This window comes from Oceanobacter sp. 1_MG-2023 (assembly GCF_030689025.1).
GTDB lineage: Bacteria > Pseudomonadota > Gammaproteobacteria > Pseudomonadales > Oceanobacteraceae > Oceanobacter.
Window position 1 is genome coordinate 1 of record NZ_JAUYWA010000017.1, and the last position, 57,671, is coordinate 57,671.

At 54.1% G+C, this 57,671-nt stretch carries 53 protein-coding genes and 1 tRNA gene (1 of these 54 running past the window's edge); 30 read left to right on the forward strand and 24 right to left on the reverse strand.

Annotated elements, in window-relative coordinates:
• Positions 1-275 precede the first annotated feature (275 nt).
• The 3 genes from Q8W22_RS11505 (at position 276) to ccoM (ending at position 2,437) form a co-directional block, all read left to right on the forward strand.
• The gene (locus Q8W22_RS11505) at positions 276-1,451 is read left to right on the forward strand and encodes a glycosyltransferase family 1 protein (protein WP_305415211.1); all 1,176 of its coding nucleotides are present in this window, start codon (positions 276-278) and stop codon (positions 1,449-1,451) included.
• A gap of 42 nt (positions 1,452-1,493) precedes the next feature.
• Positions 1,494-1,796, forward strand: a complete 303-nt coding sequence (locus Q8W22_RS11510) for a hypothetical protein (protein ID WP_303432491.1) — start codon at positions 1,494-1,496, stop codon at positions 1,794-1,796.
• A gap of 521 nt (positions 1,797-2,317) precedes the next feature.
• Positions 2,318-2,437: a cytochrome c oxidase subunit CcoM gene (gene ccoM / locus Q8W22_RS11515; protein WP_303432489.1), complete on the forward strand. Its 120-nt coding sequence runs from the start codon at positions 2,318-2,320 to the stop codon at positions 2,435-2,437.
• A 118-nt stretch (positions 2,438-2,555) separates the two neighbouring features.
• On the opposite strand, the gene Q8W22_RS11520 is transcribed toward ccoM, so the two are convergent.
• Genes Q8W22_RS11520 through Q8W22_RS11555 form a run of 8 tightly spaced genes read right to left on the reverse strand, consistent with a single transcriptional unit; the run spans position 2,556 to position 10,066 of the window.
• The gene (locus Q8W22_RS11520) at positions 2,556-3,326 is read right to left on the reverse strand and encodes a septal ring lytic transglycosylase RlpA family protein (protein WP_303432488.1); all 771 of its coding nucleotides are present in this window, start codon (positions 3,324-3,326) and stop codon (positions 2,556-2,558) included.
• Complete coding sequence (gene mltB, locus Q8W22_RS11525) at positions 3,323-4,300, reverse strand: lytic murein transglycosylase B (RefSeq protein ID WP_305415215.1); 978 nt, start codon at positions 4,298-4,300, stop codon at positions 3,323-3,325. The genes Q8W22_RS11520 and mltB overlap by 4 nt, the downstream gene beginning before the upstream one ends.
• A gap of 25 nt (positions 4,301-4,325) precedes the next feature.
• A complete protein-coding gene (gene rodA, locus Q8W22_RS11530; RefSeq protein WP_303432486.1) occupies positions 4,326-5,468 on the reverse strand; it encodes a rod shape-determining protein RodA in 1,143 nt (380 codons plus the stop codon).
• Complete coding sequence (mrdA, locus tag Q8W22_RS11535; RefSeq protein ID WP_303432484.1) at positions 5,465-7,321, reverse strand: penicillin-binding protein 2; 1,857 nt, start codon at positions 7,319-7,321, stop codon at positions 5,465-5,467. Before mrdA ends, rodA begins: the two co-directional genes overlap by 4 nt.
• A gap of 7 nt (positions 7,322-7,328) precedes the next feature.
• Positions 7,329-7,796 carry a 23S rRNA (pseudouridine(1915)-N(3))-methyltransferase RlmH gene (rlmH, locus tag Q8W22_RS11540; RefSeq protein ID WP_305415217.1) on the reverse strand — a complete coding sequence of 156 codons (468 nt, stop codon included), beginning with the start codon at positions 7,794-7,796 and terminating at the stop codon, positions 7,329-7,331.
• The gene (rsfS, locus tag Q8W22_RS11545) at positions 7,793-8,149 is read right to left on the reverse strand and encodes a ribosome silencing factor (RefSeq protein ID WP_303432480.1); all 357 of its coding nucleotides are present in this window, start codon (positions 8,147-8,149) and stop codon (positions 7,793-7,795) included. Before rsfS ends, rlmH begins: the two co-directional genes overlap by 4 nt.
• 7 nt (positions 8,150-8,156) lie before the next feature.
• Complete coding sequence (gene nadD, locus Q8W22_RS11550) at positions 8,157-8,798, reverse strand: nicotinate-nucleotide adenylyltransferase (protein WP_303432477.1); 642 nt, start codon at positions 8,796-8,798, stop codon at positions 8,157-8,159.
• 11 nt (positions 8,799-8,809) lie between these two features.
• On the reverse strand, positions 8,810-10,066 hold the full coding sequence (locus Q8W22_RS11555; RefSeq protein WP_305452433.1) for a glutamate-5-semialdehyde dehydrogenase: 1,257 nt from the start codon (positions 10,064-10,066) through the stop codon (positions 8,810-8,812).
• Positions 10,067-10,241: 175 nt separating this feature from the next.
• Between Q8W22_RS11555 and Q8W22_RS11560 the strand changes: the two genes are divergently transcribed.
• A complete protein-coding gene (locus Q8W22_RS11560) occupies positions 10,242-11,177 on the forward strand; it encodes a hypothetical protein (RefSeq protein ID WP_305452434.1) in 936 nt (311 codons plus the stop codon).
• Entirely contained in the window at positions 11,161-12,141 is a 981-nt protein-coding gene (locus Q8W22_RS11565; RefSeq protein ID WP_305452435.1) for a diguanylate cyclase domain-containing protein, read from the forward strand. The genes Q8W22_RS11560 and Q8W22_RS11565 overlap by 17 nt, the downstream gene beginning before the upstream one ends.
• Positions 12,142-12,185: 44 nt before the next feature.
• Here Q8W22_RS11565 and Q8W22_RS11570 read toward each other — a convergent pair whose 3' ends face one another.
• Positions 12,186-12,431, reverse strand: a complete 246-nt coding sequence (locus Q8W22_RS11570; protein ID WP_303432469.1) for a hypothetical protein — start codon at positions 12,429-12,431, stop codon at positions 12,186-12,188.
• A 180-nt stretch (positions 12,432-12,611) separates the two neighbouring features.
• Between Q8W22_RS11570 and Q8W22_RS11575 the strand changes: the two genes are divergently transcribed.
• Positions 12,612-13,634 carry a DUF3549 family protein gene (locus tag Q8W22_RS11575; protein WP_303432467.1) on the forward strand — a complete coding sequence of 341 codons (1,023 nt, stop codon included), beginning with the start codon at positions 12,612-12,614 and terminating at the stop codon, positions 13,632-13,634.
• Positions 13,631-14,098, forward strand: coding sequence for a YchJ family protein (locus Q8W22_RS11580; RefSeq protein ID WP_303432465.1), 468 nt, complete (start codon positions 13,631-13,633; stop codon positions 14,096-14,098). Before Q8W22_RS11575 ends, Q8W22_RS11580 begins: the two co-directional genes overlap by 4 nt.
• A gap of 37 nt (positions 14,099-14,135) precedes the next feature.
• Here the strand turns inward: Q8W22_RS11580 and Q8W22_RS11585 are convergent, their stop codons facing one another.
• Positions 14,136-14,432 carry a hypothetical protein gene (locus Q8W22_RS11585; protein WP_303432463.1) on the reverse strand — a complete coding sequence of 99 codons (297 nt, stop codon included), beginning with the start codon at positions 14,430-14,432 and terminating at the stop codon, positions 14,136-14,138.
• A gap of 78 nt (positions 14,433-14,510) precedes the next feature.
• Between Q8W22_RS11585 and Q8W22_RS11590 the strand changes: the two genes are divergently transcribed.
• The gene (locus Q8W22_RS11590) at positions 14,511-15,353 is read left to right on the forward strand and encodes a hypothetical protein (protein ID WP_305452436.1); all 843 of its coding nucleotides are present in this window, start codon (positions 14,511-14,513) and stop codon (positions 15,351-15,353) included.
• Between the two features lie 122 nt (positions 15,354-15,475).
• Here the strand turns inward: Q8W22_RS11590 and Q8W22_RS11595 are convergent, their stop codons facing one another.
• Together Q8W22_RS11595 and Q8W22_RS11600 are read right to left on the reverse strand one after the other, a co-directional pair.
• On the reverse strand, positions 15,476-17,014 hold the full coding sequence (locus tag Q8W22_RS11595) for an alkaline phosphatase (protein ID WP_305452437.1): 1,539 nt from the start codon (positions 17,012-17,014) through the stop codon (positions 15,476-15,478).
• Position 17,015: 1 nt separating this feature from the next.
• A complete protein-coding gene (locus Q8W22_RS11600) occupies positions 17,016-18,551 on the reverse strand; it encodes an alkaline phosphatase (protein ID WP_305452438.1) in 1,536 nt (511 codons plus the stop codon).
• A gap of 257 nt (positions 18,552-18,808) precedes the next feature.
• Here Q8W22_RS11600 and Q8W22_RS11605 point away from each other — a divergent pair, with 257 nt between their 5' ends.
• From Q8W22_RS11605 to lipA, 4 genes are all read left to right on the forward strand, one after another.
• On the forward strand, positions 18,809-19,948 hold the full coding sequence (locus Q8W22_RS11605) for a D-alanyl-D-alanine carboxypeptidase family protein (protein WP_305415225.1): 1,140 nt from the start codon (positions 18,809-18,811) through the stop codon (positions 19,946-19,948).
• 5 nt (positions 19,949-19,953) lie between these two features.
• Positions 19,954-20,256, forward strand: a complete 303-nt coding sequence (locus tag Q8W22_RS11610) for a YbeD family protein (protein ID WP_303432451.1) — start codon at positions 19,954-19,956, stop codon at positions 20,254-20,256.
• The gene (gene lipB / locus Q8W22_RS11615; RefSeq protein ID WP_305415226.1) at positions 20,256-20,894 is read left to right on the forward strand and encodes a lipoyl(octanoyl) transferase LipB; all 639 of its coding nucleotides are present in this window, start codon (positions 20,256-20,258) and stop codon (positions 20,892-20,894) included. The genes Q8W22_RS11610 and lipB overlap by 1 nt, the downstream gene beginning before the upstream one ends.
• 73 nt (positions 20,895-20,967) lie before the next feature.
• Positions 20,968-21,954, forward strand: coding sequence for a lipoyl synthase (gene lipA, locus Q8W22_RS11620; protein WP_303432445.1), 987 nt, complete (start codon positions 20,968-20,970; stop codon positions 21,952-21,954).
• A 117-nt stretch (positions 21,955-22,071) separates the two neighbouring features.
• Here lipA and mltF read toward each other — a convergent pair whose 3' ends face one another.
• Positions 22,072-23,511 carry a membrane-bound lytic murein transglycosylase MltF gene (mltF, locus tag Q8W22_RS11625; protein ID WP_305452439.1) on the reverse strand — a complete coding sequence of 480 codons (1,440 nt, stop codon included), beginning with the start codon at positions 23,509-23,511 and terminating at the stop codon, positions 22,072-22,074.
• Positions 23,512-24,034: 523 nt separating this feature from the next.
• Between mltF and purL the strand changes: the two genes are divergently transcribed.
• The 9 genes from purL to Q8W22_RS11670 all read left to right on the forward strand — a co-directional run bounded on the left by purL (position 24,035) and on the right by Q8W22_RS11670 (position 34,868).
• Positions 24,035-27,973: a phosphoribosylformylglycinamidine synthase gene (purL, locus tag Q8W22_RS11630; RefSeq protein WP_305452440.1), complete on the forward strand. Its 3,939-nt coding sequence runs from the start codon at positions 24,035-24,037 to the stop codon at positions 27,971-27,973.
• A gap of 184 nt (positions 27,974-28,157) precedes the next feature.
• Positions 28,158-28,631: a hypothetical protein gene (locus Q8W22_RS11635; protein WP_305415229.1), complete on the forward strand. Its 474-nt coding sequence runs from the start codon at positions 28,158-28,160 to the stop codon at positions 28,629-28,631.
• A 321-nt stretch (positions 28,632-28,952) separates the two neighbouring features.
• Complete coding sequence (locus Q8W22_RS11640) at positions 28,953-29,966, forward strand: HlyD family secretion protein (RefSeq protein ID WP_305452441.1); 1,014 nt, start codon at positions 28,953-28,955, stop codon at positions 29,964-29,966.
• Between the two features lie 3 nt (positions 29,967-29,969).
• Positions 29,970-31,538: a DHA2 family efflux MFS transporter permease subunit gene (locus tag Q8W22_RS11645; RefSeq protein WP_303432430.1), complete on the forward strand. Its 1,569-nt coding sequence runs from the start codon at positions 29,970-29,972 to the stop codon at positions 31,536-31,538.
• Between the two features lie 300 nt (positions 31,539-31,838).
• The gene (gene rpsP / locus Q8W22_RS11650) at positions 31,839-32,117 is read left to right on the forward strand and encodes a 30S ribosomal protein S16 (protein ID WP_303432428.1); all 279 of its coding nucleotides are present in this window, start codon (positions 31,839-31,841) and stop codon (positions 32,115-32,117) included.
• Between the two features lie 24 nt (positions 32,118-32,141).
• On the forward strand, positions 32,142-32,666 hold the full coding sequence (gene rimM / locus Q8W22_RS11655; protein WP_303432427.1) for a ribosome maturation factor RimM: 525 nt from the start codon (positions 32,142-32,144) through the stop codon (positions 32,664-32,666).
• A gap of 40 nt (positions 32,667-32,706) precedes the next feature.
• Entirely contained in the window at positions 32,707-33,486 is a 780-nt protein-coding gene (trmD, locus tag Q8W22_RS11660; protein ID WP_303432425.1) for a tRNA (guanosine(37)-N1)-methyltransferase TrmD, read from the forward strand.
• Between the two features lie 10 nt (positions 33,487-33,496).
• Complete coding sequence (rplS, locus tag Q8W22_RS11665) at positions 33,497-33,850, forward strand: 50S ribosomal protein L19 (RefSeq protein WP_303432423.1); 354 nt, start codon at positions 33,497-33,499, stop codon at positions 33,848-33,850.
• A gap of 148 nt (positions 33,851-33,998) precedes the next feature.
• Positions 33,999-34,868 (forward strand): DsbC family protein, encoded by an 870-nt coding sequence (locus tag Q8W22_RS11670; RefSeq protein ID WP_303432421.1) that lies wholly within the window; start codon positions 33,999-34,001, stop codon positions 34,866-34,868.
• Positions 34,869-36,001: 1,133 nt separating this feature from the next.
• Here the strand turns inward: Q8W22_RS11670 and truC are convergent.
• Positions 36,002-36,772 (reverse strand): tRNA pseudouridine(65) synthase TruC, encoded by a 771-nt coding sequence (truC, locus tag Q8W22_RS11675; protein WP_305452442.1) that lies wholly within the window; start codon positions 36,770-36,772, stop codon positions 36,002-36,004.
• Positions 36,773-37,039: 267 nt separating this feature from the next.
• Here truC and Q8W22_RS11680 point away from each other — a divergent pair, with 267 nt between their 5' ends.
• Positions 37,040-38,635, forward strand: coding sequence for a cation:proton antiporter family protein (locus tag Q8W22_RS11680; RefSeq protein WP_305452443.1), 1,596 nt, complete (start codon positions 37,040-37,042; stop codon positions 38,633-38,635).
• Here the strand turns inward: Q8W22_RS11680 and Q8W22_RS11685 are convergent.
• Together Q8W22_RS11685 and Q8W22_RS11690 are read right to left on the reverse strand one after the other, a co-directional pair.
• Entirely contained in the window at positions 38,587-39,165 is a 579-nt protein-coding gene (locus Q8W22_RS11685; RefSeq protein WP_305452444.1) for a TIGR00730 family Rossman fold protein, read from the reverse strand. The two genes, Q8W22_RS11680 and Q8W22_RS11685, sit on opposite strands and share 49 nt — an antisense overlap.
• Before the next feature lie 160 nt (positions 39,166-39,325).
• A complete protein-coding gene (locus Q8W22_RS11690) occupies positions 39,326-40,705 on the reverse strand; it encodes a PhoH family protein (protein WP_305415237.1) in 1,380 nt (459 codons plus the stop codon).
• 619 nt (positions 40,706-41,324) lie between these two features.
• Between Q8W22_RS11690 and trxB the strand changes: the two genes are divergently transcribed.
• Both trxB and Q8W22_RS11700 read left to right on the forward strand, forming a co-directional pair.
• Complete coding sequence (gene trxB / locus Q8W22_RS11695; RefSeq protein WP_303432412.1) at positions 41,325-42,287, forward strand: thioredoxin-disulfide reductase; 963 nt, start codon at positions 41,325-41,327, stop codon at positions 42,285-42,287.
• 289 nt (positions 42,288-42,576) lie between these two features.
• Entirely contained in the window at positions 42,577-45,696 is a 3,120-nt protein-coding gene (locus tag Q8W22_RS11700; RefSeq protein WP_303432411.1) for an EAL domain-containing protein, read from the forward strand.
• 183 nt (positions 45,697-45,879) lie between these two features.
• Here the strand turns inward: Q8W22_RS11700 and Q8W22_RS11705 are convergent, their stop codons facing one another.
• The 5 genes from Q8W22_RS11705 to Q8W22_RS11725 form a co-directional block, all read right to left on the reverse strand.
• The gene (locus Q8W22_RS11705; RefSeq protein ID WP_305452445.1) at positions 45,880-46,734 is read right to left on the reverse strand and encodes an energy transducer TonB; all 855 of its coding nucleotides are present in this window, start codon (positions 46,732-46,734) and stop codon (positions 45,880-45,882) included.
• Positions 46,731-47,153, reverse strand: coding sequence for a biopolymer transporter ExbD (locus tag Q8W22_RS11710; protein ID WP_303432405.1), 423 nt, complete (start codon positions 47,151-47,153; stop codon positions 46,731-46,733). Before Q8W22_RS11710 ends, Q8W22_RS11705 begins: the two co-directional genes overlap by 4 nt.
• 6 nt (positions 47,154-47,159) lie before the next feature.
• Positions 47,160-47,612 (reverse strand): biopolymer transporter ExbD, encoded by a 453-nt coding sequence (locus Q8W22_RS11715; RefSeq protein WP_303432404.1) that lies wholly within the window; start codon positions 47,610-47,612, stop codon positions 47,160-47,162.
• A complete protein-coding gene (locus tag Q8W22_RS11720; protein ID WP_303432402.1) occupies positions 47,609-48,289 on the reverse strand; it encodes a MotA/TolQ/ExbB proton channel family protein in 681 nt (226 codons plus the stop codon). Before Q8W22_RS11720 ends, Q8W22_RS11715 begins: the two co-directional genes overlap by 4 nt.
• Positions 48,290-48,580: 291 nt before the next feature.
• The gene (locus Q8W22_RS11725; RefSeq protein WP_305452446.1) at positions 48,581-49,267 is read right to left on the reverse strand and encodes a hypothetical protein; all 687 of its coding nucleotides are present in this window, start codon (positions 49,265-49,267) and stop codon (positions 48,581-48,583) included.
• Positions 49,268-49,438: 171 nt separating this feature from the next.
• Between Q8W22_RS11725 and Q8W22_RS11730 the strand changes: the two genes are divergently transcribed.
• From Q8W22_RS11730 to Q8W22_RS11745, 4 genes are all read left to right on the forward strand, one after another.
• Entirely contained in the window at positions 49,439-50,950 is a 1,512-nt protein-coding gene (locus Q8W22_RS11730; RefSeq protein WP_305452447.1) for a PLP-dependent aminotransferase family protein, read from the forward strand.
• A gap of 182 nt (positions 50,951-51,132) precedes the next feature.
• Positions 51,133-51,588: a hypothetical protein gene (locus Q8W22_RS11735; RefSeq protein WP_303432395.1), complete on the forward strand. Its 456-nt coding sequence runs from the start codon at positions 51,133-51,135 to the stop codon at positions 51,586-51,588.
• Between the two features lie 143 nt (positions 51,589-51,731).
• Positions 51,732-52,292: a helix-turn-helix domain-containing protein gene (locus Q8W22_RS11740; protein WP_305452448.1), complete on the forward strand. Its 561-nt coding sequence runs from the start codon at positions 51,732-51,734 to the stop codon at positions 52,290-52,292.
• Positions 52,292-52,663, forward strand: coding sequence for a PIN domain-containing protein (locus tag Q8W22_RS11745; RefSeq protein WP_305452449.1), 372 nt, complete (start codon positions 52,292-52,294; stop codon positions 52,661-52,663). Before Q8W22_RS11740 ends, Q8W22_RS11745 begins: the two co-directional genes overlap by 1 nt.
• A 379-nt stretch (positions 52,664-53,042) precedes the next feature.
• Here Q8W22_RS11745 and Q8W22_RS11750 read toward each other — a convergent pair.
• The 3 genes from Q8W22_RS11750 to Q8W22_RS11760 form a co-directional block, all read right to left on the reverse strand.
• Positions 53,043-53,118, reverse strand: a tRNA-Arg gene (locus Q8W22_RS11750).
• Between the two features lie 57 nt (positions 53,119-53,175).
• Positions 53,176-54,639, reverse strand: a complete 1,464-nt coding sequence (locus Q8W22_RS11755) for a heavy metal sensor histidine kinase (RefSeq protein WP_305452450.1) — start codon at positions 54,637-54,639, stop codon at positions 53,176-53,178.
• Positions 54,632-55,312: a heavy metal response regulator transcription factor gene (locus Q8W22_RS11760; protein ID WP_305415247.1), complete on the reverse strand. Its 681-nt coding sequence runs from the start codon at positions 55,310-55,312 to the stop codon at positions 54,632-54,634. The genes Q8W22_RS11755 and Q8W22_RS11760 overlap by 8 nt, the downstream gene beginning before the upstream one ends.
• A 150-nt stretch (positions 55,313-55,462) precedes the next feature.
• Between Q8W22_RS11760 and Q8W22_RS11765 the strand changes: the two genes are divergently transcribed.
• A complete protein-coding gene (locus Q8W22_RS11765) occupies positions 55,463-57,169 on the forward strand; it encodes a copper resistance system multicopper oxidase (protein ID WP_305452452.1) in 1,707 nt (568 codons plus the stop codon).
• Positions 57,166-57,671, forward strand: the 5' portion of a protein-coding gene (locus tag Q8W22_RS11770; RefSeq protein ID WP_305452453.1) for a copper resistance protein B. The gene runs 862 nt beyond the window's last position; the window shows 506 of its 1,368 coding nt (coding positions 1-506); it begins with the start codon at positions 57,166-57,168; its stop codon lies off the right edge, out of view. Before Q8W22_RS11765 ends, Q8W22_RS11770 begins: the two co-directional genes overlap by 4 nt.

The following is a 57,671-nucleotide window of genomic DNA, read 5'->3' on the forward strand; positions in this document are numbered from 1 at the left end:
GGCCTGCAAGTCGGCTTCGTGATTCGAAACCATCCGGTAGCCCAGAGTGAGCACCGGATTAAATAGATGCCCCCTATTGCTTCTTTTGGGTAAGTTCCATTTCCCTTTCCCGGTTGGGTCGCCCTGGTTTCAGGCGTTCTTAGTCGGAGGATGACGTGGAGGGCTGGTTTGGAGAGCTGACGTTTGGTGGAGTGATATGGGGCTTTATTGGCTTCATCAAAGTGTCACGGTGGTGCTGGCACACTGGTTGAATTTAGCCAGAGTGCCAGACCCGTATGGCTCCACTTCGTATCAGTATTGTTACCGAAACCTATGTGCCCGATGTTAACGGTGTCGCTAATTCCCTGCGCCAGTTGATTAATGCGCTGGACCCTCGTCACTTTCAGGTACAGCTGATTCGTACTCGGCCGCGCTCGACATGGCGTCCAGAAGTGGAAGAAGTCTGGTGCCGTGGTTTGACCATTCCAATGTACCCGGATTTACAGATTGGCTGGCCAGCCCGGGGAGATATTCGGGCGGCCTGGGATCGTTTTCAGCCGGAATTTGTCTTTATTGCCACCGAAGGCCCGCTGGGCAACTCGGCATTGAATTTGGCCACCGAGCGCGGCATTCCGGTGTTGAGTGCGTTTCATACCAACTTTCATCGTTACAGCAGTTATTATGGCTTGGGCTGGATTCGAACCCTGACGCTGAACTGGCTGCGCCGCTTTCATAACCGTACCGCCGGAACCCTGGTTCCTTCCGAAGAAGTCGCCGGTTTTTTATGTGAATCCAGCTTTCATAACGTTCAGGTATTGCCTCACGGGGTCAATTGTCATCTGTTCCATCCGCGGCGGCGTAGTATCAGTCTCAGGCAGTCCTGGCAGGTCAAGGACAGTGACCGGGTGATGCTGTATGTCGGACGTATTGCGGCAGAGAAAAATATCCCGCTCGCCATTGCGGCTTATGACCAGTTACGGGTGACCCGACCAGATCTGAAACTGGTGATGGTGGGGGATGGCCCGATGCGTGGTGATATTCAGGCCAGCCATCCCGATGTGATTTTTGCCGGCGTGCAAACGGGCGAGGCACTGGCCCGGCATTTTGCTTCCGCTGATCTGTTTGTCTTTCCCAGTGTCACGGAGACGTTTGGTCTGGTAACGCTGGAGGCCATGGCCAGTGGCTTGCCAGTGGCTGCATTTGATATGGCAGCTGCCCATATGCATATTCAGTCCGGTGTTAACGGTTCGTTGGCTCCGGTTGAAGAGAAGCCGGATATTGCCGAGCGGATGTTTGTCTCTGCCGCCGAGGCATTATTGGAGAGTGATCTGGTTGAGCAGGGCAAGGCGGCACGAGTGACGGCAGAACAGCTAAGCTGGGAGTGTGTGGCTGGTCAGTTTAGCCGTTATATAGATCGTGAGTTGGATCAGCCGATTGTTCAAATCGGAACAAAATACAAAACAATGGTATGAGCGTTGCAGTAAAATCCCCAGTACCAACTTGGGGGGAACCACATGGTTGAATTCAACCGCAACAATATCGCACTACTACAAAAAATAAAGCGATTAGCGAAAGATGAGCAGGGCTGCATAATTCACTATGATTCGCCTTCCTTGGAAGATGACCTCAGAACCCTTGTAAAAAGCGGCGTGAGCCATGATTTACTTGAGATGATTGAGATGTTTTTGCCGACCCAGGCACCAAAAACCAAGCCGATTATGGACAGAACGTACCGCGGTGCGACGGCCATGATTGATGATCGGGAGCGGATCGGGCCGTCTACCCGGGTCTATCGGGGGCGAATTATCTCTAATTAGTTTGTTATCAATGTGTTGTTTTTTGGTGCGATATTGAACTCGTTTTGAAAAATCTGTGAATTGCTGGTGCAGATGACCTGAATTAACCTTGCAGTGGCGTTCGGTAATCCAGAAAGATAACGATCAATAAGCATGACAGACAGCACCTTGTGCAAGGATGCCACGCAAGACCTGTCATTTTTCAGCAGCCAGCGCCTGTGGGCGCTGGTTTGCTCGACCCTAATAAGATCTTTGGGAAACAGGGATCTTCGTCCGGATAACGTCCCTGCCCCTGTTTCTGCCGGTGATGACCTGATCATCGGAATAACCGTCTCCCTGAAATCCTGCCTTCTGTTTCAGCGCAATAAGCAAGCCAGCCAATAACTGATCTTATGTCGCTTTTGATGCATATCAAGCGTAGCAATGGTTATAAAGAGCGGCTGAAAAACGGCTTGATGTGAGTCAATTTGACACAGGTGTGGACTGTTACATTGCCCTCAACACGTCAAACGCAAGACCGACTAAGAGTGAGGAATCCCACTATGTTTATGGACGAAGTTGTTTTTGCCGGATTAGTGATTGTCGGACTGACCTGCGTATTTTTTGTAGGTGTATATGCGGCTATCCGTAAGGACATCAAAAAACACGGCTCTGGAGAATAAGAGCCGGTTTTATTATTTTCTGCGCTGAGTACCCTTGCCTCGGGCCCGACCAGTTTGGTCGTGGCCCTTTTTTTTGTGGCTTGTGATCTGCTGCGCGTGACGGCAATGTGAATGGTGCTCAGTCGAGTTGATGAGCACCGAGTATGACGGGGTTGTTGATCTGCAGGTTTTCCAACCTGATCAGCAAGTCCTGCAAGGGCTCTCCTTCCGGTACCGGGCCGATACGTACCTTATGGAGTGGTTTGCCATTCAGATTGCCCTGATGTACCTCCACAGGCCACGACAGTGGCTTCAGCGCCTGACTCAGGCTTTGCTGCTGCCGCCTGGCGTTGGACTGGTCGGACAGGGCTGAAACCTGTATCCAGTGTACCTTGTCGGGGTAAGGCTGGGTCAGCAGTTCGACCGTGACCGGGGCGGTGCCGGATACATCCAGGCCCACTTTGTGGGCAGCGGCATACGACAGGTCAATAATACGGCCTTCATGAAATGGCCCGCGATCATTGACCCGTACCACCACACTTTTGCCGTTGTCTTGACGGGTTACCCGCACATAGCTGGGTAACGGCAAGGTTTTGTGGGCCGCGGTAAATTGATAAACATCGTAAATTTCACCGTTGGAGGTAGCGTGGCCATGGAATTTCATGCCGTACCAGGAGGCGATGCCTGTCTGCCGGAATGACGTTGGTTGATCCAGTACTTGATAGCGTTGTCCCAGCACCTGATACGTTGGGCCGTTACCCGTCACACTGAGTGGTTCCCGTGTGGGGGTGGGCTCCTCTATGGTGGATAAATCCGGTGGTTCTGGAGGACTGAAGTCTTCCTTGTGCTGGTAACGCGAGCTGCAGGCGCTGAGTAGCAGCGCCATGATCAGCCAAAAGCCGGTCTTCACTGTTTCAGCGCCTCACTCAACTGATAAACCGCCATGGCATACAGACGGCTATGGTTATAGCGGGTAATCACGTAATAGTTATAGTGGGCCAGCCAGAACTCGGCTCCTTGCTTGCCAATCAGTTTGACCAGGCTGGCAGGGTCTTCGGCATTTGCTGGCTCGATGGTGGAAACTCCCATGGCTGCCAGTTTTGCGACAGTCCATTTGGGCTTCAGGTTGTCATTAACGGCTTGCTGGTACTGGTTGCCGCTGACGCGGGCGCGTTGTACCACCGGCTCGTGTGCTCGCCAGCCATGGACGTTGAAATAGTTGGCGACGCTGTTAATGGCATCCGCTGGGTTAGCCCATAAATCACGCTGGCCATCACCATCGCCATCAACGGCATACGCGAGAAAACTGGTCGGAATAAACTGACCGTAGCCCATGGCGCCGGCGTAAGAGCCCTTGACGGTTGCGGGATCAAGATTTTCTTCTTTGGCCAGTGAAAAAAAGGCTTTTAATTCGCGCCAGAAGATCGGCCGTTTAGGGTAGTCGAATGCCAGTGTGGCCAGTGAATCCAGTACCCGGTAGCTACCCTGACGACTGCCGTAGAACGTTTCCACACCGATGATGGCAGTGATGATTTCTTTGGGAATGCCGTACTTCTGTTCTGCCGCCGCCAACAGCCCGGCATGTTTTGCCATAAAGGCCTTGCCGCCTTCAATGCGCTTGCTGGTGAGGAAAATATCCTGATAGCTATCCCATTCGAGGGTTTTTTCTGCCGGGCGAGCGATGGCTTCCAGTACCGAGTCGAGTTTTTTCGATTCTGCCAGCCAACGCCTGGTTTCTGCAGGAGGGATTTGATATTCCTTTTCCAGCTCGGCCGCAAACTCATTAAAGCGAGGGTGCTGGTCGTAGCCGGCATATGCCAGCGCTGAGCCACTAAGACTGATAACCAGGCAAGTCTTTGCCAGTTGACGTGTAAGTCTGGTCATACTGATTCCCTGTTAAGTATTTTGATTAACGTTTTTGATGTATTGCCATGGACATGATCAGGCCAAAGGCTGTCATCAGGCTGACGACTGACGTTCCACCATAGCTGACCAGTGGTAGTGGAACACCTACCACGGGTAAAATTCCGCTAACCATACCGATGTTCACAAATACATAGATAAAAAAGGTAACGGACAAGCTGCCCGCCAGCAGGCGGCCAAACAAGGTCTCGCTACGGCTGCTAAGCACCAGACAGCGGAATATGATCAGGAAGTACAGCACCAGTAGCAGCAATACGCCAATCAGACCCAGTTCTTCTGCCAGTACGGCAATAATAAAATCGGTATGACTCTCTGGCAGAAATTCCAGTTGTGACTGGGTACCCTGCATAAAGCCTTTGCCTTCAATGCCGCCGGAGCCAATGGCGGTTTTTGACTGAATGATATTCCAGCCAGACCCCAGTGGGTCACTTTCCGGGTTCAGGAAGGTCAGCACCCGTTGTTTTTGATAGTCGTGCATAACAAAAAACCACATCAGTGGGGCACAGGCTGAGACGATAGCAATCAGGGAACCAATCAGCTTCCAGGCCATACCGGCAAAAAACAGCACCAGTAGACCAGACGCTGAGATCAACAGTGAAGTACCCAGGTCGGGCTGTTTCAGGATCAGTATCGTCGGGATAACAATTAGCCCGCTGGCCTTGAGCAAGTCGGTGATATGCGGCGGCACCGGTCGCCGGGCCATATACCAGGCCACGGTGAGTGGCAGAATCAGCTTGACCAGTTCCGATGGCTGGAAGCGGGGCAGCCCGGGCAGGGCCAGCCAGCGTTGCGCGCCCTTGGCCCCTACACCGGCAATCAGCACGCTGATCAAGGCAACCAGAGCCAACAGATAAGCCCAGGGCGCAATCATCTGATAAAAGCGAGGGGGCAGCTGTGCTGCCAGCCCCATGCCAAGCAAACCAATGCCCATATGCACGGCCTGACGTACCAGCATATGCGTATCTCGGCCACTGCCGGTATACAGTATCAGTAAGCCAGCCAGGCACAGTACCAGTAGCAGTATCACCAGCAGCAAATCCAGATGAATGCGGGTGAATAATGCTTTACCACGATCAAATCCCGGGTGTATGCCGCTACCCAGTGTGCGGGTGAAGTCGGAATTGCTCATTCGCCAGTGCTTCCGCTGAGGTAAAGATTAATAACTGATTGAGCAATGGGTGCTGCGGTACGACCCGCTGATTCGCCGTTTTCGACCACCACGGCAATCGCAATCTGCGGATCTTCAACCGGCGCAAAGGCGATAAACAGAGCGTGATCACGCAAGCGCTCGCGCAGGGCGTCGGAGTCGTATTCTTCATCTTGCTTGATGCCGACAACCTGGGCAGTACCGGTTTTGCCTGCGATGGAAAACTCCAGGTGTTTTTGCAGCACGCGAGCAGTGCCATGAGGGCTGGAGATCACTTTGCGCATGGCTTCAAACATATGATCCCAGTTGTCTTCGTTGTTCAGTTTGATGTCCTGGGCCTCACTTTCATCAATCGCTTCATGCTGACCGCTGTGGGCAGAGAGCAGACGGGGAGCGACCCACTTGCCGCGATTGGCCATTAACGCTGTGGCAGTGGCCAGTTGCAAGGGGGTGACCTGCATATAGCCCTGGCCAATGCCCAGGTTGACGGTATCACCGGCGTACCAGCTGGCTTTGTAGTGTTTGCGTTTCCATTCACGGCCGGGCAGCAGCCCGGAGAAGGCGTTATCAACATCTATCGCCAGGTTCTGGCCAAAGCCGAACTGCGCCAAAAAAGGGTCAAGCTTGTCAATTCCCGCGCGGACGGCGGCATCATAAAAATAGACATCGCAGGATTCGACGATAGCGCGTTCCAGATTGACTTCGCCATGACCCTGGCGTTTCCAGTCCCGGTAGACCCGGGAGCTGTTTTCCAGCATAAAGCTGCCGGTATCAAAAATAGTACGGCTCCAGCTGGTCACACCGAGGTCGGTGACGCCGATACCAATAAAGGGTTTCAGGGTGGATGCCGGTGGATAGCGGCCCCGTATGGCCCGGTCGAACAGGGGTAAATCCGGATTGTCACGCAAGGCATTATAGTCGGTATGGGATATACCGGTAACAAACAGGTTGGGGTCAAAGCCCGGGTTACTGTAGAGGCTGAGAATCCCCCCGGTTTTGACTTCAATAGCCACCAGAGCGCCCCGGTGATTGGCCAGTTGTTGCTGGGCCAGCCGTTGCAGGCGGCTGTCGAGGTGCAGGGTCAGGTCTTGTCCGGGGGTCGGGTCTGACTGCTCCAATACCCGTAAAATACGGCCGCGGGCGTTGGTTTCCACTTTTTGATAGCCGGGTTCGCCATGCAGGTCACTTTCATAACGCTTTTCAATACCTTGTTTGCCAATGTATTGGGTGGCGCTGTAGCGGCGTTTGGTATCGATATCGGTATCCAGGTGATTTTGTTCCCGCTGGTTGATACGTCCGACGTAACCCAGTACATGGGCAAAGGTTTCCCCTTGTGGGTAATGACGCACCAGCTGGGCTTCGACATCGACACCGGGCAGGTAAACCCGGTTGACCATGACCTTGGCAATTTCAACTTCGGTCAGTTGATGACGTAAAACAACGGGTTCGTAGGGTCGACGACGCAGTTCCAGACGTCGTTCGAGCTGTTCCCGGTCCCGTTCTGAAATACCGATCATATCGTCGATAAAATTCAGAGTATCTTCCATATTACGAACGCGTTCAGGCACCAGCGTCAGGCTGTATGAGGGTACGTTTTCTGCCAGCAATTCCCCATTGCGGTCATAAATCAGACCACGCTTGGGAGGCAGCGGCTGGATCTTGATACGGTTGTTTTCGGATAGATTCTGGTATTTTTCGTAGAGGGTGATTTGCAAATAGGCCATACGCCAGACGAGCACGCCCAGCAAGGCAAAGATAATCAGGCCCAGAATCGCGGCACGAGAACGAAACAGCTTTACTTCAGCTGATTTATCCCGGAAGGAGTGCTCCCACATGCAGGCCTCATTTGTGGTAAGGATGGCCCTGCAACAGGGTCCAGGCTCGATATATCTGCTCAGCCACCACCACGCGTACCAGAGGGTGCGGCAAGGTCAGGCTGGATAGTGACCAGCGTTGTTTTGCCTGCGCCAGCAGCGTTGGGGCTATGCCATCAGGGCCACCAATCACCAGAGCCACATCGTGACCGTCCATGCGCCATTGCGACAGATGACCGGAGAGCTGTTCTGTTGACCAGGGTTTACCAAGGACATCCAGTACGACCAGATGTTCCTGTGGCCGTATTGCCTTTAGCAAGGCAGCAGCTTCCTGCTGCATGGCTTTTTCCTTGCTGCTGCTTTTACTGCGGTGACCCGGGCTGATTTCCACCAGTTCCAGGGCGCAGTCGGCAGGTAGCCGTTTGGCGTATTCCTGATAGCCGTCTGTCACCCAGGCGGGCATTTTCTGACCGACCGCCAGCAGCCGGATTTTCATTCCGCTGCATGACCCTTGCTGGATGAGTCGGCAGGTTCACCCCAGAGTCGCTCGAGGTCATAGAAGTGGCGTGACTGGTCGGTCATGACATGCACGACGACGTCGATCAGGTCGATCAGTACCCAGTCAGCGACGGCACGACCTTCGGTGCCATTGGGGCGCAGGCCGGCATGCTTGGCTTTTTCTTCAACATGGCCTGCGACGGCGGTAACGTGGCGATTGGATGTCCCGGTGGCAATGACCATCCAGTCGGTGACAGAAGTACGGCCACGTACGTCCAGAATAGTGATGTCTCTGGCTTTCATATCGTCCAGGGAATCGACGACCAGGTTTTTGATTTGCTCAGTTTGCATTCGCTACTTATCGGTAAAGTTGGTGTTGAGTGAGATAGTCCAGTACAGGGTCTGGAGTAAGGAACCGGACATTCTCGCCTTCGGCAATGCCTCGACGCAAGCCCGATGCTGAAATATCCAGCCCGGGCCAGGCCTGTTGGCAGATACGACCTGCAGGACTGGCTAACAGGTCAGTAATGGAAGCCTGTCGTGCCAGCCACTGTTGTTGTTGCCATGGGGCAACGGGCTGGCGTTCTCCGGGACGACTGATGACCATCAGATTGGCGAGATCAAGGATGTCGTCACAGCGGTGCCAGCGGTCAAAACTGAGCCAGGCATCGGTGCCCATTGCCCAGGTAAAACTGATGGCCGGGTAAAGGGTACGCAGCCATTCCAGGGTAATGACACTGTAGCTGCATTCCGGGCGTTGTAATTCAATATCGCTGACTTCGACACCATCCAGGTCGCTGGTAGCGAGGTTCAGCATGGCCAGGCGCTGGCTTGATGACGCCCGGGGGGACGGCCGGTGTGGCGGAATACGGTTAGGCATCAGCAGCACCCGCTCAAAACCGGCGTCGCGTAATTGCAAGGCGATACGCAAGTGACCGATATGAACCGGGTCAAAGGTACCGCCCAGAATGGCCCAGGGAGCAGCCCGTGCAGCTGCCACGGTTGAGCTCATTATTTGCGTACTTCGCCGTTACCAAACACAACGTATTTCTGTGAGGTCAGACCATCCAGTCCGACCGGGCCACGGGCATGAATCTTGTCGGTAGAGATACCGATTTCTGCTCCCAGGCCGTATTCAAAGCCGTCGGCAAAACGGGTTGAGGCATTGATCATCACCGAGCTGGAATCGACTTCGGTGAGGAACTGGCGCGCCAGGGTGTAGTTCTCGGTGACAATACTGTCGGTATGGTGCGAACCGTGGCGATTGATATGTTCAATGGCAGCCTCAATGCTGTCGACTATCTTGATTGACAGAATCGGTGCCAGGTACTCGGTATCCCAGTCTGCAGCGGTGGCGGCTGTTATGCCATGAAGAATATCGCGGCTGCGGTCGCAGCCACGTAATTCAACGTCCAGGGCAGTGTAGGCTTCTCCCAGCGCTGGCAGTAACTCATTGGCGACATCCTGATGCACCAACAGGGTTTCCATGGTGTTGCAGGTGCCGTAACGGTGGGTTTTGGCATTAACGGCGATATTCAGTGCCTTGGTCTGGTCGGCAAAGCGATCCAGATACACATGGCAGATGCCGTCGAGGTGTTTGATAACCGGGACCCTGGCGTCCTTGCTGACGCGTTCAATCAGCCCTTTGCCACCACGAGGTACAATAACGTCGACAAATTCTGGCAGGGTGATCAAGTGGCCAACGGCGGCACGGTCGGTGGTTTCCACTACCTGCACGGCGGTTTCAGGTAATCCGGCAGCGGCCAAACCGGTGCGAATACAGGTTGCCAGCATCTGGTTGCTGGCAATGGACTCCGAGCCACCCCGTAAAATGGTGGCATTGCCGGACTTGAGACACAGGCTGGCGGCTTCGATGGTTACGTTCGGGCGGCTTTCGTAAATAATGCCGATGACACCCAGAGGCACACGCATCTTGCCAACCTGAATGCCGCTGGGGCGGTATTTCATATCGGTGATCTCACCCACCGGGTCTGGCAGGGTGGCGACCTGATGCAGGCCTTCAATCATGGTGTCAATACGGGCGTCGGTCAGTTCCAGGCGATCGAGCAGGGCAGCATCCAGGCCTTTGGCCCGACCGTTTTCAAGGTCGGTGGCATTGGCTTGATAGAGGTCGCTACGTTGCTGGCTGATGGCATCGGCGATGGCCAGCAAGGCTTTGTTTTTGTCCTGGGTTGAGGCTCTGGCCATGGCTGTTGCAGCAGCACGTGCCTGTTGGCCCAGCGTTATCATGTATTGGTTTACATCCATCGATTACACCCGATCGGTCGGAAACAGATAAAGTTGGCTAGTATACACTACCCACCTGCGGATTAACCCGGTAATTACGTTCGGGGGCAGGGTATTGCGGTTACCTGGCACCGGGTGATGCGGCGTTTTCCTGTCAAGGTACTGGCCGACGAATTCCAATGACAAAGGCTTTCTGATGCTCACAGGCAAGAACAATACGTATTTTTTACGACAGCAAGAGTTACGGCTGACGGCTTTCTATTGTCTGCTGATGGCCGTATGCCTGGCGGCGCTGTCCTGGATTGATTGGCGACACCAACATGTTGGAGAGACGATTGCCACTTTATTGCTCGGTTGCCTGCTGAGTATTTATGCCCGTTATCTGCTGTTGCACGACAAACCCTATCGACGTCGCTGGCCTGAATGGTTGGTCGTGACACTACTGGTGCTGATGGCCTTGCGGGAGATGACCATTGGCCTGGACACCGTACATATTGGTTTCTGGGTGCCGTTCTATCTGGTGTTTGCGTTTCGATGGCAGTATGCCATTTGGATGATGCTGGCTTTTTCGGTGTTATTTCTGTGTCTGGCCGCCTGTTTGGATATCCTGTTGCGAGCACAGGTTATAACAACCTATACCGTGAGTGTGGCGGTCGCCGCTGCAATTGGCTGGATGAATGAATCCGGTACTATCCGGTTGCGCGAAGAAGTCGGGGCGGATCCACGTACCGGTGCCTATCGGGAGGATCAACTGCTGATCGATCTGGCCCGTGAAATCCCCCGCGCGGATCGTCATTCATCCCGGCTGCTGTTGGCCCTGGTGCTGGTGCCGGGTACTTGGCGTCAACTGGGGAATGAGGCGTTTGAAGATCGTATCCAACAACTGGGAACGCATTTGCAACAGGGGGTACAGCCTTTTCATATGTTGTATCGATTGGAATCGGATGATTTTCTGGTGTTGATGCCTTATGGCACTACGGATGACTTCCGCTTGATCGAACAGCAACTGGACCCTGTTGCCAGGGCGGGTGAGCAGCCTCTGGATATTGTCGCTATTCATTATCAGCCAGACGACGATGTGGACAGCTTGGTCGTACGGATCAGGGAGGCTTGTCATGATGATCATGCTTGATAATCACCATCGTGGCCCGGTGTTGCGGTCGGGCTTGTTTGTCTTGACGGCACTGCTGATGAGCTGGGTGGTATGGGAGCAGTTCCAGCTGGGTCTGTACGATACCGTGCTGATGAGTTTCTGTGTGATTCCGATGCTCTTGCTGGCGGCGGCGATTATCTGGCTGCGGCGGGATTGCAGCCATCATGATTGGCTGGCGCTGCCGGTACTGGTGCTGGTAGTGGCACCCGGTTTTATCCAGATCGAACCCAGCATGGCGTTATCTCTGAACTATCTGTTGATGATGCCGTTTCTCAGCTATTTTTGCCTGCGTCGTACCCTCAGCCATATTTATAACATCGGTATGATTCTCGCCCTCTGGTGGACTGTCATGATGGCTGCGGATGTGCTGGTGGCAACCCGGGCAGCACTGGTTTACACCATGGTGGCGGCGTCGGTTGCCTGTTATGGCTTGTTGATCCAGCACCGCTTGCTGATGGTGGCTTCACTGACATTAAATGATGGTGAATCCGGGGCCTATAATGCCGGTCATTTTTCGCTGGTAGCGGAGCGGGAAGTGGCTCGCAGCGAGCGTGCCAAGCGGCCATTGGCGCTGATTGGTTTCAGTATTGAAGATTTTTCCCAGTTGTGTGACTTGCATGGACAGCACGCCGTCAGCCAGTTTTTGCCGCAGTTTGTTGAAGGGATTCGTAATGAAGTGCGGGCCGGGGATGAGATTTTCCGTATCCGGGATGAGCTGTTTATCTTGTTACTGCCAGACTGTGCGGAAGATGGTGCTATCGTCCTGATGGAACGTATGCGTCGACAGATGGAGCGGCAGCCGTGGCCAATACTGGGTGAGGTATCCTTGCTGACCACCACCGTGGCATTGGTGGCCGGGGATACGTGCCAGGACGTTGAGCGGCGTTTGCTCGCTCGCCTGGCCAAGCAGAAGCGCGCCAGCCTGCAGGCGGCCGCTTTCTGAACCCCGCCAAGCGGCTGGCTGGGTTGGCCTGGGGTCAGGGCTGATTATTTACCCGGGCGGTTTTCCAGATAGCGGATGGTTTTGTTGGCTTCGTTGAGCTGATAGCTGAGATCTGCCGCCTGTTGCCGTAATGTCTTGGCTGCTTCCTGTTCTTGCTGATGCTGACTGAGCAGTTCCGTCAGACTGGTTTCAGCGTCTTTTACCTGTTGCTGCCAGCGACGACTGAGCCAAAAACCTACTCCTCCGCCGCCAATGATAAATCCGGCCAGCAGCGCCAATACGATCAGCATACCTTGTCTCCTGTGAGTGCCTGTGCAATGGCTGGCTATCATACCTGCTTGTTGTGAGTGTCGCAGAAGGATCTGCTGCCAGCACGGCAAGATCCTGCCATTTGCCTCACCATGACAACCGGCCATTCGGCAGAATCTGCTACACTGGCGACCGTTTTTGCATTTTTTAGAGGACAACGAGTGACCATTACTGATCTGGTAAGCCAGCGCGGCGCTAGCCTGCGTGTATTTGATATGGGCCGCCGTATTCAACCACTGGACACTGCGCTGTTTGAAGAAATTGAGCAGCAGAGGCGCAGTTATCCGGTGCCGTATCTCAAGCATGCCTGGCTGGCATTATTGAGCTGGCACCCTGAGCAACCGGGGCAGCATGCTATCTGGTTCCTGAAACTGCCGCTGGATGAACAAAACCTGCTGGATGCGCCGGCCCGTGATGGCTTTGTCCGTTATATCGCCCAGCGTCTGGCCGCCGGGGACAGCAGCAATGATAAAGGTGAAGCACCGTTCAGCTTCAAGCCGGATGCCCATCGAATGGCGTATTTTCATGCGCTGGCCGCGCGCGAGCTGGGGGCACCGGACAGTCGCTTTTACGCCACTACCCGGGGTTATCTGGCCGGAGATATGGGCTGGGAAAACTGGCAACAACTGGGCTTGCAGGGGCTGGCTGAAGTCGTTGCCGGTTATCAGCAAGACAATAACCAGGCGTTGCTGACGCGGGCTCTGCCATACCTGCCCAAGGTGCCGTTGAATGTGATACTCGGGTTTATGGAAAATATTTCGCCAGGGCAGGTGTTGACCAGTGCGGTCAATGACCGGCTTGCCAGTGTGATTGCCGCAGAACCGGATGCCAATGATCTCGCCGCGTTTGCCCGGGCACTGTCTCACAGCGAAAATATTGAACAACGCCGACTGTTGCTACACGCGCTGCTGGCGCATCCCGCTGCCCGTTCTGTCGAGGTGCTGGCGGCGGTTTCCAGCCGTTGCTGGGCAGACCTGGAAGGGGAATTGCTGCTGGCGTTTCTGGAAACCCTGGCCGTTAATGAACAAGGGCAGGACACGTTTAACGCGCTGGTGGGGGATATGATGACCCTGCCCGGTATGCGGCAGCGGATGATGGCGGCTTTTTCATCGGATCAACACAGTCCGTCACTGGATCAGGGGATTACCCGTCTGTTAGGGATGGTCAGAGGACAAGCTCAATGACGCCGGATTCTCCCTGCCCTTGTGGCCGCATGTTGGCAGCATCTTCGGTGGTGAATTATGGCGACTGCTGCCAGCCATTACATCTGGGGCAGCCAGCCGCCAGCGCAGAAGCGTTGATGCGATCGCGTTACAGTGCGTTTGTGCTGGAGCTGGAAGATTATCTGCAGGCCAGCTGGCATCCAGACACCCGGCCAGACGGCCCGGTATGTGAAGCCTCCATGCGCTGGTACGGGCTGGACATTGAGAGCGCCGATGAGCTGGGTGATCCGGCGACGGTGTGTTTTACCGCGACCTTTCGCGCGTATGGCCGCTGGCAAACGCTGCATGAATGCTCACGCTTTGTTAAACAGGGTGAGCACTGGCGTTATTACGATGGCGAGGCCGAGTGGCAGCAATTGCAGCCGGGCCGTAATGACCCTTGCCCTTGTGGATCAGGGAAAAAATTCAAAAAATGTTGTGCCTGAAGCGAAGCACCTTGACCTCGGCGGGGAGCTTGGCAACTCAGTCCCTTTGCCTGCCCTGGCTGGGGCCTTTCAGCACCATGCCGACGGTCATGGCCAGTGCTCCTGCGGTCGCAATCAGCAGGCTGATATTGATGATCAGGGTGTGGCGGGCGTAATACGTCGTGATGGGTTCGGCGCTGGCAATACAGCTGCCAAGCTCGGGTGAATAAGTCAGCCCTTGCTGCTGGCACTCGGTAATGGCGGACAAGTCCAGTCCATAGACAATCAGCAGTGCAACGGCAGGCAGCACACAGAGCAGAGTGCCATAGCGAAGCAGTCCGGTTGGGTTAAACATAAAGGCGTATTTCCTCGAATGAGTGTTCAGTATCAGGGATGGCCGCCCGGATTCTCTGGCGGTATATGGGTTCTTTGTTTGTCAGTCGCAGTGTTATGGGGATTGACCGGCGGCAGTCCGTCAGTACAGGCCAAGCCGGTGGGCTCTGCGGCTGTTTCCACCGACCAGAATGAGGAAACGGCTGCCAGCGCGGCATTGGCGGCGATCCGACAGGATCTGGCTGCCGGGCGATTATCTCAGCCTGCGGTCTGGAACGCCATGGTACGTATCGATGAATTTCGTCGCCTCTGGCCCACCAATATGGCGGTGGTGCCACTGGCCTATCAATGGGCTGCCGCCTATCAGCAACAGGTTGAGGATTGGTTGGCTCAGGGAGAGCTGGCGGCGGCGGCGATGGCACTTGAGCAGCTATGGACGCTGGTGCCACTCAGTAACGGCCTGGACCGGTTACAGCACCGGCTGGACCGGGCACTGTTACTGCAAGGACAAACCCCTCCGGCGTTTATGGCCCCCGGTTATCCGCTGTCAACGGTTGGCGAAGAGGAAACCCCGGTGGTGGTACGTCTGGATTATCGTCCGTTGGGTATGGCAGTGCATGATGAATTTCGCAGCCATTATGAAGACAATTCCCCGCCATTGGCCGAGTTTCTGCTGGATGCGAATCTGGTTGAACTGCGTGACCAGTCGATCCAGACGTTAATGGCTCCGCTGTGTCAGGCGATTGTTGATAATCAGGCATCGGTGATCGTGCATGCTGAAGATCGGGTCGATTATCGTTGGCTGACGGTCAGAATAACCCTGTGTGTTCGCCGCATTAACGAGCATTTTCGTTTACGGCACAGTTATCAACAACAGGATGGCGCTCCCATGATTTCCTTGCACCCTGCGCGGACAGCCTCTCTGTTACCCGCTCCGGAGTGAGTTGTGACTTGACCAACCGAATTGGCCAACAGCAGGCGCGACGGCGAGTCGGCGACACCCAAGCCGTCGGCGACCCGTGTACGATCACCGACGTATCCCTATCCCTATTGTTATCCCAGTCGCTATCGTCCTGTTGCGGTATCGACGGTCAGGGCATGACGCATCAAGTGAAACAGCCAGTGTTGTTCCATGGTGCCACCCAGCAGGTGGGACCAGGGGCCAGCCCCGTAGACGGCGACGTCTTCGCCGCCATGGGTTTCTGAGTACATGGGTATCAACGCTTGCTGACGATAGTCTGGTGATTCAGCTTCGTCGGCGCTGATGGCCGGACGCGGCATGGCGACAGCGCCGGGGCCATTACGATAATTCATCGATGTGTAGTGTTCGCCATCCGCCAGACGATCAGGCTCTGGTGCCGGGTGGCCGTGATCATCATTGCCCGTTACCAGTGCTGTCATCGGGTTGCCGCGGGTCGGATAGCCTGCCAGAGTCAGTGTATGGCTATGGTCGGCGGTGACCAGCAGCAGGGTATTTTCGAGATCAACAGACTGCAGCAGCCAGTCAACCGTTTGGTGTAATTCCTCGGTTTCTTTCAGGGCGCGATAGCCATTGCCTTCATGGTGGGCGTGGTCGATGCGGCCTGCTTCAATCACCAGTACGTAACCTTCCTCGTTGTGTGACAGGCGTTGCACGGCGGCCTGGGTCATATCCAGCAAACCGGGAGTTTGGGTATCGCGATCGTCAACGTATGGCAGGTGTGAGGGAGAAAACAGCCCCAGCCACTGGCCGTGACTCAAATCGGCGGTTTGCAAGGCGTCCCGGTTGGTGAGCAAGTGATGATCCGGGCGCTGCTGCCAATCGTCCGTGAGGTTGCCGGACTGACGAGCACCGCCAGTGGCAGTGGTGTTAAATTGCGCCAGACCACCACCAAGAGCAATATCGAGATCGCTGTTGACCAGTTGGGTGGCAATGTCCTGACAGCCGGAGGTGCGGGCTTCGTCAGTCAGCTGGCTGTCGTTTTCCCAGTTGCGATCGACACTGTGGGCATACGTTGCCGCCGGGGTGGCGTGGGTCAGGCGGGTGGTGGAGACCACACCGGTACCCTTGCCTTGCGCTTGTGCCAGATCCATCAGTGTGTCGAGCGTCTGGCCTGCACCGCTGGCACAGTCTCCCCGGGTGACGCCAGGGCCGACGGACAGTACTCCGGCGCGGGTTTTTGTGCCCGTGAGCAGGGCTGTAATCGTGCCTGCCGAGTCCGGTGTTTGCAGGTCGGTGTTGTAGGTTTTGACCAGGGCTGAATAGGGCAGGGTTTCGAAGCTCATGGCAAAGTCTTCGCCGTTAAGACCAAGTTGTTGGCCGCTGAAGATGCGCCCGGCCGTTAACGTGGTGATTCCCATGCCGTCACCAATGACCAGCACCAGGTTTTTGGCTCGGTGTTGATTGTCTGGCTGTTGTTGGCGCTGGTCGGCTTGTTGTTGCCCTAGGGCATACCAGTCACTGCTGCTGACCGGGCCGGGGATCAATACCTTGGTGGTGTGTTGTGGCTGGCTGTCGCTGACCGGATCGGTACTGCTGTCATGGGTCGCGCAGCTGGCCAGTGCCATGGCACTCAGGGTGGTGGTGAGCTGTGCGGCACGTTTGAGTGGGGTCATAACGGTCATATCAGTTGTCCTCCGTGACGGCCGGGGCCTGGGTGGTTAGGTGCAGTGCCCGGCTGGCGAGGTGAAACAGGCTGTTTTGTTCCAGTAGGCCGCGGAACCATTGTGACCCCGGGCCTTTGGCGTGAATCGCGACATCGTCGCTGCCATGGGTTTCGCTTTCCCGGTGGCCCAGTGCAGCCTGATGGAAGTCCGGGTGACTGGTGTCTTCATCCTCATGCCAGTGGACTCGGCCATTCTGGCGGCCGGATTCTGCAGCGCTGACCGGATCAATATCATTGGCACCCAGGCCATTGGCGTAGCCCAGCGTGGTGTAAGGGGCACCATCGCTGGCATGGGCAAGCTGGTCGTTGTGTTGCACCAGACCAAGAATATCGTTGCCACGTTGCGGGTAACCGGAGAAGGACAGCGTATGGCTGTGGTCTGCGGTCACCATGATCAGGGTGTCGTTGTCATTGGTCATGCGGTCGGCAAAGGCGACAGCATCGGCCATGGCGACGGTATCAGTGAGGGCGCGATAGGCATTGCCGGCATGATGGGCATGGTCGATACGGGCGCCTTCAATAATCAGGACATAGCCCTGGTCGCTGTTTTGGGTTTGCTGATGCAGGATCTGCAAGGCGGCAAAGGTCATTTCGGTGAGAGAGGGTTCGGCGCTGGTGCGGTCATGGGCGTAGGCCATATGGCTGTCGGCGAACAGGCCAAGCACCGGGGTACGAGCCTGCATGCCCATAAGGTCATTTCGGCTCAGTAGAAGTTGGCCGTCGGGATAGCGTGTGCTGAATTGCTGGGTCAGGTCGGTATCGAGACGTACGCCTTCCCGGGCTGTTGTCATAAAGTTCTTGCGGCCGCCGCCCATCGCAAGATCAAGCCCGTTGGCAAAGCCGCGGTGGATCAATTGGGCGGCAATGTCTTCGCAGCCTTGCTGGCGCGCTTCTTCAGACAGATCGCTGTCGGCTTCCCAGTCCCGTTCGGGGGTGTGGGCGTAGGTTGCTGCCGGGGTCGCGTGAGTCAGGCGGGCGGTGGTGACCACACCGGTGGCCAATCCTTGCTGGCTGGCGTATTCCAGTAATGTTGTCAGCTGGTGGGCCTGGCTGCCCTGGCAGACAGCGCGATCCTGTTCGGGGCCAATACTGAGCACCCCGGCGCGGGTTTTGACGCCGGTCATGATGGCGCTCATGGTGCCGGCGGAATCCGGGGTTTGCTGGTTGGTGTTGTAGGTCTTGACCAATCCGGAATAGGGGAAGCGCTCGAATGACAGGAAGTTTTCTTCACCACTGAAACCTTGTTGCTGGCCCTGAAAGATGCGTGCAGCGGTCAGCGTGGTGACACTCATGCCGTCGCCAAGAAACAGGATCAGGTTACGTGCACGGGTGCCGGGTGTCTCGTTGGCAAGGCGGTATTCCAGCCAGGCCTGACCCTGTTGGTAGTTGGGCTGATAGGCTGATGGGGAGGCTGCCAGCAGCGGCGGCGACGTCAATAAAGCTGCGGTAGCGAGCGTTGTGATGGCCAGCAGGCCGGAGCAGGCAAGGCGTTGCATGGGAACTTCCTGTCAGATAAAGGTTCTTGTGAACGTTGGTTTGTATTGGTCAGTGTAAATCGGGGTGCGAACTGCGCCTATAGTCTTTACTGCCTGATTGCGGCCAGCGGGGGTCTGACTGGCTCAATTATCCTGACTCAGTGACCCTGTATATCGCAGCTCTTTATGACGGCAATATGTCGTTCTCGTCTGGACTGCAAATTCTGGTGGCCGTGTTACAATGCCCGGCTCAACTCTCCTACTGTTAGTCAAGAGTCATGCGCTATCTACTAAGCCTGTTTTTATACTTGAGTGCGGCCTGTGCTTCGGCTGCCATTATTGTTCCCAAAGCTCCTGATCTGGATGCGCGGGCCTTTATTCTGATTGATGCTGAGAGTGGCAATGTCCTGGTCGAGCACAATGCCGACGAGACCTTGCCGCCTGCCAGTCTGACCAAGATGCTGACCAGCTATATTGCTGTGCACGAACTGGTGACGGGTAATGTTACGGATGACACCATGGTGCCAATCAGTGTTAACGCCTGGAAAAAGGGCGGCTCCAAAATGTTTGTGCGCGAAGGTACGGAGGTCTCACTGATCGACTTGCTGCGCGGCATTATTGTGCAATCCGGCAACGACGCTTCGGTGGCGGTGGCAGAATACTTTGCCGGTTCTGAGGATGCATTTGCCGACTGGATGAACCAGTACGCCATCAAGCTGGGAATGACCAACAGTCATTTCATGAACGCAACGGGCTGGCCTGCGGAAGAGCATCATTCAACCGCACGGGATATCGCCACATTGGCGTGGCATATCATCAAGGATCACCCGGCCTATTACGGTCTGTATTCTGAAAAATACTTTGAATACAACGATATTCGTCAACCTAACCGCAACAAGCTGTTGTGGCGTGATGACTCTGTCGATGGCCTGAAAACCGGCCATACCGAAGCTGCCGGATTCTGTCTGGCTGCATCCGCGGTGCGGGATGATATGCGCCTGATCGCCGTGGTGATGGGTACCCGCAGTGACGATGCCCGTGCCAGGGAAACCCAGAAGCTGCTGGCCTATGGCTTCCGTTATTTCCAGACCCACAAACTGTACAGCGCCAACGATGTGCTGGAACAGCGCAAAGTCTGGCTCGGCCAGCAAGATCAGATCGACCTGGGGGTGAAGGATGACCTTTATCTGACCGTGCCCCGTGGTACTGAAGGCGATCTGGATGTTGAGCTGAACACCGATGAATACATCAAGGCGCCTATTGCCGCAGGTGATGTGGTGGGCACTCTGGTGGTCCGCAAAGACGGTGAAGTTATCGAGGAACGTCCATTGATTGCCATCAGTGCGGTAGAAGAATCCGGTCTGGTTGGTCAGCTGATGGGTGAAATCGAGATGTTCTTTACACGACTGTTGAGGTAATCGACATGGCTTTGATCAAGGCGGACGGCCAGCCTGCAACCACTCAGGAAGCGCCGAAAATCGAATTTCCCTGCGCCAATTACCCCGTCAAGGTTGTTGGCAAGGGCACGGATAATTATCGCCAGGTCGTGCTGGATATTTTCCATCTCCATGCTCCGGGGTTCGATCTTGAGAAAATCCAGGTGCGTGACAGCAGCAAGGGTAATTTCCAGTCGCTGACAATTTATATTACTGCGACGGGTATCGAGCAGCTGGAAGCGCTACATAAAGAGCTGAGTGCTCACGAACTGGTGCATATGGTGATCTGATGCCAGAGGTGGTGGTTCGTCAGCTGGGGCTGGTTGATTATCAGCCCTGCTATGAGGAAATGGTGTCTTTTACGGCCCGGCGTCAACCCGAGACCACGGATGAAATCTGGTTTTTACAGCATCCTGGAGTCTTTACCCAGGGTCAGGCTGGCAAGGCCGAGCATGTGCTGGTGCCTGGGGATATTCCCGTGGTACAGACAGATCGCGGCGGTCAGGTGACCTATCATGGCCCAGGCCAGCTGGTGGTTTATCTGTTACTGGATATCAAGCGTCTTGGCCTTGGTCCGCGGGCCTTGGTGACCGCCATGGAAGAATCGATCGCTGCGACGCTGGCCCAATGGGGTATTGATGCGGCTGCCAAAGCTGATGCGCCAGGGGTTTATGTCGACGGTCGCAAGATTGCCTCGCTGGGACTGCGCATTCGTAATGGCCGTACCTTTCATGGTCTGGCGCTGAATGTGGATATGGATATGACGCCTTTCTTGCGTATCAACCCCTGTGGTTACGCCGGGCTGGAAATGACTCAGGTGGTTCGGGAAGCACCAAACGCCGGATTAAACATCGATCAGGTGGCTGGGCAGCTGGAACAACAGCTGATCCGTCACCTGGGTTTCACAACGATCACGCGCCCGGCATAATCTGCCGCGCCAGATCCAAATTATACATCCTGGTTGCGGTGATCCCGCTGACCGGGCAGGCTGGGGTAAACAGATGACTGAACGAGTAAAAGCGGTACAAGGGCAAAAATTACGTGGTGCTGACAAGGTTGCCCGTATCCCGATTAAAGTGATTCCTACCGAAGAAATGCCACGCAAACCCGATTGGATTCGGGTGCGTATTCCGGCTACCCCGGCAATCAGTGATATCAAGGCCAAGCTGCGCAAACACAAATTGCACACCGTATGCGAAGAAGCCAGCTGCCCGAACCTGGGTGAGTGTTTTGGTGGCGGTACGGCAACGTTTATGATTATGGGTGATATCTGTACCCGTCGTTGCCCGTTTTGTGATGTTGGCCATGGTCGCCCGAATCCGCTGGATGTTGATGAGCCGAAAAACCTGGCACTGGCAATTGCGGATATGGGGCTGAAATACGTTGTAGTGACCTCGGTTGACCGTGACGATTTGCGCGATGGCGGTGCCCAGCATTTTGCTGATTGTATCTCCCTGACCCGTGAGCACAGCCCGAGTATCAAGATTGAAGTACTGGTGCCGGACTTCCGTGGTCGTATGGATGTTGCACTGGATACGCTGGAGCAAACGCCACCGGATGTGTTTAACCACAACCTGGAAACCGTGCCTCGCCTGTACAAAAAAAGCCGTCCAGGTTCCGATTACCAGTGGTCACTGGACTTGCTGAAAAACTACAAGCAACGTCGCCCCGATGTACCCACCAAGTCTGGCTTGATGCTGGGCCTGGGTGAAACCAACGAAGAAGTGATCGAAGTGATGAAGGATATGCGCGCTCATCTGGTCGACCACATCACCATGGGACAGTATTTGCAGCCAAGCCGTGAACACTTGCCTGTTGAGCGTTTTGTGACACCGGAAGAGTTTGATGAGCTGGGTAATATTGCCAAGGAAATGGGCTTTAGCCGGGTAACCAGCGGGCCAATGGTACGTTCTTCGTATCACGCTGATGCCCAGGCGGCTGGTGAAGATGTCAGCGGTGTCTGGAGTGGTCATAAAAAATCATCGTAACCGCTGATCGCCGACCTCACTGATTGAGCAGCATAAAAAAACCGCAGCCTGACAAGGGTTGCGGTTTTTTTATGGCTGTTGTCCGGCGGTTTTTGCCAGGCAGGCTGCTTTCGTTATTCAGAGCAGTGGCGGTACCACCGTCATGGAAGAGGACAAGTGCAGGTTGTCGTTGTCTGTTGATGCAATCTGCAGAGCCTGTTCATCATTCCAGACCAGTACGTCGTAGTAGCGGCGGATGTTCTGGACATAATCAACGGCTTCACTGCCACGGGCGTAACCGTAACGGGTGTTTTTGTGGTAACGCTTCTGGCTCAGCAGTGGCAAAGCTTCTTTCACATCGCGCCACAGGTTCGGATTACCACCCATTTCGTAGGCCAGACGGCGAGCGTCCTGCAAGTGGCCATAACCAATATTGTAGGAAGCCAGCGTCATCCAGGTGCGATCCGGTTCGGCTACCTGGGTACCCAGGCGGTTACGTAAACTGTTCAGATAGCGTCCGCCACCAAGAATGCTTTGCTCTGGATCGAGACGATCACTGACACCAAGGTCACCTGCGGTCGCATTGGTCAGCATCATCAAGCCCCGTACGCCGGTGTAGCTGGTTGCCAGCGGGTTCCAGTGGCTTTCCTGATAACCCACTGCTGCCAGCAGACGCCAGTCAAACTGGTTGTCGTTGGCGGATCGTTCAAAATACGGCTTGTAACGATCGAGCTTGCGTACAGTCTGGCGCAAGAAACGCTTGGCACCGACATAGTTCAGCTCATCGAGATGGCCGTAGTAGCGCTCGTTCAGCGTTGCCAGTTGTTGACGAGTCTGGCGTGACTGAAAAAATTCTCGTGAAGCGTTGAGCAGGGAGTTGTCACGATTGTGCTGGAATGCCCAGGCCAGTGAGCGTTCATTATCAATGGTGAAGCCGATACCGATATTGGGGATATAGGCTTGCAGCATATTGAATTCGTTGGAGTTGACCAGGGTGTAGTCGATATCACCATTAGCAACCATATGCATCAAATCGGTAATATCCAGCTCGCCGGTTTCGCTCCAGCTCAGCTCTGGACGTTCATCCACCTGGGCACGACGTAATGTCTGGGCATGGCTGGATGACGCCGGGACTACAATCATACCGCTGAGCATGTCGTCGAGCTTGCGTGGGCGCTGGGTGCCACGGCGATAGATCACGTGTTCACGGACTTGCTGGTAGGGTTCGCCGAAACGGAACCAGCGTTGACGTTCTGGTGTAACAGCCAGGCCAGCGGCAGCAAACTGTGCCTGGTCGGCATTTAATGCTGTGAATATGCCAGTCAGGTTGTCGGCCACCTGTACATTCAGTCGCACACCAAGATAGTCGGCAAATGCCTGAGCCAGTTCCAGTTCATAGCCTGATGGGCCTGTACGGTCTTCGTAGTAGGTCACTGGGCTGTTACGGGTAATCATGGTGATTTCACCGTGCATCCGTATTTGCTCTAACTGTGTCGGGCGTACACTACCTGTGATCGCGGTAAGGCAGACCAGCAGAGTCATCAGACCCGTTAGCAGTTTGACTGATTTCATCAGCATGTAAGGTTGGCTCCATTATTAACTATCGTGCTCTCCTGCACTAATCTGGTGCGTGGCAGCAATTATTGTTCCATTTTACACCATAAGTTGGTTAAAAAACAATCGTTGAGCCAAGAGCTTCTCTGAATGGTGGCAATAGGTGTTGTCAATGGCAGGTGGTTTAATCGTGATCTGATCGTGGTTATCAAGACAATAAGGATGGTTTTGCTGGTTGTTTATTCGCCATAAAGCCCGGTTTCATCGCATTTGGGCGTGCCATGGCCACGAATCAGACAAGCGCAGCAAGCCGCTTGCTGACAGCCGGAGTGGTGCGCTTGTGTCGGACTGTTTTGTCCTGTTTTTGGCTGCTTTCAGCACGGAGTAGCTGCTTTTCTTATCAGTTTATCCGGTAATCAGAACAGAAAAACTCTGTTGCCGCAGTCGCTCAGACGATGCCATCTGGTAGCAGAGTTGATTGCTATCCAGTATCATTTGGCCTCATTTTTTCCCGTATTTTCGGCCCCACCCCTGGAGTCAAGGCACAATGCTTGAGCTGCGTGGCGCACCAGCGCTTTCGGAATTTCGTCAATCCAGAATTCTCAGCAAACTGCAGAACGCAGTTCCATCCGTTACTGGCGTCTATGCCGAGTTCGTTCATTTTGCTGATCTCAAAGCCGATCTGGCTGACCATGAGCACCTGATTCTGGAGCGAATTCTTCGTTATGGCCCCAAGGCTGACAGCGTGGAATCCGGCTTTATGGATGAGGCGGATTTATTTCTGGTCATTCCCCGTTTTGGCACCATTTCTCCCTGGTCATCGAAAGCCACGGATATTGCCCATAACTGTGGCCTGGATAAGGTGTTGCGGCTGGAGCGGGGTATCGCCTATTACGTCACTGGCAGCTGTGCTGCTGATCGTGATGCGGTGACCGCCGCCTTGCATGATCGTATGGTTGAAGTGGTTCTTGACCACCACGATGGCGCCGCGGCGCTGTTCTCCCATGCCGAACCGGCACCCTTGACGACAGTGGATGTGCTGAGTGGTGGTCGCGAGGCGCTGTTGGCGGCAGATAAAGAGCTGGGCCTGGCCCTGGCCGATGATGAAGTGGATTATCTGGTTGATAACTACAAGATCATGGGGCGTAACCCGACCGACGTTGAGCTGATGATGTTTGCCCAGGCTAATTCCGAGCATTGTCGTCACAAGATTTTTAACGCCAGCTGGACCATTGATGGTCAGGAGCAGGACAGATCCCTGTTCCAGATGATCAAGAACACTTACGAGTGTTATCACGACAATATTCTCTCTGCCTATAAAGACAACGCGTCGGTGATCCGTGGTCATCAGGCAGGGCGCTTCTTCCCGAACCCGATGGGGACGGAACAGTCCGGTCAGTACGGCTATCACGAAGAAGCCATGCATATCCTGATGAAGGTGGAAACCCATAACCACCCAACTGCGATTGCACCACACTCCGGGGCGGCCACCGGTTCTGGTGGCGAGATTCGTGACGAAGGGGCAACAGGCCGTGGCTCCAAGCCTAAAGCAGGCCTGACCGGTTTTACGGTTTCCGATCTCAAAATCCCCGGCTTTGAACAGCCATGGGAAAGCCAGTATGGCAAGCCGGACCGGATTGTCTCGGCTCTCGATATCATGACGGATGGCCCATTGGGCGGTGCGGCATTTAATAATGAATTTGGCCGTCCGAACCTGTGTGGTTACTTCCGTACTTTTGAACTGCAACACGATGGTGAAGTCCGGGGTTATCACAAGCCGATCATGATTGCCGGTGGTTACGGCAATATTCGTGATGAGCATGTACAAAAGGGTGATATTCCTGTCGGTGCTGCCCTGATTGTGCTGGGTGGCCCGGCGATGCAGATTGGCCTGGGCGGTGGCGCAGCGTCGTCGATGGCCTCTGGCCAGTCCAATGCCGATCTCGATTTTGCTTCCGTACAGCGTGAAAACCCGGAAATGGAACGCCGGTGCCAGGAAGTGATCGATCGCTGCTGGCAGAAAGGCGAGCAGAACCCGATTGCCTTTATTCACGATGTGGGTGCTGGTGGTATCTCCAACGCTTTCCCTGAGCTGGTGGGGGACGGTGGACGTGGCGGTCAGTTTGAACTGCGTAACGTCCCGAATGATGAGCCAGGCATGAGCCCACGGGCTATCTGGTCGAATGAATCCCAGGAACGTTACGTGATGGCGGTGCCGCAGCAGGAACTGGCCACCTTTGATGCCATCTGTCAGCGTGAGCGTTGTCCTTATGCCGTGGTGGGTTACGCCACCGAAGAAGAACATCTGACCGTGACCGACAGCCACTTTGGCAACAAGCCCGTGGATATGCCATTGCAGGTGTTGCTGGGCAAGCCACCGCGTATGCACCGGGATGCCAGCACTCGTGCCACAGCGGCAACGCCGTTTGATACGACAGGTATTGATCTGGCCGAAGCGGCGGAGCGGGTACTGACCTTGCCAACGGTTGCCAGCAAGTCCTTTCTGATCACCATTGGTGACCGCTCCATTACCGGTACCGTTGCCCGTGACCAGTTTGTTGGCCCTTGGCAGGTGCCAGTCGCAGACGTGGCGGTAACCACTGCGTCTTACGACAGTTATGTCGGTGAAGCCATGGCGATGGGGGAGCGTACTCCGGTTGCATTGCTGGATGCACCGGCATCCGGTCGACTGGCAGTGGCGGAAGCCATCACCAACCTGGCGGCGGCACCGATTGCCCGGTTAGCCGACATCAAGTTGTCAGCCAACTGGATGTGTGCGGCTGGTCACGAGGGTGAAGACGAGAAACTGTACGCCACGGTAAAAGCCGTTGGGATGGAGCTCTGCCCCGAGCTGCAAGTGACCATTCCAGTGGGCAAAGACTCCATGTCGATGAAAACCCGCTGGCAAGACACCAACGAACAGGGCGATAGCCTGGACAAGGCGGTGACTTCCCCCATGTCTCTGGTGATTACAGGCTTTGCGCCCGTATCGGATGCCCGCCTGGTTCTGACACCACAAATTCAGAAAGACATGGCCTCTGACCTGATTCTGGTGGATCTGGGCCGTGGCCAGAACCGCCTGGGAGCCTCTTGTCTGGCTCAGGTGTATCAGCAAGTCGGAGACATTCCGGCCGATCTCGACGATGCCGAAGACTTGCAGGCTTTCTTTGCTGTGGTGCAAGGGTTGAATGCCGACGGCAAGTTGCTGGCGTATCACGACCGCTCAGATGGTGGGTTGTTTGCTACCCTGGTGGAAATGGCGTTTGCCGGTCACGCAGGTCTGGATATTTCCATGGATCTGCTGGCCGATACCCCGTCCGAGCTGGCAGCAGCACTGTTTGCCGAAGAGCCGGGCGCAGTGATGCAGGTACGTCGTGACGATCTGGAAGCCGTACTGGCTCAATTTGAAGCCGCCGGTCTGGGAGATTGCACCGCCGTGATTGGTGCCGTCAATGACGATGACCAGATCACCTTCAGCTTTCAGGATGAAGAATTCCTCAGTGAATCCCGCACTCGCTGGCATCGGGTCTGGGCAGAAACCAGTTTCCGTATGCAGGCGCTGCGCGACAACGCCGACTGCGCCCAGCAAGAGTTTGATGCCCTGCTGGACAGCGACAATCCCGGGATTCACGCCGAGTTAAGCTTTGATGTGAACGAGGATATTACGGCAGATTTGCCCGATTCAATATCTGCCGATGCGCCGAAAGTGGCCATCCTGCGGGAACAAGGGGTTAACGGCCAGATCGAAATGGCGGCTGCGTTTGATCGCGCCGGGTTTGCCACTGTTGACGTGCATATGAGCGATATACTGTCAGGGGCTGTGACGCTGGAAGGCTTCCGCGGCCTGGTGGCCTGTGGCGGGTTCTCTTACGGTGACGTGTTGGGTGCCGGGGAAGGCTGGGCCAAGTCGATCTTGTTTAACGATCAGGCCCGTAGCCAGTTTGCAGCCTTCTTTGCACGCCCAGATACTTTTGCCCTCGGGGTTTGTAATGGTTGCCAGATGTTGTCAAACCTGCACGAACTGATACCGGGTGCTGAACACTGGCCACATTTTGTGCGCAATATGAGCGAGCAATTTGAAGCACGGGTGGCGATGGTCGAAGTGCAGGAATCCGATTCCGTGTTCCTTGCGGGCATGGCTGGTTCGCGCATGCCGATTGCGGTGGCGCATGGTGAAGGCCGGGCAGAGTTTGGCTCACAAGCGGATCTCAGTGAACTGGCCGGCCAAGTGGCGCTGCGTTATGTTGATCATTATGGCAAGGTCACAGAGCAATATCCGCTCAACCCGAACGGCTCGCCAGAAGGTATTACCGGTCTGACCGCGGCTGATGGTCGGGTAACGATCATGATGCCGCACCCGGAGCGCGTATTCCGTGCTATCCAGAATTCGTATATTCCACTTGGAGCGGATGGCGAACCCTGGAGCGAAGACGGTGCCTGGATGCGTATGTTCCGCAACGCGCGCGTCTGGTGTGAAGAGAACTGAACTGCCTGATCAGGCTTCTCTTTACCGGTCAACGCAGGCACTACTGCCAATCCGCCAGCCTTTGGGGCAGCGGATTGGCTCTATTAACCGGCCGTTATCACAAGCCCGAGCTACGCCGCAGCGATTTATAAGAAGTCGGGTGGTTCTGGTAGTTATGGCAACGGCAGTAATGACGAGACAAATCATGAAAAAGATGTTGGCGGTAGTATTGCTGGGTGTCAGTGCCAGCGTGACGGCTCAAGCGGTAGAAATTAAAAAATCTGTGGATGAACAACGCTGCCGTATGGTCAAGCAGAGCACCTGTATCAACAACGGTCGTAATGGCATTCAGCATTGTCAGCAGGAGCATCGGCAATCAGCCGCAGAGTTCGGGGCTGACCAGATAGTGATTACCTCGACCAATCAGAGTGATCATCGCAAACGCATGGCAACCGGTAACTACAAGAACTTTACCAAAACCAAGATGACGGCGCGGTATTATGTCTGTGATGACAGAATCCAGCAGCATCAGAACATGCAGCGAGAGGTTGTTGTACCACCGGCGCAAGGTAAAACCGTCGAAGAGCGCCTGTTGCGCTTGCAAACCCTGCGTGAGAAGAACCTGCTCAGCGAACAGGAATATCGCACCAAGCGTGCGGAAATCCTGTCGGAGCTGTAGCGCTATCGCTAACTCCTGACTTTTATTGCGTCTTTCCGCTCGCCTTTTACCCCGATGCTATCCTTGATTATCGCTGTGACCCTGCACCGACTGGAAGGTCAGTCGGCGGGGTGGCACTGCGGTAATAACCGTGGTCGCCGTTATGGTGATCATCATGATGGTGGTTGTCATGATGGTAATCATTGTGGTGGTAACGGTTGTTTGCATAACCGCAGTTGTTGCCGGTTATGGAACAGTATGTGAAAACAATTTAATTTCCAATTTGTTAAATAGCAAGCTAGTTTAGCGCCCTGTTCTGGCTCCTCTGGGTGATGTAAGGCGATGCGTAAAGTAGTGATTGTTCTGTTGTTGTTATTGATCACCGGTCTGGCGGGTTACTGGTGGTGGTGGCATCAGGGCCGCGAAGATACCGACAATGCCTACATCAAGGCCGATATTGTACCGGTGATGAGCCGGATCGATGGAACCGTACTGGCGCTGGAAGCCCAGGACAATCGGGCGGTGAAGCAGGGCGATGTGTTACTGACATTGGACCCTGCCTTGTATCTGACCCGTTTACAGCAACAGCAGGCCATGCTGTCTGCAGCCCAGGCCCGACTTACACATCTGGCCGACCGGGTAGTGGCGGAACAATCCCAAATCGCTTCAGCTGCGGCTTCGCTGGAAGGTGCCCGGGCTGAATACCGGCGCGCACAACAACAACTGAAGCGCCTGCAGCAACTCAAACAACAGCAATATGTATCGCAGGATGCCATTGATGCCGCCGAACTGACCCAGGCCTCGGCTGAGGCCCGGCTACACGAAAACGAAGCCCAACTGGCGTCCCGCAAGGCCAATCTGGTGGCGGTCAAGGGCGAGGCTCCGCAATTACAGGCCAGTGTGGCAGAAGCCCGGGCGGCGGTGGCTCAGGCTCAGCTGATGCTGGATTACTGCACCATTGTGGCTCCCCGTGATGGGATAATCACCAGCCGCCAGATTCAGCTGGGACAGAGTGTGGCACCCGGTGCCCGCTTGATGAGTCTGGTGACTCACCCGGTTTGGGTATATGCCAATTTCAAGGAAACCCAGGTGGCCGAGATGCAAGTCGGACAAGCGGTTGAAATCCGGGTTGATGCCTTGCCTGATCTGATATTCAAAGGCCATGTTGACAGTTTTTTTGCGGCCACCGGTTCAGAATTTGCTCTGCTGCCTCCTCAGAATGCAACGGGTAACTTCACCAAGGTGGTACAACGATTACCGGTCAAGCTGGTGTTTGAAGACGGTCAGGATACCTCGATGCTGCGCCCTGGCATGTCGGTTGACGCTGCTGTTTTTACTGCTGCTGTGGCTGAGTAGCGTGTGACTGAGCGTTTTCCGCGCTACTGGTTAGCGATTGCTGGTGCCCTGTTGGGTGCCTTTATGGCCATTCTCGATATTCAGATCACCAATTCTTCGTTGAAAGATATTCAGGCGGCGTTGGGTGCCACTCTGGAGGAATCCTCCTGGATTGCGACCTCGTACCTGGTGGCTGAAATGATCGCTATCCCATTGACCGGCTTTTTTGCCGCCTGGCTGTCGCCGCGGCGTTATCTGGTGTGGAACAGTGCCGCGTTTGTGGCGGCCTCGCTGGCCTGTTCGCTGGCCTGGAACCTCGAGAGCATGATTGTATTCCGGGCGTTGCAGGGATTTACCGGCGGCGCGCTGATTCCGATGGCGTTTAACCTGATTGTGACCTTGCTGCCGCTGGACAAACGCCCGGTCGGGATGGCGCTGTTTGGTGTCACAGCAACCTTCGCTCCCAGTATTGGCCCGACACTGGGAGGCTGGTTAACAGAAACATTCAGCTGGCATTATCTCTTTTACCTCAATGTCATACCCGGGGCCGCTGTGATCACCCTGCTGACCATGGGGCTGGAGAAACGCAAGGTTGATGACACCCAGCTAGCCCGGATAGATGTGCTGGGTATGGTCACCATGGCGCTGGGGTTGGGGTGTTTGCAGCTGGTATTGGAAGAAGGCGCCAAGGATGACTGGTTTGAGGCTGAGTACATTCGCTGGTTAGCGCTGGTGTCATCGTTATCGCTGGTACTGTTTGTACGACACCAGTTACGGGTGCCGTTTCCATTGGTGAATCTGCGCCTGTTTGCCAACAAGGATTTCAGTCTGGCCTGTGTGGCGTATCTGATGCTGGGATTCGGGCTGTTTGGTTCCGTGTATCTGGTGCCTTTGTATCTGGCGTCATTACATGATTACACCGCGTTGGATATTGGCCTGGTACTGATGTGGGTTGGCTTTCCACAATTGCCGTTTTTTCCGTTGATCCCCAGAATTCTCAAGTTTGTGCAGGCCCGTTTTTTGGTAGCGATCGGGTTTGTGGTCATGGGGATGAGCCTGTTTATGAATATGCATATGAGCATGGACTATGATGGCAGTTATCTGATTCCGGCGTTATTGCTGCGGGCGTTAGGGCAGCCGTTTATCATGGTGCCGCTGTCATTAATGTCGGCAGCGGCATTACCGCCGCAGGATGTTGCTTCGGCGTCGACGTTGTTTAACGTGATGCGTAACCTGGGTGGAGCGATAGGTATTGCTGGCCTGGCAACCCTGTTGCAAAAACGCACTGACCTGCATGGTGCGGAAATTCGCGAGACGCTGGTGGCCAATAGCCAATCGACGCTGGATTATCTGGCACTGCTGGGGCAGCAAATGGGGCTGCCAGCACAGGCGCCGCAAGTATTGTCTCAGGTCGCAACCGAGGTGCAACAGCAGGCCTCGGTGATGTCTTACAACGAGGCATTTGCGGTGTTGGGGGTGTCGATGCTGGTGGCTGCCGTGGCCTCTGTGATGGTCAAGCCATCGAAGCCACTCAAGGCGAAAAGCACCGATACCACCCCGGATCATTCTGCCGCCGACAAGGCCAGCACCTGAAGCGCTGTTGGGCTTTGGTCTGGCGGGTGTGTGTCCGGGCAAGTGCCGGCAAACTGTCGTTTACTTCCTGATCTATCCAGCATACAATCTGCGCCCCTTTTAATAGGCCTTTTTCGCCTGTATCCGGATTGAGATGAATCGCCTCCGGGCGATAACAGCATGATTGGCAAGCGGGAAAGATGTTGAACGGCGGGCGATTCCAAAACCCGCCACCCGGAATATCCGGTAGTGTGACTCTGTTTTTCAGACCAACGCTGACTGGGATTCCGCTTGATAAAACGATCGGAGTAGATCTTTTTTATGGTAGTTATTCGTCTGGCCCGTGGTGGCTCAAAAAAACGTCCTTTTTATCACATCAACGTAGCGGATTCGCGTTGTCCTCGCGACGGTCGCTTTATCGAGCGTATGGGTTTCTTTAACCCGGTTGCTCGTGGCTCCGAAGAAGGCCTGCGTATTGATCTGGAACGTGTTGATTTCTGGCTGGCTCGTGGTGCTCAGCCTACCGAGCGTGTTGCCAAACTGCTCAAAGATGCACGTAAAGCCCAGCCTGCTGCTCCTGCAGCTGACGCTGAAGCTTAATTCGTGCCAGCTGAGGGAGCGTTGGTGACTGACCAGGAAATTACCGTTCTGGGCAAGATCTCGACCGCATTTGGCATCAAGGGATGGGTCAAGGTGTATTCCTTTACCGATCCGGTGAGCAACATTCTGGACTACCCGATCTGGCTATTGAGTATCAATGGTGAGTGGCGGACGTTTGAAGTGGAAGCAAGCCAAACCCAAAGCAAAGGGATTGTGGTAAAACTGAAAGGTATAGCAGACCGCGATGCGGCGCTGGCGCTGTCTCAAACCGAGATTGCCGTTTATACCTCGCAATTACCCGAACCCGACGACGATGAATTTTATTGGTTCCAGCTGGAAGATCTGAAGGTAGAGAATACCCAGGGTCAGCTGCTGGGCAAGGTAAAAGAGCTGTTTGATTCTGGTGGTGGTAACCAGGTAATGAAACTGACGAGCTGCGAAGGCAGTATCGATCAGCAACAACGCCTGATCCCCTACGTAGATACCATCGTTCTGGATGTCGACCTTGAAAGCAAGGTGATCCAGGTCGAATGGGAAGCAGATTACTGACCAGTGCTGTTTTGACAGCACCGGTATAGAGGCCCACACGATGTGGTTTGGCGTTGTTTCCCTGTTTCCGGATATGTTCAATTCGCTCACCGATTATGGTGTCAGCGGACGGGCAGTGAAGCAGGGACAGATTGCTGTCGAGCGTTGGAATCCCCGTGATTTTGCGTACGACAACTACCAGACCGTCGATGATCGTCCTTACGGTGGTGGCCCCGGCATGCTGATGAAAATCCAGCCGCTGCAGGATGCCATTGCCGCCGCTCGTGAAGCGGCAGATCAGCAACCAGGGAAACCGGCGCGAGTGATTTATCTGTCACCGCAAGGGCGCAAACTGGATCAGGCGGGGGTGCTGGAACTGGCACAACACGACAAGCTGATTCTGGTATCGGGACGATACGAAGGCATTGATGAACGTTTGATCGGGCAGGAAATCGACGAAGAGTGGTCGCTTGGCGACTTTGTACTCAGCGGCGGTGAACTGGCGGCAATGACATTGATGGATGCGGTGATTCGTTTGGTGCCGGGTGTACTTGGGCATGACTTGTCGGCCCAGCAGGACTCCTTTATGGAAGGCCTGCTCGACTGTCCCCATTATACTCGTCCGGAAGTGTACGACGGACAATCTGTCCCTGCGGTATTACTGAGTGGCAACCACGAGAAAATCCGCCTATGGCGGCTGAAACAGTCTCTTGGCAGAACCTGGGAGCGTCGACCGGATTTACTGGACACGCTGGAACTGAGTAACGAACAACATAGGTTATTGACAGAGTATCTGAGCGAACGAGTGAGTGAATCTGACACCAAATCGCCAGACTGTTAAGGAGCATACAATGAGCAACAAGAACCCAATCATTCAGCAGATTGAGAACGCCCAGCTGAAAGAATCCGTTCCTGAATTCGGCCCAGGTGACACTGTGGTTGTACAGGTTAAGGTAAAAGAAGGTACCCGTGAGCGTCTGCAGGCGTTTGAAGGTGTAGTGATTGGCAAGCGTAACCGCGGCCTGAACTCTGCTTTCACCGTCCGTAAAATCTCTCACGGTGTTGGCGTAGAACGTACTTTCCAGACTCACAGCCCACAGATTGACAGCATGGCTGTCAAACGTCGTGGTGATGTGCGTCAGGCGAAACTGTACTACCTGCGTGAACGTAGCGGTAAATCTGCACGTATCAAAGAGAAGGTATAACCTTCTTGTTTGGAAAGAACGGGCCTTGTGCCCGTTTTTTTATGGCTGTAAAACAGTATTGGCAAGATCGCTATGAATTGGTTGGAACCAATGACCCTCTCCGGCTTCAAAACCGAAATTTATTCCTGACAACAGGGTGTAGGACACAATGAAGAAATTATTGTTGTCGTTTTTGGTGGTTGGTCTGACCGCCTGTAACGATTCGGATGCAGCAGAACCGACTCAGGCTGCTGCCGCGGCAATCCGGACACTGGCAGAATCCCATTTACAACAGGTGTATGGGCCACAGGTAAAAGTGGAAGGTACCAGTCTGATTGCCAATAACCAGATTCTGGAAGTGATTCTGGAAGGTGGCCCGGCACTGTATATGACGCCGGATGCCAGCCATCTGATCTATCGTGATGAACTGATTGCCATTGATGGCCCACACGCGGTCAATGTGACGCAAGAGCGTATGAACCCGCGTCGTGCCGAAAGCATGGCAACCATTGCCGATACCGATACCGTCCTGTTCCCGGCCAAAGGCAAACAAAAAGCGCTGATCAACGTTTTCACTGATATTGACTGCGGTTATTGCCAGAAGCTGCACAAGGAAATTCCGCGTATTAATGAACTGGGCATTACCGTGCGTTACCTGGCGTACCCTCGTTCCGGTATTCAGGATCCCAATACTGGCCAGCTGACCCAGTCATTCCAGAAAATTAACTACGTCTGGTGTCAGGATGATCGCAAGACAGCCATGACCGATATGAAAAATGCCCAGAGTGAACTGAACTCCCTGAGTCGGCAGTTGCGTGCAGGGGATGCTGCCGTGCAGAAGCGCGTAAATGAATTACAGCAGACACTGGTTGCCAATATGCAGGCGAGTACAGCATGTAATGAGCCGATTGCAGAGCAGTACCTGATGGGTCGACAACTGGGTGTGAATGGCACCCCAGCCATTATTGTTGACGATGGCCGTCTGTTCCCTGGCTATATGCCAGCAGACCAACTGGCAGAAGCACTGGGCGTACTCTAGGCCTCACTGACCAGCCCTTGATACCCGGATCGATAGATGCTGTATTCTGCAGCGTTTGTTGTCCGGGTTTTTATTATCCCGCCAACAGTGAAGCCAATGTTGGCGGCGCATGTCTGCTTCACAATTCTTATAGCCGCTGCTTATATCCATGATATTTTTTACTGCTGAGGCTTGACTGTTACCGAATCAAAGCTTTGTCTGTGTCTGTGGGTAACATGTCTTTCTTGCTGGTTAAAAAATGAACAAATTAGCGGGACCGTTGCCCTGACTGGCTCTGCAGCGCTTTTAAAGATGATATTCACACAATTATCCACAGAAACTGTGGATGAAGTGGCAGTGGGCTAAATCGACAGCCTGATGACGTCAAGTGTATTTTCAAATAATTGGTACAGAATCAGCAGAGAATACCGTCGCTGTTCGCACTGGCTTGATGAATTACTCACATAGACCATCATGGTCGTCATGGACAGTTTTTGGATGCAGTACTTGACAAGCACTCGGAGTCGGTACCTAAGACCTTGAAAAGCAAGTATTTTTTATAAGCTGAAAAAGATGTGCCTTGGTACTCCAAAAATGGCAGCTGTCAATTTCAAATTCCAGAAAATTATCCCCGTAATTATCCACAGACTTGTTCCCGGTTTTTGATCGGGTATTTTGAAATTAACCAAGGAATGACAGCTTGCAAGTCTTGACAGTGATTTTTTTTAAAAATGACACGTCAATATTTTCTAACAGGCGTTATTCACATAGTCATAAAACCGTCATTTCCATCATCGATAAAAGTCAATAAGTGTCTTCAAAAAAACCGATATATTGCTATCTTATTGAAATATAAGAGTTTTTTTTTTGGTTCAAAACCGAACAATTTAAGGAAAAGCCAGTATTGGTGCGGCTTGCAGGTACTTTTAAAGAAATTGTCCTCAGATTTATCCACAGATTCTGTGGGTAACCGGTCGTCAAGGCAAATTATCGGTTATTTTTACCATTCAGGAAAAAAATGGCCTGACAACACGCCTTCAAAGGTTATCGCCAGTGGATAATAGGCTTGATCTGAGGTTGTTTTCTGCAAGGCTGTGCACAACTTCTGATTCAGGCAAAAATGTGCACAACTTTGGGGAGTAGGCTGCAGAATCTCAGACCGATGTCCGCTCATTGTTATCCTCAGGTAAGGTTGCGGCGAGCAACTCCGGTAGCTGTGCTTGCCACTGGAAGCGCTGCACCAGTGACCACCAGACGTTATCCAGCGGAGCAGTAAACACCAGTGGCTGTTGTGTGACAGGGTGTGTCATATGGAGTTGCCAGGCGTGGAGCAACAAGCGTCCGGCATTGAGATGGTCACGAAAGTAGCGACTGTGACGCCCCTTGCCATAACGGGCATCACAAATAATAGGGTGGCTCAGATGTTTCAGGTGACGGCGAATCTGATGCTTGCGCCCGGTTTTCGGCATGGCTTCAACCAGTGAGTAACGGGATTGCGGATACTTGTCGATCTCGACATCCAGCTCGACGGTGGCCAATAAACGGAAGTCGGTAATGGCTTCTTGTGGTGGTTTTATTACTGGCTGTTTGGCGTATTTATCAATCGGCGGACTCATGGCGTAGTCGAGGTGTACATACTCGGGCATATAACCACGCACAATCGCCAGGTAGCGTTTATCGATCACACGTTCCCGCCATTGATCAGCAATTTGGCTGGCAATCTCACTGGAAAGTGCAAACACCAGAACCCCGGACGTTGGTTTGTCCAGCCGATGCACCGGATAAACCCGCTGACCTAGCTGGTTGCGCAGTAGCTGCAAGACAAAACGGGTTTCGTGGCGGTCAATATCACTGCGATGTACCAGCAAGCCACTGGGTTTGTTAATGGCCACCAAATGGTCATCAAGATAAAGAATATCGAGCAAAATAATCGTTTAACCTCTGGCATCGGATTAAGCAGGTGGGGTGGTGTTGGACTGTAGCGGAATCGGAATCGACCGGCTACTGGCACCGAAAGCTGGCGCTGCGCCAGGTCAGTACACCATTTGTATCTGCTGGAATAGGGAACAACCCTGTTATTGTCAGACGATTTGGGGTTTTGCTGATGGCACGGTGGCGAAATAAAGTGCTTCGGCTGGTATTCTTGCCACTGGCAGCAGTTGTGCTTTGCTGGAGCATTTAAAGGAGCAAGAATGGATTTTGTCTGGATTCTGGTGGCATTTTTATGTGGCTTTGTCGTCAAGCAGGTAGGCATGCCACCATTGGTAGGGTATTTGTTGGCCGGGTTTGGGTTGAATGCCGTGGGTATGGAACCGGATTCGGTCTTGAACCGGCTAGCGGATCTGGGCATTACCCTGATGCTGTTTACCATTGGCCTGAAGCTGAACGTCAAGGCGTTGTTAAAAACCGAAGTATGGGCAACCAGTGTGCTGCATACCAGTCTCTGGACGTTACTGCTGGTGGGGGTGGTGTCTTTGCTGGGATGGCTGGGTATCAGCCATTATCTGGAAATTCCCTGGCAGACTCAGGCGTTGATCGGTTTTGCCCTGAGTTTTTCTTCGACCGTTTGTGTTATCAAGATGCTGGAAGAGGCCTCTGAGCTGAAAGCCCGCCATGGCAAGATTGTGGTCGGGATTCTGGTCATTCAGGATATTGTTGCGGTTATTTTCCTGGTGGCCTCAACTGGCAAGATTCCATCGATCATGGCGTTTGGTTTGCTGGGCTTATGGCTGCTGAAACCCATGCTGCATCGTCTGGTCAGCCGGGTTGGTCACGATGAGTTATTGCCTTTGTTGGGCTTCTTTCTGGCGTTGGGGGGATCGGAGCTGTTCTCGCTGGTGCATATGAAAGGTGATCTGGGGGCTTTGTTGATCGGTGTGCTGCTGGCTTCTCACAGCAAGTCGGTTGAAATCTACAAGGCATTGATGGGGTTCAAGGATCTATTCCTGATCGGGTTCTTTCTGTCGATCGGCTTTACCGCCTTGCCAACCCTCGATATGGCCTTGCCGGTGCTGCTGTTAACCTCATTGTTGATCGTGAAGTTCGGTCTGTTTTTTGTCCTGATGCTGAAATTCAAGATTTCAGGACGGACGTCATATCTGAGTGCTCTGGCGTTAACCAACTTCAGCGAGTTCGGACTGATTGTGGCGCACCTGAGCGTGGACAATGGCTGGTTGAGTAACGACTGGCTGGTGATTCTGGCGGTTTCCATGTCGCTATCGTTTGTACTCAGTACTGCCGTGTATCGCCGCGCCCACCATATTTATGCGCGGCGCAAGGAACAGATCAACCGTTATGAGCGCCCGGGAGCGCACTCAACCTACGAAACGCCGGTACAGGCCGAGGTGCTTATTCTGGGCATGGGACGGGTTGGCAAGGGCGCTTACCGTGCGATGGAAGCTGAGTATGGCAACCGTATCTGTGGGGTGGAGTCTGACCCTGAACGTATCGCCTATCTGAAAAGTAAAGGCCTGAACGTGGTGGTCGGAGATGCGGACGATATGGAGTTCTGGGAAAGTATTGGCGCTGCTCGTAACGATATCCGTCTGGTGATGATGGCGTTACCGGCACAACTGGAAATGAAGAGCACGCTGGAGATGCTGCGCCTGTCCGGTTATACCGGCAAGATTTCTGCCGTGGCCCGTTACGACGATGAATGCCAGGAGCTGATCGACCTGGGAGTGGATGTCGTCTTTAACTACTATCTGGAAGTCGGTGCCGGTTTTGCGGCAGAAAGCCGTCATTTACTGGAAGAACCCGCCTCCGAGCCGGAACCCGCCAACGCATAGTGCTCAAGCTGTTGCAGCAAGAGGGCTGGTTCGCTGGCCCGCAACAGTTCTCCGCTTTGATGGGCAAATCCTTGCTGGCGAATATGCGTCAGCAAGTCAAAAAACGGCTGCCAGAACTGGTCAACATCAAAACAGGCACAAGGCTTGTTGTGATCACCGATGTTGGCCCAACACCAGACTTCGACCAATTCATCCAGGGTGCCGATACCACCAGGTAAAGCCACAAAGGCATCGGCCAGATCGGCCATCAGTGCCTTACGTTCGTGCATGCTGTGTACGTGGTGTATTTGTGTCAGACCGGTGTGGATTTTTTCCTGTTGCCCGAGTACCCCAGGCATAACACCAATCACTTCCCCACCGGCTGCCAGCGCCGCATTGGCGACTATTCCCATCAGCCCTGATTGACTGCCACCATAGACAATGCCAATGCCTTGCTGGGCGAGAAAAGTGGCTAATGTTGTTGCGGCAGCGGCATAGGCCGGGTCATTCCCCAGGCGGGAACCACAATAAATAGCAACACGTTTGATCATCTTGATATCCGGTAAAAAATTCGGCTACAGCATACGTCTCTGACGCTGGCTGTCATCTGCTTATCGCTGGGCAGCGGCCATCGACAGCCTGAAAAAACCGTTTGGTACATGCGGGCTTATCAGCCCGCTGTCCTGCTGTATATGATGGTGGAAAGACCCATCAGAGATGGGTTTCTGCATATTCCGCCAGAGGCGAACGCGGCGACCCTTGCAGATGAATGGTACCGCCCTGGTCAAAGGCCTTGAAGCGCTCTATCAGATAGGTCAAGCCAGAACTGACAGGGGTCAGGTATGGCGTGTCGATCTGGGCGAGATTACCCAGACAGACCACCTTGCTGCCGGAACCTGCGCGGGTAATGATGGTTTTCATTTGGTGAGGGGTCAGGTTCTGGCATTCATCGATCAGGATCAGGCTGTGCTGGAAGCTGCGGCCACGAATATAGTTCAGCGATTTGAACTGCAACGGTACTTTTTGCAAAATATAATCGACGCTGCTGGTGGCGTGCTCATCTTCGTAATGCAGGGCTTCAAGGTTATCGGTGATGGCGCCGAGCCATGGCTCCATTTTTTCCGCCTCGGTGCCGGGCAAATAACCAATATCCTCGTCCAGACCTCGGGTGCTGCGGGTGGCGATAATCCGGCGAAACTGCTGGGTGGCGACGGTCATTTCAATGGCGGCGGCCAGTGCCAGAATGGTTTTGCCGGAACCGGCCTGACCACTGAGCGTTACCAGCGAGACCGACGGATCGAGCAACAGATGTAATGCCAGCGCCTGGGGCAGGTCCCGTGGACGCAGTCCCCAGGCTACCTGAGACATCAGTTGCTCCACCGGCAAGTCGTGCAATACCGCCATGTCGTTGTCCAGATCCACCACCTTGCCGACAAAGCCGCTTTCATCAAGGATAAAATGATTGAGATACAGTTCGTCAGGCAAATGGCCTCGCGGAATACGGTGGAAAGTCCCGGTGGCATCATGGAAGCTGTTGACCTGGGTCTGGCTGTCCCAGAATGAATCGGCATAGGTGTGGTAGCCGGTTTCCAGCAGCGACACATCCGACAGCATCTGGTCGTTCTGATAGTCCTGTGCACCGATACCACAGCCCCGTGCCTTGAGGCGCATATTGATGTCTTTGGTGATCAGAATAATGTCGCGGTGGGGAGATTTTTCCTGCAGAGCGATCAGGCCATTGATGATTTTGTTGTCGTTCATCTCCCGGGATAAGGGCGCGTGACGGCTATCAAAGGTATCCAGCAGAATGGAAAACGAACCGAGTGACTTGCCATCGGCCCGCTTTATCGGTACTCCTTTGGCAATCTCGGTCGGGCTGGCTTTGCCAATAATACGATCAATTTGTCGTATCGCTTCCCGGCAATCGGTGGCGATGGCAGCTTTGCCCATTTTCAGCTTGTCGAGTTCTTCCAGTACCGTCATGGGAATAACGACCTGGTGTTCTTCAAATTGATGAATGGCACTGGGGTCGTGAATCAGCACGTTGGTATCCAGAACATACAGCTTGGTAGCAGTTTTGCGCGCGGCCATAAAAACACTCTCCTGGTTTCAGGTTCAGAGAAGCAAGCGGTGAGTCTGTGGTGATGCGTTCCGGGGATTGGCCGGATGGACAAAGTGACGTGGCAGATGACGTCGGAGGTAATGGATAAGTGGTCGGGGTAGCGAATGCAGCCGTATCATCAACACCGGCTGGCAGGGAAAACAAACAGTACGATTCCTGATGGTGATACGGAGCCGCAGATATAGACAGGTCGACTGGCAATGTGTCCCTCCCTCTGTGAGTAGTGCAATTACTATGGCCTTTGCTGTTGATCTTGCCAAGCCCCAGAAGCCAAATCTGTGGATCATGGCCACCTTGTCACTTTGGCTGATCAGGCGTTACCGGGGCAGCTGATGGCAGGAAAATAGCGCAAGTGAAACGCATCAAGGCTGGTCGAGACCATAACCGTTAATGGTTACGGGCAAGGTTTGGGGGGCGGGAAAAAATATTTGATTGAGAAAAGCGCCCTGTAATTGGCAAATACTATTGAACCGCCGCCTTGGCAACCGATAAGCTTGCCCCCATTACCAAGTACCAAGTGTCTGTATTCCGATTTATCGCCGGACGATGTAGACATCGTCGGCGGGTTTCCCTTCTGGAGATTTTTGTATGAGCTCGTCACGCCACGTAAAACTGTTAATCCTAGGTTCTGGCCCTGCTGGTTATACCGCCGCGGTATATGCTGCGCGCGCCAATCTGAACCCGGTAATGATTACCGGCATGCAAATGGGAGGGCAGCTGACCACCACCACTGAGGTTGATAACTGGCCGGGTGATACTGCCGGAGTGCAAGGGCCGGAGCTGATGGAGCGCATGAAAGCCCATGCCGAGCGTTTTGATACCGAAATTGTTTTTGACCAGATTCACACGGTCAAACTGGATCAACGTCCGTTTGTACTGCAGGGTGATAGCGGTGAATACACATGTGATGCTCTGATTATCGCCACCGGTGCCAGCGCCCGTTACCTTGGTCTGGAAAGCGAAGAAGCCTTCAAGGGCAAGGGCGTATCGGCTTGTGCCACCTGCGACGGATTTTTCTATCGCAAAAAACCGGTAGCGGTGATTGGTGGTGGTAATACTGCTGTTGAGGAAGCCTTGTACCTTGCCAATATCGCCTCTGAGGTCATTGTTGTTCACCGTCGTGACAGCTTCAGTTCAGAAAAAATCCTCGCCGACAAGCTGCTCGACAAAGCCGCTAACGGCAATGTCACCATTCACTGGAACAGCGAGCTGGATGAAGTCCTGGGTGATGATATGGGCGTCACCGGTATGCGTATCAAACATCGTGATACCGATGCAAAGACCGATATTGCCCTGGATGGTATCTTTATTGCCATTGGCCATTCACCCAACACCGGTATTTTTGAAGGCCAGCTGGATATGGAAGGCGGCTACCTGAAAGTTCAGACTGGCAGCCATGGTAATGCCACTCAAACCAGCGTAGAGGGCGTGTTTGCCGCCGGTGATGTATCGGATCACATTTATCGCCAAGCCATTACCTCTGCTGGGACCGGCTGCATGGCGGCACTGGATGCCGAACGTTATCTGGATAATCTGGCCAGCGCCAAGTAAAACGATCAACCCGTTCTGTGATTTGGCCAGTGAGGCCAATATCCCGAACGGGTGCCATTTTCTGCCAACGGGTACTGCTTCCAGTAATTATTACTATTCTTTATTGGTAGCTGCGTTGATAAACTCTAAAAGCGAACAGTCGGTAGCGGAGCATGGCCGCTGAGAAATATTGTAGCCCCTGACTGATTGATTATATTCTGTACATTTCCTGTGCGAACGTTATACAGTTGTTGTACGGAAATATAATAATATGTCTGCACACGCGTGGACGTTCAGGGAGTAAAAGCAGATGGTCCGTAAACATGTTTTTCTGTCGCTGCTACTGGTTTCCGTGGTGACGGCTGTCACCGGATGGGGGATTACCTCCATCTGGAACGAGCGGATTGTTTACGACAAGCAACGCCATGAAGAACGGCAGGTGCAGCTGGTCAGTTCACAGCTGTCTGGATATATGGCCAACACCGGCGATTTGTTACGTTCTCTGGCCCAGGAGCCAGCCCTGAAGGCCGCCTTGGCGCAAGAGGATGCCAACACCCGGATGTCAGACATTCTGTTTGGCGTCGCCAACCGACACATCTCTTATTATCAGGCCCGATGGATAGATGAAAAGGGTATTGAACGGGTGCGCTTGCAGCGCTTTGGCCGCAGTATCCAGCATGTTCCCACCGCCAAGTTGCAAGACAAATCAAATCGTTACTACTTCCAGGATGCCATCAAGGTATCGGCTGGCAGTGTGTATTTTTCCCCTATCGATCTGAACGTGGAGTACGGCGAAGTCGAACGGCCGTTCCGGCCCATGATCCGGGCCGCCACTCGGGTATTTGATAGCACAGGCAAAGATCGTGGCATTGTGATCATTAATGACAGCCTGACCCCGATGTTTGAATGGTTGGAACACAGTACCGCCCACAACTCATTGTTAATGGCCAATCGTAACGGCGACTGGCTAAAAGGCTTCAATCCCCAGGATGAATGGGGCTTTATGTTTGGCAACCCCAAACGCATCCGGGACAGTTCGGAGGCCGCCTGGCGCGCCATGGAGCAGCAAGTATCCGGTACCCTGGTGGAGCCTGAAGGCATCTGGATTTGGGATGTCGCCGATATCGGTGAGCGGCAATGGGGTGATTCGGACGCGATGGATTATCGCCATGCCCCCAAACTGATATTGGTCAGTTTTATTTCCAGTGAAGAGCAGGCACAACTGGTCAGTAACGAGAGCCTCTATGTCTGGATTGGATGTATCTCGGTCGGGATAGTGATCTGGGATCTGTTGCTGGCCTTTATGTATTTTCGTCATCGCCATGCCAATGTCGCTCTGCAGCTACAGGAGTCGGAGCGTCTGCGTGATATGTCAGCCGATCTCACCCACGCACGTGCCCAGGCACAGAATCTGGTTAATGGTAATGTCAATGGCATCCTGATTGTGGATGGTAACGGCCTGATTCTGATGACCAACCCGGCTCTGGATGAGCTGTTTGGATACCATAAAGGGGAGCTGCTTGGTCAACCGATGGAGATCCTGGCACCGGACAACGAGATGCTGTTTTATCCGGACCCATCCACGGCGGATATCGGCCAGTCCGGGCGTCGAACAATGGCCAAGAACAAGCATATCCACGGCAAGCATCGTGATGGCCATCTGATTGACGTGGAGATCAGCCTTAGCCCGGTAGAGTCTGATGATGGCATCCGGGTATCCGCGACGGTTGTCGACATCACTGATCGTCTGGAAAAGGAAAAACGGCTGCGTCACTACGCCAGTGCTTTCCGGGAAGCGGGAGAAGCCATGGTAATCACCGATGCCCACTGGAAAGTGGAACACGTCAATAGCATGTTTACCCGCTTGTGCGGGCTGTCGGAAGAGAAGGTTACCGGTGCCACCCCGGATATCTTTTTACTGGAGCGAATGGAGCCTGGCGGCCTGTCATTACAGCAATACGTCGAAGATGCCGATCATTGGGGAGGAGAGTGGCAAGCCTTGACCCTGTCGGGAGCGCTGTGTCCGGTCCGCTTGTCGATCAGCAGTGTGCGTGATATCAGAGGGCGTCGAAGCCATTATGTATTTTCTTTTGCTGATATCAGCGAAATTCGTGATGCCTATGTCCAGCTGGAGCATCAAGCCTACCATGATGCCCTGACAGGCTTGCCCAATCGGGTGATGTTGCAGGAATCGATCGATGCCGCCATCAGCCGCGCCAAACGGCACCGGGAAAAATTTGCCCTGCTGTTTATTGATCTCGACAATTTCAAATACATCAATGATGGCCTGGGGCACCGGGCCGGTGATCAATTACTGAAGCAAGTCGCGGATGCCTTGAAAGAAGAGTTACGGGGTGAAGATGTGGTGGCTCGCCTGGGTGGCGATGAATTTGTTGTGTTGCTGGAAGGTATTGGTCAGGCCGATGCCGCCCGGGCAGTATTGAGCAAGCTGACCCGACGTTTGTCGTCGGCTTTTGTGATCGAAAATGATTCCGTGCGAGTGACTGCCAGCATCGGTATCTGTATTTATCCGGATGATGGCTGTGATGCGGCAACACTGTTGCGCAAGAGTGATATGGCCATGTATCAAGCCAAGGAGTCTGGCAAAAACCGTTGTTTCTTCTTTAACGAAGATACCGATTCGATGTCGCGGGATATTCTGAAAACCGAATATCAGTTGCATCGGGCTATCCAGGAAAACGAGCTGAAGCTTGTCTATCAGCCGCAGGTGGATACCAGAACGGGTCAACTGCAGGGCGTAGAAGCGCTGGTACGTTGGCAGCATCCTGAGCGCGGTGAAATCTCACCGGAAGAATTTTTACCCGTCGCCGAAAAAATGGGCCTGATGGCCGAGCTGGAAAACTGGGTTGTGCGCACCGCCAGCCAACAAGCCATGGATTGGAACAACTCCGGGGTTATTTACGGCAAGATGGCCATCAACCTGTCCGGTGGTTTTCTCAAACGCCCGGAATTTGCGACCGACGTTATGGCCATGATCGAAGAAAGCGGCTGTACCGCGAGTAATATCGAGCTGGAAATCACCGAAGGATTTATCCTGCACGGCGCTACCCAGGTGATTCGGCAGCTGCACCGGTTGAAAGAAAACGGCTATAGCCTGGCGATGGATGATTTTGGTACGGGTTATTCCTCGTTGTCGTATTTGCGCAAGCTTCCTATTGATAAGCTCAAGATCGACAAGCAGTTTATCAAGGATATTGTGGATGATGATGGCAGCCAGAAAATTGTCTCTGCCGTGATCGCGATGGCCAAAAGCCTTGGTATGACCGTAACTGCCGAAGGTGTAGAAACCCGAATGCAGGCGGAAATCCTGCGCTTCAAGGAGTGCGATCAGTTGCAGGGGTTCTTGTTTGAACGCCCCATGCCCGCCAAAGAGCTCGAACGCTTGCATCCGCCAACTGGCACCGGATAAGCATAACGGATATGAGACCGGGCCAACGGATACGGACAGAGCCGATTAACGACACGGACAGAGCCGGTTTTAAAGATTCAATCAACAGGGATGGAGCCAGACCAATAGACACAGAAGGTGGTATTGGTCACGGCAAGCAATGATTCAAACGGACGCAACCGTCCGTTATTCTGAATCCGATCATTACCGGTAGGAGTTAATCAGCGAATAGTCGACTGGAATTACCAGCGGCAAGGTGCTTCTTTCCGGGTAAAAATCATCCGGGATGCCGGGTAATGGATTTGCTCGCGACAGCATTGCCAAAGCGGCCTTATCCAGGGCTGGATAACCTGACGACTCATAAATTCCAGAGCTGATTACCTGACCGTTACGATCGATCGTAAACTGCAACTTGACGACACCTTCCTGTTTCCGCCTTTTGGCAACCTTGGGATATTTCTGGAAACGGTTAAGCCAACGCTGAATACTGGCAATATAGTTTTGTGCCTGGCCTGGTGTGCCCCCGGCATGCTGTTGGTTGGAGTGGCCGGTTGCTTCTGCTGACGTGGTATCCGAGTTATTTTCCTTATTCTGCGAGTGTGCTGCTGCAGAAGGTGGCTGAGTGCTCGGCTCTGATTCGGTTTCTTCTTGCTCGGCTTCCTGCTCCGGTTCAACTTCTGGCTCTGGTTCCGGCTCGACTTCCGGTTCCGGTGTCAGCTCTTCCTGAGGTGCGACCTTGAACGTCGGAACCTCAGGTTCCGGCGCAGGTTCTGGCACCTTAATCACTTCTGGTTTCGGCTTGGGTTTTGGCTTCGGCTTGGGCTTGGGTTTTGGCTTCGGAGGTACTACCGGTTCTGGTTCTGGTTGCACCAGCCGTTCTGTGGCATTGGCGTAGCTGCCCAGCATACCCATATTGACATCGATACCGGATTCACCGCTCGACATGGCGTCGCCTTCGGCAACGGCCGGCGTGTAAAACAGCAACATATAAACAGCCGAGGCATGCAAAGTAGCGGCGACGGTTAATGCGCCCAGCCAGTGTTTTCGCGTCAGACTCATGAGTTTCCTTCCGGTGCTTCAGCGTACAGGCGTACCGACTGGAATGAGTACTGGCGCAGCACCGCCATCGCTTGCTCCAGGGAGGCAGCTGTCGCTCGTTGGTCGGCAAAAATCCCGACCGATATGGCGGCATGATCACTCAGAGCCTGTAGTCGGGTCGCCAGCTCTTCTGGTGTGCAAGGCGTACCATCCAGAGTCAAGGTTCCTTGTTGCGCCACTTCAAGCCGCATCTCTGAGTGGGCATCTTCTTCGTTCAGCAAGGCTTTGGGCAGTATCAGGTCGGCATTGGGCATGGCTTTGATTTGCCCGGCGACCATAAAAAAAATCAGCAATAAAAACACAATATTGATTAATGGAATCATATTGTCATCGCTATTTCGTGCCTTGCGGGCAGGAAGCAGAGTTGTATTTTGTAGCATGGGGCCTTACTCCGGAGGCAGGTCTGAGTGACTGCTGGCAGCTGCCGCGTCGGTTTCATCGCCAGGTAATGTTTGCCCGAGTGTGACCGCAGGCAGATCCAGAGCGGACAAGGTGGTCATCACTTCTACAATACGCTGTACCTGAATATCAGCCTCTGGCAGCACAACCAGGCTGTTGCTGTGGTTCACCTGCTCCAGTGCTTGCTCCAGCGCGGTAAAGCGGGTGGGCTTGTCTTGCGCCAGCGTAACGGCACCATCCTGATGAAGTACCAGTAACTGGGGGAGTTCTTCCGTTTCGGCCGGTTCGCTACTGGCTGACTGTGATGCCAGTGGCATCGTCAGCCACTGGGTAAAACTGGATGTCAGCATAAAAAACATCAGCAGAATAAACACCACATCAATCAGCGCAGTCAGGCTGATGGGACGAGCCCGGCGTGGCGTGATGGCCAGACTGCTCATGCGCGTTGGGCCGCCAGTTCATAAGAAGCCGGTGCGGTATCGGCATCCAGCTTCTGGGTGGCATGCAAGAAGAACAGACGGTCGATCACATCTTGCAGTTCACCGGTTTGCAGCTCTGATTTACGTTCCAGCGCGCTGTGGATCATGGAGACCGGAATCGCAACGGCCAAACCGCCAGCAGTGGTGAGCAGGGCCTGCCAGATACCACCAGACAGGACGGCAGGATCAACCTTGGAGCCGGCCGCTTCCATAGCCTGAAACGCTTCGATCATGCCCAGTACCGTACCAAACAGGCCGAGCAGCGGTGCGATATTGGCGATCACTTCCAAAGGCCGCAGGCCTTGTGTCAGCTTGCCGACTTCAATTCGGGCCAGACGCAGGGTTTCTTCACGCAGTGCCGCTTCAGGTAATGAGGGGGTTTTTCTCAGCTCAAGAAATTTGCCAATCAGCGCCAGACTGGGGGCCGGGTGATTGCGGGTCGCCAGCAAGGCCTGTGACTGCTCTCCGTTGGCCAGGTGGTTCAGCGCCTCATTAACCCGACTCTTGGAGCCTGAGCGGTGACGGAAAAATTGCCATAATTTGGCCAGAATCAGCGTGCTGGCCACAAAAGAAAGCACCAGCAAAATAGCATTGACCGGCCCTCCTAATGAATGAATAAAAGTCTGCAGTTGATCCATGATTACAATTCCTGAAGGTGTTTACATCTTTATGCTAATATTAATGATAATGACTATCAAATGTTTTTGGCTTTTATGTTGGGATTTTCGAATGGTTCTGTGACCAAAGGATTGATGTGAATCAAAAACGGTAAAGATCAAAAAACAGACAGCAGAGGATCCCGTCATGTTGATAACCAAGTGGCCAAAGACGGGGACACAGAGGAGTTGCAGGGAGGAGTACAGAGAGAGGGGACAGGAGCCAACAAGAGAGATATGAGTGGGCAGCAGCATTGGCTGCTGCCCGGCCGGTTATGAACGATATACCGGCTTGCCGGTCCTGAGCAGCACGGCCCAGAACCACCAGTAGCCTGCTCCCAGCACCACCACTCCGAACAGCCCGGCGGGAGATGCCATCAGAGGCAGTGACGATGCCAACGGCTGCTCCAACGCCTGGCTCAGGCATAATGCTGACAAGGGTAAGCACAACAGCATATTCCAGGCAATCAGAGTGGCTGGGCGATCAAACAACAGCAGCTGTGAACACAGGGTATACAGAACACTGCCCGCCAGAATAACCAGTAACAGCCAACCAAAGGTGACGCTGGTTATCAGCTGGAGCAGTAATACCGGCAGCAACCAGCCCAGTAATATGGAAGTCAGTCCCAGCCATGGCCAGTTGGCCGCTGCCGGTAATGGCAGTCGTAGTAACAGCACCTGCAACAGCGCCAGAGCACCCAGCAAGGTACTGGCCCCCAAAGCCACTGCTTCTGCCGACAACAGGGTCAGAGCCAATCGGACACCCACCCACATCATGCCCGCGGCTGCCACCAGAGTTACGTATTGGATCGCTTTGGGATGTGCGCCAATATGGCCTGCTACTACAGATCGAGCAGACAGCTTCCAGGACACGGAAGGCAACAAGAGCGATTCGGAACGATGTGACAAGAACAGAGCCATAAACACCTCGGCAGAGTGGGTGAAGAACCTGCTCATCATGCCGTAGTCTGGTAGGGAGGATTAGCGTCACAACGGTAATGAACAACCAGTACAGATAACCTGTACAGTTAACTGAACTGGTCAATTGAGAGTGAACTGTACTGGTCGTTAACTCGACAGTACCGCTATGCTGGTTGTGATTGATGCGGCAACACAACATCAGGAGTCAATATGCTCGAACGCACCTTGGACAAGCCTCTTTATCAGCAGCTGGCCGATGCCCTCAGTAACGATATTCGCAGCGGGATATATCCGGTGGGACACAGGGTGCCCAGTGTGCGCAAGATGAGTGGTTTGCGGGGTGTCAGTATATCCACCGTGAGCCAGGCTTATGGCTGGCTGGAAGACCAGGGCTGGTTATTGGCCCGTCCCCAGTCCGGTTATTATGTCCGCTCCAGCCATGCTGGCATGGATCAGGCCAATGTGATCCGGATGCCGGTCTCATCGCCAGAAGCAATACCATCGGCCGTGACCAAGTCGGAGCTGATCAGTGATGTACTGGATCAACTGAATCACCCCGGCCGGATCAATCTGGGTGCTACTATTCCGCACGCTTCACTGATGCCTCAGCGCCAGTTGCAGCAACATATTCAAAAAGTCAGCCGTTACCAGTTAAGCGAGGTATTGGCCTACCAGTTTTCACCTGGTCATATTGGCCTGCGCCAACAATTGGCGATTCGGATGCGGGATGCCAGTGTCTTCTGCGACGCCGATGACATCGTGATCAGCCATGGCTGTGTGGATGCACTGACACTGTGTTTGCGAGCCAGCACGCACCCAGGGGATCTGATTGCGGTCGAGTCCCCTTGTTATTACGGCTTTTTACAGCTGGCAGAACTGCTGGGCCTCAAAGTACTGGAAATCCCCACCGACCCGGCTACCGGCGTCAGCCTGGAAGCACTGGAACTGGCATTGAGCCAATGGCCAATCAAGCTGCTCTTGCTCACCGCACGGTTCTCCAATCCACATGGTGCGGTGATGCCTGTGGCACGACAAAAACAGCTGGTGGCGATGGCGCGTCGCTATGATATCGATCTGCTGGAAGATGATATTTACGGCGAACTGTCTCACCTCACACAATCCGCCAGTCACAAACATGGTAGTGGTCAGGTTACAGCCATCACCGGCCTGGACGGTGCCTGTACTGCCCTCAAGGCCTGGGATACCGATGGCCGGGTAATGTACTGCTCTTCGTTTTCAAAAACCTTGTCGGCAGGGCTGAGAATCGGCTGGTGTATACCGGGCCGTCATTTTGATGGCGTTGTCAGACAACAGATATTCACTACTTTTTCTGCGTGTAGCCTCTCACAAGAGACGATCCACTCTTACTTGCAACAAGGACACTACGACCGGCATCTACGGAAATTACGGCAAACCATCAGCAGCAACCGGGTGCGGTTCCAGAACGCGCTACAGCAGTTTTTTCCACCCCAGACCCTGATCTCCCAGCCGCTGGGAGGTTATTGCCTTTGGATACAGCTACCTGATGGCGTTTCGTCCGGGTTGTTGTTTCACCTTGCTCGTGAACAGTCCATCAGCATTGTGCCCGGTAGCCTGTTTTCCAACAGTGAGCGGTTTGAACAATACCTGCGTCTGAATATTGCCCGGCCATGGGACGATACCGTTATTCAGGCTCTCGAAACCCTGGGACGGCTGGTGACCCAGCTGATGCAAAAGGTATAAAACCGCAGGCCGGTTGGCGGGAGTACCAACCGGGTTGTCCTGCGCGGAGAAACAAACCGGTAATGGTTTACAAAAACCATCGATAATGGCTTGGGATGTTGTCTTAACACTTGTACAAAAAACGCTAATTCCTTTACATTATTTATCATAGAGTAAAGAAACCTGGTTTTAGTGGAGGGCTGATGATGGCGGCTGTAGCGCCCGACCACGCGACTCTGTACCGGCTGGCACAACAGTTTCGGCGTGCAATAGAAGCAGTGCCCCGCGAAGAATTTATTGGTCTGGTATTTCGGGACTTCCCGGCAGGTTGTTGTGGTGATACTTCCAATGTCCTGGCTACCTACCTGTTTGAACAAACCGGCGTGATTGCCGACTACTGCTCCGGTCGGGCAGGAGGTCGAGACCACGAAATCTACTCCCACGCCTGGCTCAGAATCAACGACCTGATTGTCGACATCACCGCCGACCAGTTCCGGGATCGCGGCTATGCGCTGGACCCGGTTTACGTTGGCCCCCCAACCGACTGGTACAACAGCTTTGACATCACCATCGAAGCCGATGCCCGTCATACCTCCATCAAGGACGTGAACTGGCTGGATATCGCCTGGCAGCGGATTATGGGGGAATTACATCCATAACAAGGTGTTGGCCGCTAGCCGGTACTCACGTTTGCTGGGTGGCTTTATCTGTACCCGTGGGGATCTATCCGTGCCCGTAGCGTAGGGTCCGGCTCCACTCGTTGTGCCTTGTTGCAGTGGTCAGCCAATCCCGGACAGTATTTATGGGCCTGGTGAATCTGGCAGATGGCCGGTATCAGTCGTTTTTGGTTGAGCTTGATGTCACTCGACAGGTACCGCCGAACCTGGCCGGAGTCTACTCACGTATTCTTCAGCAGCTGACCCTGCCGACTGCCGAAGACAGCGAACAGGCCAAGGACTCCAGCCGGGTACTGGCGCAGGCGTTGGCCAATTATTCCGCTGATGACCGGGTACGTATGACTATTCAGGGCAACTCTGGCAGCAGCAACGAACTGGTGCTACCGGGTGACATTATGAACCTGATGCTCACTGTGTTGACTCAGGTTTCCCAAGGCAATGCCATCAGTCTGGTTCCTATTCATCAGGAAATCAGTACCCAGCAAGCGGCTGAATTATTGAGTGTCAGTCGTCCGCATCTGGTGAAGTTACTGGAACAGGGGGATATTCCCTTTCGCAAGGTCGGTAGCCATCGTCGGGTCAAGTTGACCGATGTAATGGATTACCGAAAGCAGGTTGATGAAGCCCGTGGTAAGGCTTTGGATGAATTGTCGGCGCTCTCTCAAGACGCTGGAATGGATTTCTGATGAGCCAGTTTCGCGTCGTTCTGGACGCCTGTGTCCTGTATCCACAAGGACTGCGTGATTTGCTGATGAGTTTGGCGGCTAAACGTATTTTCAAGGCACATTGGAGTGAGCAGATTCATGATGAATGGATTCGTAATCTTCATGAAAACTCGGGAATGCCAATGGCCCAATTGCAGAGGATTCGTGAGCTGGTGGATCAATATACGGACGACGCCCTTGTGATGGAGTATGAATCGCTGATTACTGGCCTGAACCTCCCTGACCCTGATGACTTTATTGCGTATCAGGTTGATATGGCGCCCGCTGCTGTTTGCTCAGCTGTTAAGAAAATGCGCCAGCGCCTGAAAAACCCCACCCTATACCGCCTCTGAATATCTGGTTGCCATCAAGCCCAGATTACCCAATACCGCGTCAATGATGATGGAATATCAGAGTCTGATCTGATCAAACAAAAAGTAAGATCAAGGTAGCTCTATTTCTACACCCTTGGTAATTATAAAGCAGTACACATAGGTCTGAAGCGGTGAGCGCGGGCCAGCGGGTGATGCCAGCAGACGGAAACCAACCAAACCAGCACTGGCGCGGGTTGGCGGCGGAAAATGCTCATTGCACGACAGCGCGGGAAAGTGCGAAAACAGCCGCCACGGTTTGACACCGTTTTGACACTATGAGCGGTTTTGACACCGCATTGACACCGCTATGATTCTGGAGCGAATCGGCCACAAAGCCTTGAATTTACTGGGTTTTTGATGGTCTCCCCACGAGGACTCGAACCTCGATCATCCGCTTAGGAGGCGGAAGCTCTATCCTGTTGAGCTATGAGGAGACAGGGGCGCGTATGGTACTGGATTCCGGCGTGCGGGAAAACCTTTGCAGTGGCTGATTACCGGTTTGCAGGTATTTCCAGGTAGAAGCAGGTGTTGCCATGGCTGGAGTGTACACCAATGGTACCTTTGTGCAGGTTGATGATGGAGTGGGTGATGGCCAATCCCAGTCCAGTGCTGTCGGGGTTGCTGTCGGGGTGTTTCTGGCGTGCGGTGTCGGCGCGATAGAAGCGGTCGAACAGGTGAGGCAGGTGCTTTGCCGGTATGTCTGGGCCAGGGTTGTGGATCTCGAGACGGGCGTATGCCTGGTTTTGGCGCTGGATGTGGCGGAGTTCAACAGCAACACTGTGCCCTGGTTCGGTATGGCGTATGGCGTTGGAGAGTAGGTTGCTGATGGCGCGTCGTATCATGTTGCGGTCGCCGGTCAGTTGCGGTGACTCTGAGTGGTTGAAGGTGAGCCTTACCTGTTGTTCGTCGGCCCAGGCCTCAAAAAAATCCATCAGCTCGTGCAGGTCTTCTTGCAGGTTGATGGGTTCCGGGTGGATGCCTTGCAGGCCATTATCGGCTTTGGCAAGCCAGAGCATATCGGCGACCATGCGGGCCAGTCGTTCTTCTTCTTCAAGGCTGGAATACAGCAGCTCGCGGTAGGCATTGAGATCACGGGGTTGCCCGAGCATGACTTGGGTTTGGGTGATCAGATTGGTGAGCGGGGTACGCAGTTCGTGGGCAATATCGGCGGAAAAATTGGACAGCCGTTCGAAGCCGGTTTCCAGCCGCGATAGCATGTCGTTAAACGCTTGTATCAGTGGCACCAGTTCGGAGGGGGCCTGGTTGGGGTCTAGTCGGTTGTTCAGCTGTTCGGAGTCGATGCGGGCAATGCGCTGACTGATCTGGCGCAGAGGGGCATGGCCCTGATGAATACTGAACCAGACAGCCAGCAGCGTCAGCAGACCGATGCCCAGCACTATGGCCCACAGGGTGTTGCGGAAGTCATCAAGAAAACGCAGGTGAAAACGCATATCAGTTGCCAGCATCAAGAGCCAGGTGGCGTCGTCGGAAGTGGCGGGTAACGTTAAGTGAACCAATACCCCACGGTACGGACGAGCTTCTTGTTGCCAGTTAGTCAGTGTCTTGGCGTTAATGTGGGTAACACTGGGTTGTTGTAAGAGGGTGTCGCTGACACTGGCATTACCACTGTGATAGCGCGTTGTCAGTGGTTGCGAGGGTCGTTCTACAAGCAGTTGGAGCGAGATGCCATGATAGCTGTGGCTGATTTGTTCCAGCAGGTGCTGAACATGAGCGGGCAGTGGTTGTCCTGCCTGGACTTCGGCCCGGTCGGGGCTGGTATAGAACACCTGTTGTATGGCGGCGGCTGCCTGGGCCAGCTCCTGGCTGTCTTGTTCGGCAAAGTGGCTGCGAATGGAATTCTGTACCATGCTGACCAGCAAAATCAGTCCGGCGCTGATTACCACTGCGGTCAGTAGTGTGACTCGCCACTGCAGCGATAATGGCCGTTTAATCATGTTGTTCATCGTCCAGACGATAGCCCATGCCCCGAACGGTATGAATCAGTCGTTGTTCGAACGGGTCGTCGATTTTACGGCGCAGGCGGCGAATGGCGACGTCGATGACGTTGGTATCACTGTCAAAATTCATATCCCATACCTGAGAGGCAATCAGCGAGCGCGTCAGCACTTCTCCCTGGCGGCTGACCAACAGTTCCAGTAGGGCAAATTCGCGGTTGGTGAGAGGGATTTTCTGGTGACTCCGGACGGCGATGCGTTTCTGGGTATCGAGGGTCAGATCGGCGACGGCCAACGTCTCTTGTACCGGGCGTAACCCGCGCCGCAGCAGAGTACGCACTCGGGCCAGCAATTCGGCAAAGGCAAAAGGTTTGACCAGGTAGTCGTCGGCGCCCAGTTCCAGTCCTTTGACACGGTCTTCGATGCGGTCGCGGGCGCTGAGAAACAGAATCGGCGTCTGGTTGCCGGATTCTCGCAACGACTGGCAAATCTTCCAGCCGCTGACGTCCGGTAGCATCACATCCAGCAGCAATAAATCGAATGCTTCTGTCATGGCGAGGTGGTGGCCGTCGAGGCCGTTGCGCGCCAGCACAACATTAAAGCCGGCTTCGGTCAGGCCTTGATGGAGGTAGTCGCCGATTTTGGTTTCGTCTTCAACAATGAGTAGGCGCATGGGGTGCTCTCTGGAATCTACCGGCAGTGTACAAAAAACTGCCGGATAGACACATGACCAGAACATGACGGTTTTGTCATGTTCGGGTCATCCGGGGGTCAGCTGTGGCTGGTTACTCTGTACAAAATGGAAGAGTGCAGAGGTAGAGTGATGAAAATTCTGACTCCCACTGGCATTGCGGCCAGCGGGTTATCACGGCGACGGTTTGTGCAAGGGTTAGCAACTGGCGTCGCCTTGGCTGGCATGGGCAATGCTCGGGCGGGATCTTTGCCTGTCAGCAACAATCCACAAGTGCAGGTACTGACCGGCACTCAGTTTGATCTGGTGGTGAGTGAACTGGCGGTTAATTTTACCGGCAGTCGCGGCAAGGCCACGGCTATTAATGGTTCGGTTCCAGCGCCGACACTGGTGTGGCAAGAAGGCGAAACGGTCACCATCCGGGTGCGTAACGACTTGGCGGTGAGCACCTCGATTCATTGGCACGGCATTATTCTGCCGTATCAGATGGATGGTGTGCCGGGTATCAGCTTTGCGGGGATTGCGCCGGGAGAGACCTTTGTTTATCAGTTCCAGGTACAACAGAGCGGCACGTACTGGTATCACTCGCACTCCGGCTTTCAGGAATTAACCGGGATGTATGGCGCAATTATTGTGCGCCCGAAAGCGTCAGACCCGGTCTACTACGACCGTGATATGGCGGTGGTGCTGTCGGACTGGACTGACGAAAACCCGATGGATGTGTTCGCCAAGCTGAAAAACCAGTCGGATTATTACAACTACAGTCAGCCCACTGGGCCAGATTTTGTTCGCGACGCCAAGCGTTATGGTCTCAGCGAAGCCTTTGCCATGCGCAAAATGTGGAACGACATGCGTATGAGCCCGACCGACCTGGCCGATACCTCTGGCGCAACCTTTACGTACCTGATGAACGGCGCAGCGCCAGCGGGTAATTGGACCGGTGTGTTCAAGCCCGGTGAACGAGTACGCCTGCGGTTTATCAATGGCTCCAGCAATACCTTTTACGATGTTCGTATTCCCGGTTTGAAGCTCACGGTCGTACAGGCGGATGGACAGGATCTGGAGCCGGTAACGGTGGACGAATTCCGTTTTGGGCCGGGTGAAACCTACGATGTCATCGTGCATCCAGCTGATGAGCCCTACACGATATTTGCCCAGAATATGGGTCGCTCCGGCTATGCTCGTGGCACCTTGTCCCCGGCATTTGGGCTCACGACAGCTGTGCCGGTGATGGATAAGCCTGAGTGGTTAACCATGGCGGACATGATGGGGGATATGTCAGGTGGCATGAATCTCGGGGCGATGGCAGCACCAGCTGCCAAGGTGCATCACGCCAGCAGTGAATATGGTCCGCAGGTGGATATGCGTGTCGATACACCGCGCACTAATCTGGATGACCCCGGTATTGGCTTGCGTAACAACGGCCGTCGCGTGTTAACTCTGGCAGACTTGCACACGTTAGGTGGTGCCATGGACAGGCGCGATCCTGAGCGCGAAATCGAACTGCATCTGACCGGCAATATGGAACGCTACAGCTGGTCGTTTGATGGGATCGAGTTTGGACAGTCGACTCCGGTGCATTTTCGTTATGGCGAGCGAGTGCGGGTGACACTGCATAACGACACCATGATGACTCATCCAATGCATTTGCATGGAGTCTGGAGTGAGCTGGAAAACCACCGTGGCGGGTTTCAGGCCCGCTTGCACACCATTCCGGTACAACCGTCCCAGCGTATCAGCTTTCAGGTAACGGCTGATGCCATTGGCCGCTGGGCCTGGCATTGCCACCTGATGTTCCATATGGATGCGGGGATGTTCCGCGAAGTGGTGATTGCATGAAAACCAGGATCACAAACAAACCGATGGTACAGGCCTGCTGGCTTGCAGGATGGCTGCTGGCTCCGATGACGTGGGCAGAAACCCATACCATGATGTCGGGTATGGAATGCCAGGAGAGTGATGCCCATTGTGCTCACCATCAAGGTACTGATCATAGCCAGATGAGTCATGGTGAGATGAATCATGGTGAGATGAATCATGGTGAGATGAATCATGGTGAGATGAATCATGGCGAGATGAATCATGGCGAGATGAATCATGGCGAGATGAACCATAGCCAGATGAATCATGGCGAGATGAACCATGGCGAGATGAACCATGGCGAGATGAACCATGGCGAGATGAACCATGGCGAGATGAACCATGGCGAGATGAACCATGGCGAGATGAATCATGGCGAGATGAATCATGGTGAGATGAATCATGGTGAGATGAATCATGGTGAGATGAATCATGGTGAGATGAATCATGGTGAGATGAATCATGGCGAGATGAACCATAG

Bases quoted from the DNA above. Each gene is read 5' to 3' on its own strand.
- trxB (WP_303432412.1), top strand. From the start codon at position 41,325: ATGAGCTCGTCACGCCACGTAAAACTGTTAATCCTAGGTTCTGGCCCT.
- Q8W22_RS11700 (WP_303432411.1), top strand. From the start codon at position 42,577: ATGGTCCGTAAACATGTTTTTCTGTCGCTGCTACTGGTTTCCGTGGTG.
- Q8W22_RS11605 (WP_305415225.1), top strand. From the start codon at position 18,809: ATGCGCTATCTACTAAGCCTGTTTTTATACTTGAGTGCGGCCTGTGCT.
- trmD (WP_303432425.1), top strand. From the start codon at position 32,707: ATGTGGTTTGGCGTTGTTTCCCTGTTTCCGGATATGTTCAATTCGCTC.
- Q8W22_RS11735 (WP_303432395.1), top strand. From the start codon at position 51,133: ATGATGGCGGCTGTAGCGCCCGACCACGCGACTCTGTACCGGCTGGCA.
- Q8W22_RS11745 (WP_305452449.1), top strand. From the start codon at position 52,292: ATGAGCCAGTTTCGCGTCGTTCTGGACGCCTGTGTCCTGTATCCACAA.
- rlmH (WP_305415217.1), bottom strand. From the start codon at position 7,796: ATGAAAATCCGGCTGCTGGCGGTCGGTCAGAAAATGCCCGCCTGGGTG.
- rodA (WP_303432486.1), bottom strand. From the start codon at position 5,468: ATGAGCAATTCCGACTTCACCCGCACACTGGGTAGCGGCATACACCCG.
- Q8W22_RS11600 (WP_305452438.1), bottom strand. From the start codon at position 18,551: ATGCAACGCCTTGCCTGCTCCGGCCTGCTGGCCATCACAACGCTCGCT.
- Q8W22_RS11585 (WP_303432463.1), bottom strand. From the start codon at position 14,432: ATGTTTAACCCAACCGGACTGCTTCGCTATGGCACTCTGCTCTGTGTG.
- Q8W22_RS11740 (WP_305452448.1), top strand. From the start codon at position 51,732: ATGGGCCTGGTGAATCTGGCAGATGGCCGGTATCAGTCGTTTTTGGTT.
- Q8W22_RS11635 (WP_305415229.1), top strand. From the start codon at position 28,158: ATGAAAAAGATGTTGGCGGTAGTATTGCTGGGTGTCAGTGCCAGCGTG.
- ccoM (WP_303432489.1), top strand. From the start codon at position 2,318: ATGTTTATGGACGAAGTTGTTTTTGCCGGATTAGTGATTGTCGGACTG.
- Q8W22_RS11685 (WP_305452444.1), bottom strand. From the start codon at position 39,165: ATGATCAAACGTGTTGCTATTTATTGTGGTTCCCGCCTGGGGAATGAC.
- mltF (WP_305452439.1), bottom strand. From the start codon at position 23,511: ATGCTGATGAAATCAGTCAAACTGCTAACGGGTCTGATGACTCTGCTG.
- Q8W22_RS11595 (WP_305452437.1), bottom strand. From the start codon at position 17,014: ATGACCGTTATGACCCCACTCAAACGTGCCGCACAGCTCACCACCACC.
- Q8W22_RS11760 (WP_305415247.1), bottom strand. From the start codon at position 55,312: ATGCGCCTACTCATTGTTGAAGACGAAACCAAAATCGGCGACTACCTC.
- Q8W22_RS11555 (WP_305452433.1), bottom strand. From the start codon at position 10,066: ATGGATGTAAACCAATACATGATAACGCTGGGCCAACAGGCACGTGCT.
- Q8W22_RS11720 (WP_303432402.1), bottom strand. From the start codon at position 48,289: ATGGATCAACTGCAGACTTTTATTCATTCATTAGGAGGGCCGGTCAAT.
- Q8W22_RS11690 (WP_305415237.1), bottom strand. From the start codon at position 40,705: ATGGCCGCGCGCAAAACTGCTACCAAGCTGTATGTTCTGGATACCAAC.
- Q8W22_RS11565 (WP_305452435.1), top strand. From the start codon at position 11,161: ATGATGATCATGCTTGATAATCACCATCGTGGCCCGGTGTTGCGGTCG.
- mltB (WP_305415215.1), bottom strand. From the start codon at position 4,300: ATGACCAGACTTACACGTCAACTGGCAAAGACTTGCCTGGTTATCAGT.
- lipB (WP_305415226.1), top strand. From the start codon at position 20,256: ATGCCAGAGGTGGTGGTTCGTCAGCTGGGGCTGGTTGATTATCAGCCC.
- Q8W22_RS11510 (WP_303432491.1), top strand. From the start codon at position 1,494: ATGGTTGAATTCAACCGCAACAATATCGCACTACTACAAAAAATAAAG.
- Q8W22_RS11580 (WP_303432465.1), top strand. From the start codon at position 13,631: ATGACGCCGGATTCTCCCTGCCCTTGTGGCCGCATGTTGGCAGCATCT.
- Q8W22_RS11725 (WP_305452446.1), bottom strand. From the start codon at position 49,267: ATGATGAGCAGGTTCTTCACCCACTCTGCCGAGGTGTTTATGGCTCTG.
- Q8W22_RS11755 (WP_305452450.1), bottom strand. From the start codon at position 54,639: ATGATTAAACGGCCATTATCGCTGCAGTGGCGAGTCACACTACTGACC.
- Q8W22_RS11765 (WP_305452452.1), top strand. From the start codon at position 55,463: ATGAAAATTCTGACTCCCACTGGCATTGCGGCCAGCGGGTTATCACGG.
- Q8W22_RS11680 (WP_305452443.1), top strand. From the start codon at position 37,040: ATGGATTTTGTCTGGATTCTGGTGGCATTTTTATGTGGCTTTGTCGTC.
- rpsP (WP_303432428.1), top strand. From the start codon at position 31,839: ATGGTAGTTATTCGTCTGGCCCGTGGTGGCTCAAAAAAACGTCCTTTT.
- rplS (WP_303432423.1), top strand. From the start codon at position 33,497: ATGAGCAACAAGAACCCAATCATTCAGCAGATTGAGAACGCCCAGCTG.
- mrdA (WP_303432484.1), bottom strand. From the start codon at position 7,321: ATGTGGGAGCACTCCTTCCGGGATAAATCAGCTGAAGTAAAGCTGTTT.
- Q8W22_RS11505 (WP_305415211.1), top strand. From the start codon at position 276: ATGGCTCCACTTCGTATCAGTATTGTTACCGAAACCTATGTGCCCGAT.
- Q8W22_RS11715 (WP_303432404.1), bottom strand. From the start codon at position 47,612: ATGAGCAGTCTGGCCATCACGCCACGCCGGGCTCGTCCCATCAGCCTG.
- Q8W22_RS11705 (WP_305452445.1), bottom strand. From the start codon at position 46,734: ATGAGTCTGACGCGAAAACACTGGCTGGGCGCATTAACCGTCGCCGCT.
- Q8W22_RS11610 (WP_303432451.1), top strand. From the start codon at position 19,954: ATGGCTTTGATCAAGGCGGACGGCCAGCCTGCAACCACTCAGGAAGCG.
- purL (WP_305452440.1), top strand. From the start codon at position 24,035: ATGCTTGAGCTGCGTGGCGCACCAGCGCTTTCGGAATTTCGTCAATCC.
- rsfS (WP_303432480.1), bottom strand. From the start codon at position 8,149: ATGCAAACTGAGCAAATCAAAAACCTGGTCGTCGATTCCCTGGACGAT.
- Q8W22_RS11670 (WP_303432421.1), top strand. From the start codon at position 33,999: ATGAAGAAATTATTGTTGTCGTTTTTGGTGGTTGGTCTGACCGCCTGT.
- lipA (WP_303432445.1), top strand. From the start codon at position 20,968: ATGACTGAACGAGTAAAAGCGGTACAAGGGCAAAAATTACGTGGTGCT.
- Q8W22_RS11560 (WP_305452434.1), top strand. From the start codon at position 10,242: ATGCTCACAGGCAAGAACAATACGTATTTTTTACGACAGCAAGAGTTA.
- Q8W22_RS11640 (WP_305452441.1), top strand. From the start codon at position 28,953: ATGCGTAAAGTAGTGATTGTTCTGTTGTTGTTATTGATCACCGGTCTG.
- Q8W22_RS11730 (WP_305452447.1), top strand. From the start codon at position 49,439: ATGCTCGAACGCACCTTGGACAAGCCTCTTTATCAGCAGCTGGCCGAT.
- Q8W22_RS11710 (WP_303432405.1), bottom strand. From the start codon at position 47,153: ATGCTACAAAATACAACTCTGCTTCCTGCCCGCAAGGCACGAAATAGC.
- Q8W22_RS11570 (WP_303432469.1), bottom strand. From the start codon at position 12,431: ATGCTGATCGTATTGGCGCTGCTGGCCGGATTTATCATTGGCGGCGGA.